Below are 48,616 nucleotides of genomic sequence, written 5' to 3'. Positions count from 1 at the left end.
GAAGGGTACCACCAATCAGCAGTTGGCCACCTCTCGCCATTCATCCATGAGTGTCGCACTTATTATCTGAATTCCCGAAGCACTCCCTCAGCTCTCACTGTCGCCTCTGCTTCAGGCAACAGGGCAAAACGCAGGCGGTCTACCGCAACAGGATTCACCATTACCGAATTTTCTAGTCCCCAATTCCAGACATCACGTGGAGTAAACCCTACTCCATCACGCGACATCTCGAAATTATGTGAGCTAACCCGTTGACGATGATTGTTGGAGTAAATAATGATTTTTATAAGCCTCGCCATAAATTGCTCATAGGTTAGAAAAGGGCGACGAGATGCATGTTGGTCCTCCTTTTGTGGGTTTTTTACGACCTTACCTGCCTCAAATGGTATTGCTAACGATTGAATAATATCGAAAGATTTTTCAATCGTTCCTTTCATATCACCACGGTGATACGCATTAAAATTTCCAACAGTGATACCAATAAGGCCACGTAGCAGACTTGAAATATTACTATCCGTATTTTCAGAACCCCGGTCGAATGTCAATTCACGACACGGCAGTTCACATGGCCAGTCCTCATCTTTGATATAAACGCCATACTGATGACAAAAGGCAACTTTATTGCTCATTGCATTAAATAATGCCTGACTAGCTCCATGCCAGCATGGTGATTCAAAACCAACATGCAAGCCAACAATCATGCCACTGAGAGTATCAATGACAAAATAGATTACTGGTCGGCCGGTACTCAGTAATTCATCTTTGCTGTAAGGGTATCGAATATAAACATCAGCAATCGTGCTATCAATTTCATAACGTGACGTTGGTTCACGTAGACCTGCACACGCTAGTCCTGGTTTACCTGCATGATCTCGGGCGTAATTGATGTCCCCAACTCGCTTTTTCAAAAAAGTCAGGCCACTGACAAATTTTCTCAAATGCGCTTTAAAACTTCTAGGTGAAATAATATTCGCTCTAGGGAGGACCATGCGTGTCTGTTCTGCAATGTCGGAATCCTTAGCATTCGGTGGACGGATGACAACCGATTCATACTTTATACAATAATCCTGATATAACTCTGACAATTTCACTCCAGCACCAGACCGAATGGTTTTAGAAAATTGCTCAATTTGTTTAATATCTTGTTGAGTCACGCCACGGTATGGGGTGCCATAGCGAGTTTTTGGCCCGGTCTTTGATCTAATACAAACTGTTCCATTCTGTATCATTGGCTGAATGGGTAACTGATTGGCTTTACCACACATGAAATAACGAGGTAGTAGTGAATTTTCAATCCCACCATATTGAAAGTAACGATTCAGTTTACTGGCAATGTATTTTTTGCTCAGACCAGATAATTCAATTAGTCTCTGCAAGATGCCACTCTTGTCACCAAAAAGATAACGATGTAGTAACTCAGGATCCTTAATTAGAGGACTGAGGGCCGCAATAGCTTTGTCGCGATCCTTAATCCATGCAGACTCAAGTTGTGAATCTGGCGTCAGTAGGATTTTCGGAAAATCATGATCTACAAGCGTTAGACGTCCACTACGAATAGAGGCTTCCGTTTCAGCAATAGACACAACAAATGGGCGTAAGGGAACGTTAACTAACAAATTACTTACGGCCAATAAGCCCGTATCCCAGCATATGGCAACAATCAATAATTCTGATTTATCATCAGTAGTTGAAACCAACTTTTGGTTAATTCGCATAATCCACCTCTAAAGATGGCACTGGCCGATACAACTCTATTCGTTGTGTTAAGTCAACTTTCAGTTGATGGCTATAAACAGCATATTGAAAAACTGATAATACTTGCACATCGGGAATATTCAGTCCCTGAGACACTTTCTTGACCAAAATTAATAATGTACTTGAGGGTGAATGAATCAGGTGGTGTCTAAAATCCCTCAACATTACATGGTACATATCTGTTGTAGTCTGAATATATTCAGGCTTATCGAAACACTCTCGTAGAAATATCAAATTGTAGATATAGTTCTCGTTGAAATGCTGTTCTGTTATCAGCACATGATCGATTTTCTGAGTACGCCAGTATTCGATAGCTATTTGCTCTTTTTCCCGTGTACGGCTTACGACTCGGGGATTAGTAACAGCAGGATCGAGTGCCGCAGCGTATTTGAAGCTATATGGCGTTAAAATAAGCTTATCTTTATTCGTTCTTCGAATAATGACAAAATCCTGGGTCATCGTCTTGGCCGGTATTAGCCCGTCGAATTTTGCTCGCTCTTTATAATTGCCAGGATGGACAATGTTCAAAGAGGCTGCAATTTCTAGCGTTTGATGTAGAGGCAGTGGGTACTGCTCCATGATGTCGATCACCGTTGGGTCGTGTTCGAATGCAAAAAATGGGAGTCGCTCGCCACGACTGAGCAAGTGGTGCTCACGACCAGTTTTATAGCTATGCACAATCTGACCCTGGCCGTGGGTATGGGACTGTCGCACCGTGACCCAAGGGCGATAGCCCCCCGCCTTGATATCCCGTGCATACCGCTCCACTTTGGAGATTTCTGCATCCGTGATGACTGGTTGTTTGACCCTCTGGTTTTTCATGACCGCTCCTACCTGATTTGCATACAACCTAGTTAGCAGACAGGTGCGCGTCAACATGAAGAATTCTCGTAAGCCAATGTTTTTTCTTACTTATTTTTATGAATATTAAATATTTGCACTTTTTTGTTGCAATTTACAATGCGCTAAATTTTTGAAAATTCCCCTTTTCAAACAGTAACCTATTAATTTTTATTAATTAATAAAAACACTTCCCGATTTATTATTAGAGATAATAAATATGGCAACTTTTATTCCATTTTTGACATAAGAGAATTTGTTCATATAGAACATCATTCTGAGGTTACAAGCTCCCAAGCACAGAAAACATGACCATGAAAGCCTCTATCGACCCCCTTCCAATCCCTTATATGAAGCCATCCGTTTCAAAAAAAACAGCCCGGCAGGATAGCCTGCCGGGCTGTGTGGACAATCGACAACATAGTGATTCACGTTAGCAAACGCGCCGCCATGCCATCCAGCTTCGCTTTGGTCTTTTCCCAACCGGGCATCACCTGACCCATCAGCCGGTAAAAGTGCTCGCTGTGGTTGTGCTCGGCGATATGGCAGAGCTCGTGCAGGATCACGTAATCGATACAATCGCGGGGTGCTTTGACCAAATGTGGGTTGAGCGTGATCCGGCCATGGGGGGAACAACTGCCCCACTGTGTCTGCATAGTCAGGATGCGCAGTGCTGGTCTGCCCGTGACCCAGATGGCTTGATCCAGCATGGCGTTGAGGCGTCTGGCAAACACCTCTTTGGCACGGGCCTTGTACCAGTCTGCCAGCAGCTCACGAACTTTCTCGGCGCTACGTTGTCGAACCGACACCTCCAACTTGCCACGCAGCATTTTGACCCCCTGCACCGAATCAGGGGCTTCGATCATCTTGAGCAGGTACTGTTTGCCGAGGTAATAGTGGCTCTCACCGCTGATGTACTGGCGTGGGGTGACGTGCTCCAACTGCTGGCGAAAGTCGCGTAACTGCTGGTAGATCCAGCGTCCGCGCTGCTTGACCGCTGCGAGAACCGCATCATCAGCCGCCTCACGCGGGGCCGAGACTACGACGCGGCAATCGGGATGCACCTTGATAAGCACCTTGCCTCTAGCCTGTCTCCGTTGCACCCGCTCGAAGGCGATCCGCTCATCGCCGTAGCGAAAGCTAAAGGATGGAGCTGGAGCCTGGGGCTGAGCATCGCCCTTGACCCGAATAGGCACATTCATCTGATCAGACTCCGCTCAAGCCGGCTCGGGTGATCTGCACCACCATCTCGACGATCTTCTTGGCCTGCTCCATACCACTGCCGATTGCTTTGCACTCCTGGAACATACGCGGCAGCAACTGCTTGCGAATACCCGCCTCGATGTTCTGCGGGTTGATGGAGTGCTCGGCCACCGATGCATCCACGACCGTATCGACCTCGAAGGCCAGCTTTATCCATTTGTCCTGTACCTGGCTGTCGGCGATGGCAAACACCTCAGGCAGCACCTTCTTGAACACGCCAAAGTAGGCCTGAGCGTGGCGATGCCCAGCAAAGGCGTCAGGAATGTCACTCAAGCGGCGCTCCTGTACCTGCTCTTCGAACTCCCGAAACAGCATGTACTGCTTGAGTGGGTGCTCGAACACCTTCTCCGCATCAAGGATGGCCTGGCGCAACAGCGTGGAGAAGGCCTCCTGCGCATAAGGGTCGTCACGCAGCTCCTGCTCAATCATACGGGTGACCCGCGTTTTGATGATGTCGGTCTCGTTGCGGGTCTTGTTCTCGTTCCACTCTTCTGGCTGCTGCTGACCCATCTTGCCGACTTCATAGACGCCACCAGGCTCTTTAACCTCTACCCCGACCACATGCTTATCCAGCAGCTTCTTCACCTGCTCGGCATATTCGTCGTAGTCCACCTTCTCACCTGCATCCTGTTGCACCAGTTGACGCAGGCTGGAGAGCTGTTTCACCGTCTCCTTGTAGTGACGGCGATCCGCCTCGCTAAAGGCGCTGTCCTCGAAGAAAGAGGCCGATTGCAACGCCACTTTCAGGCAACTGGCAAACCCCGTGAGCGCCTCGTAGAAGTCTTCTCGCACCTTGAGGTTCACATCCACCAGTTCGCCGTCCAGTTCCTCCATCTTGGGCACCAGCACTTGGCGCAATTGCTCGATATCCTGCTTGTTCTTTACCCCGGCGAAGATACCCCACAGGGCCTGATAGAGCTGTGGCAGCCGCTTGTACTCGGTGCCCATCTGGTTGTAGAGGCCTTTGAGATCGTCAACGTCATAGCCGCCTTGGGTGCGGGAAGCGAGATCCTGATACTTGCCGATGGTGGTATCCAGCTCGGATAAGATGCCGCGATAGTCGATAAGCAGACCAAATTTCTTCTTCGGGTGCAGCCGGTTGACCCGTGCAATGGCCTGGATCAGGTTGTGCTCTTTGAGTGGCTTGTCGATATAGAGCACGGTGTTCTTTGGTTCATCGAAGCCGGTCAGCAACTTGTCCACCACGACCAGCAACTTGAGGGGATCATTCTCATCGGCAAAGCGTTCGATAAGCGCCTTGGAATACACCTGCTCATCCTGAGTGCCGACATTCTCCTTCCACCACTGGGTAACCAGCGGGGTAGTTGATTCATCGACCTCGGTGTTGCCTTCACGACTGTCGGGCGGACTCATCACCACCGCCGACTCGAACAGCCCCGCCTCGTCGAGGTACTTTTTATAGAGCACCGCCGATGCCTTGCTATCGCAGGCCAGCTGTCCCTTGAGCCCTTCATCGATATTGGTAGAAAAGTGACTGGCGATATCGAACGCAATCAGCTTGATGCGATCCTCCGCGCTGTAGATCTCGCCCTTGCGGGCAAATTTGCGTTTCAGATCGGCCTGCTGCTGCTCGTTTAACCCCTGGGTGATACGCTCAAACCAGCTGTCGATAGCCCGCTCGTTGACCTCCAGATCGGGGATGCGCTCCTCATAGAGCAGCGGCGTCACCGTTTTGTCCTCAACCGCCCGCTGCATGGTGTAGGCATGGACGATGGGGCCAAACTTATTGGTGGTCTTGTCATCCTTGAGAAGCGGCGTGCCGGTAAAAGCCACAAACGCGGCGTTGGGCAATGCCAGCTTCATGCGGACATGGTTCTCGCCCCCCTGGCTGCGGTGGCCCTCATCGATCAGCACGATGAGATCCGGGCTCTTGTTGATGCACTCCGGCAACTTGGTCGCTGAGTTGAACTTCTGAATAAGCGAGAAGATGATCCGCTCGCTGCCCTTACCGATCTGCTCGGCCAGCCGCTTGCCCGAGGTAGCCATGGCCGCTTCTTTATCTTTCTTGCCCGCGAGTTCACCGCTGGAGGCAAAGGTCTTGCTGAGCTGGCTCTCCAGATCCACCCGGTCGGTCACCACCAGCAGGCGACACTGTTTCAAACTGTCGTGCAGGATCAGAGCCTTGCTAAGGAACACCATGGTGAACGACTTGCCCGAGCCGGTGGTGTGCCAGATCACTCCACCTTCTCTCCCGCCATCTGGGCGTTTCTGGTTGATACGCTCGATCAATCGCTTGATGCCAAACACCTGCTGGTAGCGGGCGACTATCTTGCCCGCCTTCTTGTCAAACAGGGTGAACAGCCGGGTCATCTCCAGCAGCCGCTCCGGAGAGAGCAGGCTGATGAGCAGCCGATCCTGATCACTGACGGCCAGCTCGCCCGCCGCAACCAGAGACTGATACCAGTCCAGATAGGCGGCGGGCCTGTGGCTAAACAGGGCAGAGAGTTGTTCGGATGAGAGCGGCTGATTCTTGATGACCGTCATCGCACCATCGCCGATGTCCTCCTCACGCCAGGCGGCCCAGAACTTCTCTGGCGTACCGCAGGTGCCATATCGTCCCTCGATACCGTTGATGGAGAGCAGCAACTGGCTGTAGGCAAACAGCAGCGGGATCTCGTCCGGGCGCTGGTTGCGCAGGCTCTGGGATATCCCCTCCTTGATGGTCGGCCCTTTCTTGGCATTGCCATCGGGGCGCTTGGCCTCGATCACCACCAGGGGCAAACCATTGACGAAGCAGACGATATCCGGGCGGCGAGCCTCGATACCTGCCGAACGCATCACCCGAAACTCTTCGGTAAAGGTAAAGCGGTTGTTGTGCGGGTTGTGCCAGTCAATGAGGGGGATGGTGGGGCTCACCTTCTTGCCATCAACAAACTCGGTGACCGACATGCCATAGAGCAGGTGGTTATAGAGCCGCTCGTTGGCCGCCTGCAACCCTTCATTGAGTGCAGGACTGCACAGTTCGCTCACCAGATTGTCTACCGACTTAGGGGAAAGCGGATAGCTTTTGCCCGCAAACACAAAGGTGCGCTCGGCCAGTACGCTGCGTAGCTGTTGACGCAGCACCACCTGATCGGCCTTGCCATCCCGCGCCACCAGCGCCTGTTCGGGGGAGAGGAACGACCAACCCAACTGGGTCAGCAGGCTCAGGGCCGGGATCTTGGCACTGTACTCTTCCTGGAATTTCGGTATTGGTTGTGTCATTACCCATCCTACTTCTGTCTGTTCCGGCGAGCGGCGTCCCGCTCATCACTGACCATCATCAATGCAAACAACACTGCTTGAACTTCTTGCCGCTGCCACAGGGGCAAGGATCATTGCGACCCACCTTGGGGGAGGCAATAACTGGCGAGGGAGGCGCGACAGGTTGGCGCTGGGCCAGAAAATGGGCGTGCAGCCGCAAGGCGGCGGGGCCCACCTCGGCCACCGTCTGCTGATGTTCCTCAAGGGAGAGGCTGGCCAACTGCGTCATCTCATCGTCACTGCCATGCAGGCGGATGACTTCCAACCAGGTGTCTAGCTCCTCTGGCAATTCAGGCCAGTTGCCGAGCGCCACCCCGCGCAGATAGCCGAAACACCACTCCTCAGCGATCTCGACCGGGGGCTCAGTATTGGGATTGACCATTAACAACGGCTCGAAGTTATCCGGTTGATTGCAGAGGGTGTGGGCCAGCAGATTCATATGACCGAGGATCAACTCAATGGCCCGCTTCATCTCCCGCTCAGATTGCCATTTGGGCTCAACACCGCCGCCCCATAAGATCGGCCACCAACGGCTTATCGGCACCAGTTCGGGGCCGGTGACGATGGCGGCCAGAAAGCCATCCAGTTCCGACAGCGTCAGCACCGAATCATCATCGCCATAATCCAGCAACCGCTGCTCCAGCCACTCGGTCTCGCTCTCGGTCAGGGGATGGATGGTGATTTTTTTCATGCTACCGCCTCCACCCTGACCCGCCGCTTGCCGGTCAGCAGTTGTTGCATCAGGGCTTGCTTCTCCTGCTTTAAGGCATCGAGTCTTTGTTGCAGGGCTGTGACTTCTTTATCTGCGGTGGAAAGAACAGAGGCGATTTTTTGTTGTTCTTCCTTAGCTGGGATACTCAAATAAATGCTATTAAAGGTGGATGTTTTAAATGCGATCCTTGTTCCACCTTGACTTAATTTATTGACTTCTCTCATCATTACGGAGCTATTGAGCAAATAACAACCAAACGTGGTGTCGATATTGGTGAAGCAAAAAACTCCATACGCAGGACTGATTAATGCGTTATCTAAAATTGTCTGCTGATTAAAAACAAATATGCCGTCATCAGACATGCTTCTAAATGTTATATACCCATACGGAACAATTTTGTAACCCGTATTATCTTCACTAGCCACTTGTTTCTTAAAATAGTCCTCTTGGAGAAAAAGTCCTCGTCTCGATGAAGTAACGATCGGAAGCTGATTATTTACCACTGATTTTTCGCTATAGATATCCGTAAAGCTACTTAATTCAAGTCGTTTCCACTCCCCACAAAACCTCACCCCATTGTTATCCAGCAGGCGTTTTTTTCCGGTGAGCAGTTGCTGCATCAGTGCCTTTTTCTGCTGCTGACTGTTAGCCAACAGTTGCTCGGTGATGGTGATGGCCTTATCCCAAGTGGAGAGGATTTTGGCAATTTTTCTTTGTTCGGGCAGAGGAGGTATTGGCGCTACAAGTTCTTGCACCTGCTTTGCAGACAAATTAGCTTGTTTTGTGCCCCCAGGGAATGAATATAATCGTGAAAGAATCACTTCACTTCGCAGTAAATTTAGTAAATAACCCGCACTTGTTTTTTTCTTAGGAACAAATTTCATTACTCGCTGATTCAATAGTGAATCTGGCGCATGAGATGGTATTTCTACTGTAAATCCATAGTCGCGTTTACCCATAGTCCCCGTCATAGACATGACCAGATCACCGGGTCTCACCAGAAATCTAGCATACTCATCCTTGAATGACTCAGGTAGATATTCTGGATTTCGTTCAAAATCTAAAGTGTTTTGATATAAATTACCCATTCTGAGCAAAGGAATACCCGTAGGAGTAAAGTCGCTACTTTTAAATGCGAACCCCATAACGGTATCTGCTAATTCACTTAATGTACCAACCGTCCACCCCTTAGGCACCATAACCCAGCTCCTTCAGATAGTTGGCCATCTCGATTTCCAGCTCGGCAAGTTGGGTTTTCAGTTGTTCGCGCTCGGCACGCACCGCAGGCAGATCGATCTCCTCTTCCTCCTCGAAGGTATCCACATAACGGGGAATATTGAGGTTGTAGTCGTTCTCTTTAATCTCTTTGAGCGAGGCAAGATAGGCATATTTATCGACATTGCCGCCGTTGCGATAGGTAGCGACAATCTTGGCGATATTGTCCGCGCTTAACAGGTTCTGGTTTTTACCCGCCTTGAACTCGCGGCTGGCATCGATAAACAGCACATTGTCGTCCACCTTCTGCTTTTTAAAGATCAGGATGGCGGCTGGGATGCCGGTGCCGTAGAAGAGCTTCTCCGGCAGGCCGATCACCGCATCGAGCAGGTTTTCATCGATCAACTGCTGGCGAATTTTCCCCTCGCTGGAACCCCGGAATAGCACGCCGTGGGGCACCACCACCCCCATGCGCCCGCTCTTGGGCTTAAGGGTTTCAATCATATGGAGGATAAAGGCGTAATCCCCTTTGGTTTTGGGCGGGAGCCCGCGCTTGAAGCGACCGAACTTATCATTTCCCGCTTCCTCATAACCCCATTTATCCAGCGAAAAGGGCGGGTTAGCGGTCACGATATCAAAGCGCATCAGATCGCCGTTTTTATCCAGCAGCTTGGGGTTGCGGATAGTGTCGCCCCACTCGATTTTGTGGTTGTCTTCCCCGTGCAGGAACATGTTCATCTTGGCCAGCGACCAGGTAGAGCCGATGGCCTCCTGCCCATAGAGGGCGTAGTGCTTCTCGCCATGGTTTTCCACCACCTTGCGGCCGCACTTCATCAAGAGTGACCCCGAGCCACAGGCCGGATCGCAGATGGTGTCGCCCGGCATCGGCTCCAGCAACTCGGCGATAAGATCGGAAACTTCGGGCGGGGTATAGAACTCCCCCGCCTTCTGGCCGCCACTGGCGGCGAAGTTCTTGATGAGATACTCATAGGCGTTGCCGATCACATCCAGGGTACCGACCCGACTCGGTTTGAGGTTGAGCTCATCCTTGGCAAAATCTTCCATCAGATGGCGCAGTATGGTGTTCTTCTGCTTCTCTTCGCCGAGGCGGTCGGTGTTGAAGCTGATGTCCTGAAACACGCTCTTACCCGCGTCTTTGAGCTTGGTGCCATTGGCCTCTTCGATGGCGTGCAGCGCCTGATCGATCCGCTCGCCGTTGCCCGGTTCAAAGCGACGCTCGAACAGGCTGTAGAAGCTGGCCTGTTTGGGCAGCACGAAACGCTCGTTTTTGAGCATCTCTTCAATGAGCTCCGGCTCATCGCCATATTCAGCCTTGTAGCCATCGTAGTGATCCTGCCAGACATCGGAGATGTATTTCAGGAACAGCATGGTGAGCACAAAATCTTTATAGGTATCAGGGCTGACAGTGCCCCGGAAGGTATCGCAGGCAGACCAGAGGGCCTTGTTGATATCGTCCTGGTTTATCGAGGTAGTCATAAGTCACAATTCCTTGGGTATTTCTTGGAAAAATGGGCTGCTCAGCGAAACTATTTCGCTGGCTGATCGGATTGTTCGAGCAGGTTGGCAGCGATAGCCTGCATCATCTGCTCGCCGTTACGTTGCAGTTGTTGCATCAGGTTCCGTTCTTCACGCAGGCTGTGGGCCAGCTTCATGATGGCGGCTTGCCTCGCAAGAGACGGGATACCGATAGGGGCCTCCTCCAACACCTGACGGCGAATACTTTTTGCCGCGCTGCCTTCGGCGTGAAGCTCGAAGTAGCGCTGGCAAGGGGACTGATTGAGCTGCCAGACCAGAAATTCGGGGCTGAGCGCCCGGCTTTGCAAGCGCACCACATAGAAGTGAGGCGCAGCCACGGCGGGCAACGGGGCGCTGCTGGTATCGACCAGCACGGCATAGTTCTGATTGCCACGAGCTGCCACCAGGATGTCGCCGGTCTGCAAGCAGTCGGGCTCCTTCTTGCTTGTCGGCTCGCTGCGAAGGCAAATAGACCAGTCAACCCCCCCTTCTGGCGAGGTATCTCTCATCTGCACCACGGCCATGCTGCCGGAATCGATCTCCGGGATCTTTCCGCGATAGGGGTGCCCAGCACTGATGGTGGCAATTTGGTTCAGCTTCACAAAAAATCTCTTCATCGTTAATGATGCAGTTACAGTGTGTCGCATCTGACACTACTGAGTCAATATCAATGCCCATTATTTTGCATCAATGGAAATGATGCTTTTATGTGTACCATTAACAAGAGGTAGACCCTGACCTGCCTGAAAGATCCAACTGAGATCATTTTTGTAATTTAATTACAGATATTCACCGCACAAAATAAAAAGGCCCTGCTGTTGCAGGGCCTTTGAGTTTCCAACTTGAATGGTCGGTTTCCAACTTCAATGTCACGGTTTCCAACTTAAATGGCCGTGATCAACTGCGCCGCGATTACTTGGCGTAATCCTCGGTGGGTACGCAAGAGCAGAACAGGTTGCGATCACCATAGACGTCGTCGATGCGGTTGACCGACGGCCACAACTTGCTGGCGCGCACCGCGTCGGATGGGAAGACCGCCTCGGCGCGGCTGTAGCCACGGTTCCACTCTGCATCCATCACGTCGTCCTGGGTGTGCGGCGCATGGACCAGGGGGTTGTCGGCGAGGCTCCAGTGACCGTCCTGCACCCGGGCGATCTCGGCGCGGATGGCGGTCATGGCTTCCACGAAGCGATCCAGCTCGCGCTTGGATTCGGATTCGGTCGGCTCGACCATCAGGGTGCCCGCTACCGGGAAGCTCATGGTCGGCGCGTGGAAGCCGTAGTCCATCAGGCGCTTGGCCACGTCCATCTCGCTGATGCCACTGGCTTCTTTGAGCGGGCGGATGTCCAGGATGCACTCGTGGGCCACCCGGCCGTTGCGACCTGTATAGAGCACGGGGAAGGACTCGCCGAGCTTCTTGGCCAGGTAGTTGGCGTTGAGGATGGCGACCTGGGTGGATTTCTTGAGCCCCTCGTCCCCCAGCATGGCGATGTACATCCAGCTGATGGGCAGGATGCTGGCCGAGCCGAACGGGGCGGCAGACACGGCGCCGTTGTCACGGCTCTCCTTGTCGGTCTTGACCACGGCGTGACCGGCCACAAACGGTGCCAGGTGTTTCTTCACGCCGATGGGGCCCATGCCCGGACCGCCACCGCCATGGGGAATGGCGAAGGTCTTGTGCAGGTTGAGGTGAGAGACGTCCGCGCCGATAAAGCCTGGCGCCGTCAGCCCGACCTGCGCGTTCATGTTGGCGCCGTCGAGGTACACCTGACCACCATACTGGTGAACGATGTCGCACACCTCCTTGATGGTCTCCTCGTACACCCCGTGGGTGGAGGGGTAGGTCACCATCAGGCAGGAGAGCTGGTCTCCGACCTCGGCGGCCTTGGCCCGCAGGTCGTCCAGATCCACGTTGCCTGCCTTATCACAGGCGGTGACGATGACCTTCAGGCCCGCCATCTGGGCGGAAGCCGGGTTGGTGCCGTGGGCAGAGGCCGGGATGAGGCAGACATCGCGATGCCCCTCTCCGCGAGACTCGTGGTACTTCTTGATGGCCAAGAGGCCCGCGTATTCGCCCTGAGCGCCGGAGTTGGGCTGCATGCAGACCGCATCGTAGCCGGTCACCTTCACCAGCCAGTCTTCTAGATCTGCCAGCAGCAGCTGGTAGCCTTGAGTCTGCTTGAGCGGCGCGAAGGGGTGCAGCTTGCCAAATTCAGGCCAGGTCACCGGGATCATCTCGGCGGTGGCGTTGAGCTTCATGGTGCAGGAGCCCAGGGAGATCATGGCGTAGTTCAGGGCCAGATCTTTCGCTTCGAGACGGTGGATGTAGCGCAGCATCTCGGTCTCGGAGTGGTACTTGTTGAATACCTCGTGGGTCAGCACGGCGTCGGTGCGCAGCAGATCTTGCGGAATGGCGTGATGCGTCTGGGCGGCCTGGTCGAGGGCCTCCACATCGAGGCCGTGACCCGCCCCAAGGAACAGGTCGAACAGCTCGGCCACATCGCCTCGGGTGGTGGTTTCAGAGAGGGACACACCGACCGCACCGTCCAGATCCCCACGCAGGTTGATGCCGAGCCCTTCGGCCTTGGCAATGAGTGCAGCCTTGTCCGACGTCAGTACTGTGAGGGTATCGAACCAGCTGGCGTGCTTGAGGGCCACACCCTTGGCGGTGAGGCCGAGCGCCAGGATGGTGGTCAGACGGTGCACGCGGGAGGCGATAGTCTTGAGCCCCACCGGGCCGTGGTAGACGGCGTAGAAGCTCGCCATGTTGGCCAGCAACACCTGGGCGGTACAGATGTTGGAGTTGGCCTTCTCGCGGCGGATGTGCTGCTCGCGGGTCTGCATGGCCATGCGCAGGGCGCTCTTGCCACGGGCATCCTTGGAGACGCCGATGATGCGACCCGGCATGGAGCGCTTGTAGGCGTCGCGGGTGGCGAAGAAGGCGGCGTGGGGGCCACCGTAACCCATGGGCACACCGAAGCGCTGGGCACTGCCGAACACCACGTCGGCACCCAGTTCACCCGGGGATTTGAGCAGCAGCAGGGAGAGCATGTCGGTCCCGACGCAGGCCAGCCCCTTCTGGGCCTGGACGGCGGCAATGAGGGAACGCAGATCGGCCACATTGCCGGTGGTGCCCGGGTACTGGAACATGGCACCGAACACCTCTTCGCTCACGGCCTCGCCCGCAGGGCCGACCACCACATCGAAACCGAAGTGGACCGCGCGCTCCTTGACCACGTCGATCACCTGGGGGTGAACGTCCTCGGCCACGAAGAAGAGGTTGGATTTGGATTTGGCCATGCGCTTGGCCAGCGCCATGGCTTCGGCGGCGGCGGTGGCTTCATCGAGCAGGGAGGCGCTCGCCAGATCCATGCCGGTGAGATCCAGGGTGAGCTGCTGGAAGTTGAGCAGGGCTTCGAGACGGCCCTGGGCCAGCTCGGGCTGATAGGGGGTGTAGGCGGTGTACCAGCCCGGGTTTTCCAGCACGTTGCGCAGGATGACGTGGGGCACGTGGGTGTCATGGTAGCCCATGCCGATGTAGCTCTTGGCGATCTGGTTCTTGGCCGCATAGCCCTTGAGCTTGGCCAGGGCCTCCACTTCGGTCATGGGGGCGCCGATACCAAGCGGCCCCGGACGACGGATGGCGGCGGGGACCGTCTGCTCAATCAGATCGTCTAGGCTCTCGGCCCCCACGATGGCGAGCAGGGCCCGCAGTTCTTCCTCACCCGGGCCGATGTGACGGCGGATGAAATCGGTTTTTTGCTCGAGTTCAAACAGTGACTGGGTCATTTCCCTATTTCCTGGTAATAGGTCCTGGCATGACATCCTGATAACCAAGACCTGATGTTCCTGTAGCCGGTCGATACCGGCTCCACTCATGTTCTGTGTCCGCCGCGGGCAGACGGGGAATGCGGCAAGGGCATCCCGAAGGCGCAAAGGCTGTGCCCTTCCTGCAACCGCCATGGCCGCAGGATGGCAGTCATACAAGAGGGCCCTGCTGTGTTGGCAGGGCCCGGGGGCATTACTCTTCGTCCACCACGTTCTGGTAGCCTTCGGCATCCAGCAGGTTGGCGAGCTCGCCCGCGTCGTCCAGCTTGATGCGGAACAGCCAGCCGGCGCCGTAGGGGTCGGAGTTGACCAGCTCGGGGCTGCCTTCCAGCTCTTCGTTGACGGCCAGGATCTCGCCGCTCACCGGGCTGTAGATGTCGGAGGCGGCCTTGACGGACTCCGCCACGGCGCAATCTTCACCGGCGCTCACCTGCTTGCCCACTTCCGGCAGATCGACGAACACCATGTCCCCCAGCAGATCCTGGGCGTGCTCGGTGATGCCGACCACGGCTTCGCCGTTGGCTTCAACACGGACCCACTCGTGGGAGGTGGCATATTTCAGTTCGCTCGGGATATGGCTCATTTGTGCTTCCTTTATGCTCTTGGATCGCTTCAACAAAAATGGGGCGGCGAAGGTCAACCCTCGCCGCAATCAATGATTACACCAGCGGCTGGCCGTTGCGCACGAAGGCCGGCTTGGTGACTTTCACGGTGACCTGCTTCTTGCGGATCTCCACCTGGGCCTGTTCGCCGATATCGCGGGGCACCCGCGCCAGGGCGATGCTGTAACCCAGGGTGGGCGAGAAGGAGCCGGAGGTGATCACCCCTTCCCGTGTCTCGCCGCTCTCGCTGGTGAAGGTGACCGGCATGCCGGCACGCAGCACGCCCTTTTCTTCCATCACCAGACCCACCAGCTTGGGCTGGTTGCCGGCGGCCTTCTGGGCTTCCAGGGCGGCGCGGCCGATGAATTGGCGGGAGGCAGGCTCCCAGGCCAGGGTCCAGGCCATGTTGGCGGCGAGCGGAGAGATTGTCTCGTCCATGTCCTGACCGTAGAGGTTCATGCCCGCTTCCAGGCGCAGGGTATCACGGGCACCCAGGCCACAAGGGGCCACGCCGTTGTCCAGCAGGGCCTGCCACAGATCGCACGCCTTCTCCTGGGGGACCACGATCTCGTAGCCATCTTCGCCGGTGTAGCCGGTGGTGGCGATGAAGAGATCCCCGGCCTGCACACCGAAGAAGGGCTTCATGCCTTCGACCGCCGCATTCTGCTCGGGGGTGAACACCTTGGCCGCCTTGGCCTTGGCGTGGGGGCCCTGCACCGCGATCATGGCAAGCTCGGGGCGCTCGGTCACGCTCACGGCAAAGTCGATGGCGTGATGGCGAATCCAGGCCAGATCCTTCTCGCGGGTGGCGGAGTTCACCACCAGGCGGTAGAAGGTATCGGTCAGGAAGTAGGTGATGAGGTCATCGATGACGCCGCCTTCCGGATTGAGCATGCCGCTGTAGAGGGCCTTGCCGGGGACGGTGAGTTTGGCCACGTCGTTGGCCAGCAGGTGTTGCAGGAAGGCTTTGACCCGCTCGCCGGTCAAATCGACGATGGTCATGTGGGAGACATCGAACATGCCTGCATCGGTGCGCACCACATGGTGCTCTTCCAACTGGGAACCGTAGTTGATGGGCATCTCCCAACCGTGGAAGTCCACCATCTTGGCACCCGCTTCCAGGTGTTTCGGATGCAATACAGTAGTCTGGATCATCGCTGTGTTTCCTTAAGCGTTCGCGACAACACTCGCAATCCGCCCCGGCTCGTCGGGAACTACGGACCACAAGCTCTGTGCTCGTTCCCGCCCGGGCGGGCAGGAGTGATTCCTTGAACGGAGCGGATTATATGACAAGCGCGCCGGGGCGCCGCTCAAAAAAAACTAATCCTCGCCCGACTCACTGACACCAGACACTAAGGCAAAAACAGTGATAAAAACAGCCAAAACCGTGCCATTGCGGGATTTAATGTTGATTTTTACCGTCTCGTCACAATTTACAGAAAAACGTTTCGCTTCTCGCCAACATTAAAGGCTGACACCCCAAAGGGTCATCTCGCCCTGTCAGATTAGTTTTTTTGTCAAAACACCAGGGTAAGATTAGATTTTTTCACCCTTGGCCAGGGTGGGCAGCTCCCCATCCAGCCCCATGGCGGCCCGGATCATGCCCTGCTTGAGGGGGCCAAGACCGTCGACGGCGCGAAGCCCCACCCCGCGCACCAGCTTCTTGAGGGGGTTGCTGCCCGCAAACAGTCGCTTGAGCCCCTCCATGGCCGCCAGCATGTGCGCCGCCTCGCTCTTGCGCCAGCGCTCGTAGCCCCGCAGGTTGGCGAGCAGGCCGATGTCCGCGCCCTTGCCGTGATGAATGAGGATCTGCTCCGCCAGGGCGGCGGCATCCAGCAAGCCCAGATTCACCCCCTGCCCCGCCAGCGGGTGGATGGTGTGGGCCGCATCCCCCACCAGCACCAGGCGCTCGCGGGCAAAGTCGCGGGCGTAGCGGGCGGTCAGCGGAATGGCGCTGCGAGCCCCCTCCACCTTGCACAGCCCGAGGCGCCCATCAAAGGCGGCGGTGAGCTGGCGGTTGAAGCCATCGTCATCCAGGGCGCAGAGCGCCTCGGCGCGGGCCGCGGGCACAGACCACACGATAGAGCAGAGGTCGGGCTGCCACAGGGGCAGGAAGGCGAGCGGCCCCTGGGGGGTGAAGATCTGGCGCGCCACCGCCTCATGGGGCTCGGCACAACGCACCGTCGCCACCAGGGCGTGATGACCGTAATCCCAGCTGGTGAGCGGGATATCGGCCTGACGGCGCACCCAGGAGTGGGCGCCGTCGGCGGCCACCACCAGCTTGGCCGAGAGGGCCTGGCCATCTTCCAGCAGCAGCAGGGCGCCCGCTGGCCCGCACTGCAGGCTGGTGGCCCGGGCCGGGGTCAGCATCTGGATATTGCTGGCCCCCGCGATGGCGTCCAGCAGCGCAAGCTGGATCACCCGGTTCTCGACGATGTGGCCAAGGGCCCCCTGACGCAGGCTGGCAGCATCGAAATCGATGTGGCCGAAACTGTCCTGCTCCCACACCTGCATCTTCTCGTAGGGCTGCAGGCGGCGCGCCACTATGCCGTCCCAGGCGCCGACCCCTTGCAGGATGTGCTGACTCGCGAGGCTCAGGGCACTGACCCTGTTGTCCGGCGTCTCACCGAGCGTTGCATCGGGCAGCCGGCCTTCCACGATGGCCACCTTGATCGCCCGGTTCTTGAGGGCGGCAGCGAGCCCCAGGCCCACCATGCCCCCCCCCACGATCACCACATCCACATCTTGCATCTGCATTCTCTTGTGTCCTTTCCGGGCGAGTCGCCAGGATCTGCGAGGCGACGCCCACAGGCGTGCCTCTTGCTCGAAATCGTCTTTGCCGCCGGGGCGACAGCGCTTATTGGCCGCACACCTCGTCCACGAATCCCAGGGTGCGGGAGGCGAGCGGTGCCTTGAGCCAGGGCACTCTGCCCATCAGGGAGAGCGCCAGATTGCGGCCCACCACCAGGGGAGCGTGATGGTTTGAGAAGAGCTGGGCCAGGGAGGACGTGAGCCAGACGGTCTGGGCCTGATCGTCCCGCCGCTGCAGCCAGTAGCCGCTTAGCACCTCAAAGCCCCCGATGTCTTCCCCCGCCGCGAGCGCACGGGCCAGGGTCCGGGTCAGCACGTCCAGATCCCGCATGCCGAGGTTGAACCCCTGACCGGCGATGGGGTGCAGCAGGTGGGCGGCGTTACCCACCAGCACGGTGCGCTGGGCCAGCGGGTAGTCGGCCACCGTCAGCACCAGCGGATAGAGGTGGCGCACGCCGGTACGCTCGATGCGCCCGAGGCGCCAGCCAAAAGCCTGCTGCAGACGGGCGAGAAAGGCGGCGTCATCCAGTGCAAGCAGCCCCTGTGCCTCGTCCCGCGGCACGCTCCACACCAGGGAGGAGAGGCCGTCCTGCATGGGCAGCAGGGCCAGCGGCCCTCCATCGGTGAAGCGCTCGAAGGCCCGCCCAGCGGGATCCTCGGCGGTCTTGACGGTGGCGATGATGGCGCTCTGGCCATAATCGTGGCGACTGACCGGCATCTTGAAATGCTGGCGCACGAAGGAGTGGCCCCCGTCGGCCGCCACCAGCAGCCGGGTGCGGTAGCGCGCGCGCCCCTCCAGGGCGAGCGTCACTCCCCCCTCGTCGGGGTCGATGGCCTCAAGCCTGGCCGGGCACAACATACGGATCTGCGGGCTGGCGGCGATCGCCTCTTGCAGCACGATGCCCGCCGCCGACAGCTCGATCACCTGACCGAGGGCGGGCAGGCCATACTCTGCCGCCGACAGCCGGGTCTGGCCGCAGTGGCCCCGATCCGACACATGGATATGGGTGATGGGGGAGCAGTGGGGCGCCAGGTGCGGCCAGAGGCCGTGACGGGCCAGCGCCTCGCAGGTACCGGCGGAAAGCGCGATGGCACGGGCATCGAAACCGGGATGAGCATTGAGCTCGGGCGCACTCGCTTCCAGCAGCAGGATCTGCAGGGGGGCACCATCCTGTCCTTTCAGGGCGGCAAGGGAGAGGGCCAGCACGGCACCGCTCATACCACCGCCGACGATAGCCACGTCGACGTGAACCAGATCAGATTGAGACATGAGAAGAGGGCATAGGCGAAAAAACGTGGGCCAATCCTACCACAAAGGTGGCGGACGGGATGCGAAGCCACGGGCAAAAAACCGCTTTGGCACCATGGGTTAGCAGAGTGCCTCCCCTGCTCTCGCCCCTTGTAAAACAGAAAGAGCGCCGTGATGCGCTCTTTCATTGACCCGGTGGACGGGCAGATCAGTGCAGGGTCGGCGGCGTGCTCGGCGCGGCCGGGCGCTTGCCAAACTCCTCGAACGCCATCATGACTCCGAGGCGCACGTGTTCGTAGAGCACCAGGAAGGAGGCTTCGTTCTCTTCATCTTCCTGATCGAACTCGGCAGAGACCTGGGTGATGCTGGCGATGTCCTGAATCATCTCCTGCAGCTCTTCGGATGCCTTGGAGAGCTCCTGTTGGACCACGCCAAAGCCGGCCAGGAAGGCCTGGGACCAGTCCACCAGCGAGTCGATGCGCTCATCGAGCGGCGCCTCGTCGCTTGGCAGCAGCAGCTCGACGCCCTTTTGTGCCATCAGGCTCTCGATCACCTCGTGATAGAGGTCGGTCATCACCTGGCGCACCGGTGCCGGCAGACCGAAACCGTCGTTGATCAGATCATTGAAATGGGGCTGCCAGCTTTTGTCGTCCAGGGCCACGCCACCGCACACCAGGCCGCAGATCACGCCATGGGCCTCGACGGCCGTCGCCATGAGGTCGTGCTGTGCCATCAGGTCCGCCACGGCAGCGTATTTCAGGGGGTTTGTTTTGCTCATCTAGGATCCGCTCAAAGTTCAGGCAAATATGCAGAATTTATGGCCGAGATCCTAGCATTCTCCCCCTGCCAGAGCCAGCAAGGCCTTGAAACTTCTGCATCTGCGCTATATAGTCCCGCCCAGTTGTCCACGTGGATAAAGGCGGAAATCAGCCCCGCCGTATTGAGGAAGGCATGAGCATAGAGGCCGTAGAAATCGTCATTCTGGGACGTCCCTACAAGGTGTCCTGTCCCCTGGGACAACAAGATGCCCTGCGCCAGGCCGCCGACCAGCTGACCGACAAGCTCATCGAGCTTCGTCAACGTTCCAAGGTCTCCAGCAACGAACAGCTGGCCGTCATGGCAGCGCTCAATTTCTGTCATGAGCTCTGCCTTGAAAAAGAGAAAAACCACCAATACTCTGAGACCATGGACAAGCGGATCAAGATGCTGCAACGCACCATCGAAGCCGCCTTGATCGAGCACGGACAATACGGTGAATCCAGCGAAGAGGCACAACAGCCCTAATCGCACCGAGTTTTGAAATTCCCTGGAGTGTTTGTCAGCCGGTTCAAGTCCCCGAGCCGATATTCATACCAAACAGGGGGTCTGCCTTCTGGCTATTGAGCATGCTCGGCCCGACCGAGAAGCCTGCGGCCAGATTAGATCTCCGCCTTGAACCGACGGTTCAAGGGCCCAAACCGGCAACGGCATCTCCGGGGTACCTACCCAAAAAAGCCCGTCATCACGACGGGCTTTTTCTTTGCCTGCGCGGCAACTCCCTTCCACTCCCCTGCGGCGTCTCGCCACCCGGCAGGAGGCAGTAAAAAGCCCGCCAACGGGGCGGGCTCTTGGCCGTGTCAGACGGCCATCTGCTCGTGGGGCGCGCCGTGGTGGCGCAGCCACACAAAGCTCAAGGCCACGATCAGCACCATCACCGTCATGATGGCCCCCAGGGTCACCTGCCCCGTCATCGGGAAGCTGGCGGCCAGCAGGGTTACCACGCCAGCCCCCAGATTCTGCATGCCCCCGAGCACGGCTCCCGCGGTACCCGCCTGGCCCGGGAAGGGCTCGATGGCACAGGAGGTGGCGGTCGGATAGAGAATGCCGCTGCCAATGAAGTAGACCGCAGCCCCGCCCACCAGGGAGGCAGCGCTCACCATGCCGAGCAGCCCGGGTACCAGGATGATGAGCGACCCCAGGGCCAGGAAGGCGATGCCAAGGCGCATCAGCTTGCCCTGGCTCAGGCGAAAACTCAGTCTGGCGGAGAGCCAGGCGCCGAACAGATAACCGGGCAGCGGCAGCACGAACAGCACGCTGACGGTGCGGGCACTCAGCTTGAGCACGTCCCCCAGCAACACCCCGGCCGCCGCCTCGAACACCGCGAGGCCGGCAAAGGTGGCCATCAGACAGAGCAGGTTGCCCTGAAAGCGCGGGTTGCCGAGCACATGACGATAGGCGGCGCCCACCCGCAGCGAATGCTGGCGGGCGGATGCTGGCAGCGTCTCCCCAAACCAGGCCAGCAGCGCCAGGGTGGTCAGGGCACCAAAACCGAACAGGAACCAGTAGCCGGCGCGCCAGTTGAACAGCTCGGTGAGCCAGCCGCCCAGCACAGGTGCCAGCAGAGGGGAGAAGATGACCCCCATGCTTACCAGGCTGTTGGCACGGTTGAGCTCGGCGCCACTGTAACGGTCGCGCATCACGATCCGGCTCATGGCACCCCCTGCCCCGGTGCCCAGCCCCTGGATCAGGCTGCCCGCCAGCAGGGCAGTGAAGCTCGGGATCAGCTGGATGGTGAGGGTGCCGACCAGGAAGATCATCATGCCGATGATGAGCACAGGGCGACGACCGATGCGATCCGACAAGGGGCCATAAACGAACTGGGAGAGGCCGTAGGGAATGAGGTAGCAGGCCATCACCGCCTGCAGCTGGCCGGAGGCCACATGGAAGTCCCCCGCCATCATGGGAATGGAGGGCACATAGAGGGTCTGGGTCATCTGACCCACGGCGACCATCAGAATGGTCAGGAAAAACAGGGGATAGAAGCTGTGCCGATACATACTGTCGTCCGAAAAAAATCAAAAAGCCGCCACCCTCCGGGCAGGGATCTGCAGGAGGTGTCTGACAAAGGTCGTTGAAGAGGAACAAGGCGGAGGACCCGCACCCGCCAGCAGCAGGACACTCTCTGGCTTGCGATAATCTTAGTGATTCATATCACAAAAAACGAACGAAACTTTATAATCTGCTTTCCCAAGTTTTTCTAATGCGACGGGGCCCAAGGCCCCGTCACTGTCATCTCATCATGGGGGAAGGATTCATCCTGTCCCCTCTTTACCCCACTCTTCTCACCTCGGCCGACGCGCCTTCGAACATGGGGGTACCCGCCTCCCCCAGTCTCAGACAACGAGGAGCAACCTTGTCGGCCAGCCCCTCGTCATGGGTCACCAGCAGCAGGGCGCAGCCTATCTCTCCCAGTTCCTCCAGCAGACAGGCGATGGTCTGTTGCTGGCTCAGGGGATCGAGCCGGGACGTGGGCTCATCGGCGAACAGCAGCACGGGGCGCAGCAACAGGGCCCGGATAAGCGACAGCCGCTGCAGCTCCCCTCCCGAGACCTGGTTTGGCAGGCGCGTCAGCAGCCGTTCATCCAGCCCCAACCGGGCCAGATAGTCGACAAGCCGATGGCGGGGCAGCCTGTGCAGACGCAGCACATCATCGAACTGGGTGGCGAGGCGCACCCGGCTGGCAAAGGCCTGCACCGGATCCTGATAGAGCTTCTGCCAGCGGCAGGGGGCTATCCCTTCCCGGCGCAGCACCTCCCCTTGCAGGGGGCGTTGCAGACCCAGCAGCACGTTGCCGAGGGTGCTCTTGCCCGCGCCGCTCGGCGCCATGATGGCCATTCGCTCCCCTTGCGCCAGGGCAAGGTCCAGCCCCGTAAACAGGGGTTGATCCCCATATCCCATGGCAAGCCCCTTTCCGCGGATGAGCCAGTCTCCGGTGGGAGGGACAGCCGCCTCGGGCCAGGCGGAGGGCTCCGCCGCCAGCAGGGCCCGGGTATAGGCATGGGATGGCGTGTGCAGCACACGCTCGGCGGGCCCCTGCTCCACGATCTCTCCTCCCTTGACCACCAGCACCCAGCCCCCCAATGAGCGAGCCAGGGAGAGATCATGGGTGATGGTCAGCAGATGGCGTCCACGGGCCAGGTAGCCCAGCAACAAGGCACCCAGCCTGGCTGCGGCACGGCTGTCGAGCCCCTTGGTGGGCTCGTCGGCCACCAGCAGACGGGCCTCCCCCAGGGTGGCGGCGGCAAAGGCCGCGCACTGGGCCATGCCTCCCGAGAGCTGGTGTACAAAGGCGCCCTCCCGCCCGGCCAGTCCAAGCCGCTCGAGGGCGGCGCGGGCCCGCGATCGGGCCTCCTTGCCGCCTGGCAACCACCCTTCCTCCACCTGGGCAAGCAACCCCATGGTGGGGTCGAGCGCCAGCACCGGCTCCTGGGGCAGCATCGCCAGCTCCCGCCCCCAGAGAGTACGCAGGCGAGGCGTCTCGGCCAGGTTGTGATGGCGGCCACCCGACACCATCTCGCCCCGGCCTGTCAGGGGGGCTGGCAACGTCCCCATCAGGGCATGAGCCAACAGGGATTTGCCCGAGCCGCTCTCCCCGATCAGAGTCAGGGCGGTGCCGGGATGAATGGTGAAATCCAGCGCCTGCAACAGGGTTTTGGGGCCATCATCGACCTGCAACCCCTTGATATGAATGGCCGTCATGAGGTGGCTCCTTGTGAAGATGGCATGTCAAGGCCGCGCGTCTGATGAAGCAGCACCAGAGCCAGCAACATCAGCCCCATGACAAGAATGGGGGCCAGTAACAGACGGGGAGCCTCCTGATAGTGGGGCAGCGCCTCCGTCATCATCAGCCCCAACTCCGGCGTGGGCGGCTGAATGCCCACTCCGACAAAGCCCAGGGTAGAGAGGGTTAGAATGGCACCCGCTAGGCCGAAGGCCATCATGGTGAGCAACTGGGGGGCGAGCTCGGGCCAGAGATGGCGCCGCACCACATGGGCATGGCCGAATCCCAGCAGACGGGACGCCTCCACCTGGGGCGAGGCGAGCAGCCCCCGGCTGCGGGCACGCACTACCCGGTAATACTCCACCCACTGGGCCATGGCCAAGCCGAGATAGAGGATGGCAAAGCCCCCCTGGGCCATGGCGGAGAAGAGCAGCACCAGCAACAGGCCTGGCAGGGCCAGCACGCCGTCGGCCAGGCTGCGCAGCAGACCGTCGACCCAGCCGCCGCGCCAGGCCGAGAGCCAGCCCAGCAATGACCCCAACAGCGCCGCCGTGATGACGCACAGCAGTCCCAGCAGCAGGGAGAGCCGGGTCGCCGCCGCGAGGCGCGCCATCAGGCTGCGCCCCATCTGATCCCGCCCGAGGGGCTCCTGCCAGGAGGGATCAGCCAGAAACTGTGCCAGATCCTGAGCCGCCGGATCGGGCCAGAGCACGGGGCCCAGCAGGGCAAACAGCACCACCAGCAGGAGCAGGCCCAGCCCCGTTTTGACAGACAACGACATGATCAGGACTCCTTGGGACCACGGGGGTCAATGGCAAGACAAAGCAGGTCGGTGAGGGTATTGAGCAGCACGAAGAGCACCGCCAGCACCAGCACGGTCCCCTGAACCATGGGGATGTCGCGCCAGAAGATGGCGTGCACCAGCGCATGGCCGATCCCGGGCCAGGCAAACAGGCTCTCGACCACCACGACCCCCTCGATGAGCAGCACCAGCTGCACGCTGGTATAGGCGATGATGCTGACCCCGGTGTTGCGCAGACCGTGACGCCAGAAAACCCGGGCCGGCGAAAGCCCCTTGGTGAGGGCAAATCGGTAATAACCGGACTGCACCACGGTGAGCACGCTTTCACGCACCACCCGGGAGAGCACGCCGGAGAGCCCCAATCCCAGGGTCAGGGCGGGCAGCAGCAGGTTGCTCCCCTCCCCGTGCCCTGCCGCACTGACCCAGCCCAGCTCCACCGAGAGCATCACCATGAGCACCAGGCCGAGCAAGAAGGGGGGCAACGCACGCATCAGCACGCTCCAGCCCAGGGTCAGGCGATCACACCATCCCCCCGGGCGCAGCGCACTCAGGCTGCCAAGCGGCAGCGCCACCACCAGCGCCAGCACCACGGAGGCGCTCGCGAGCGTCAGGGTGGCGCCCAGGTGATGACCCACGTCGGTGGCGACCGGTGCGCCCGTCACCAGGGAGCTGCCGAGATCCCCTTGCAGCAAGGCCCACAGCCAGTCGCCAAAACGGACAAGGGCCGAGCCGGCCAGCCCCAGCTCGCTGCGCACCGCGTTGGCCGCCTCGGCGGTGACATAGTCATAGCCATAACGACCCGCCGCGATGCGAAAGGCGATGTCTCCGGGCAGGGACTGCACCATCAGAAAACAGAGTCCGGCCACCAGCAGGGCAACCACCAGCGCCTGCACCAGACGCTGACCCAGTATCCCCATGACGCGAGACAAGGGTGTCGCTGTCATCGTGCGCTCCATGTCAACTTGTCCAGGCCATAGCTGCGCTCCTGGGGATCGAGTTCAAACCCCTCCAGCCCCCGACTGACCGCCGCGCTCTGGCGGTACCAGGCGATGGGCAGGAGCGGCAACTCCTGTTGCAGTGTCGTGGCTATCTCCCGGCGAGCCGCAGCGGCGTCTGTGGGCGACAAGGCTTGCGTGGCAAGGCGGGTCAGCGTTTGCGTCATGGCCGGGGAGTGCCAGTTCATCACCCCCCAGTCCGCACCGGCAGGGGCCAAGTCCCCCAGCAAAGTGACCAGGGGATCCGGTACCAGGGCATAATTGCGGGCGTAGAGACCAAGCTGGAGGGAGCCGTCCTGATGGCCCGCCGGGATCTCGCTCGAGTTGCCCACCGCCACCTTGAGATCCACCCCCACCGCCTTCCACTGCGCCTGCAGTGCCGTGGCGAGGAGCGGCAGCTCCGGACGGTCAGGGAAGGTACGCAAGGTCAGGGCGAAGCGCTCTTCCCCCTTGCGCAGCACACCGTCCTCTCCCGGCTGCCAGCCTGCCGCCGCGAAGGCCGCCCGGGCCGCCTTGACGTCATAGGCAAGCGGCGTCAACCCGAGCTGGTGCCACTCCCCCAGAGTGGGGGGAAAGAGCTGGGTTGCCGCCATCTCGGGATCCCGCAGCAAGGCGGCTGCCATACCACGACGATCGATGGCGAGACTCAGGGCACGGCGCACCACCGGATCGCTCAGACGGGGATCGGCGCCATTGAGCTTGAGCTGGATGGTCCGTGGCAGGGTGACCGAGGCGATGGAGACCCGTGATGCCTGCTGCAAGCGGCGGATGCTGACCGGATCCAGCCCCCAGGCGATGTCGGCCTGACCGCTCTCGGCCATCAGGGTGCGGCTCTCTGCACGCCCCACCGTCAGGTAGCTGACCTCCTCGATTGCGGGCCTGGCCCCCTGCCAGCCGTCGAAACGCACAGTCTCTATCCGCTGGGGTTGTTGCAGGCGGGTGATGCGGTAGGGGCCAGAGCCTATCACCTGGGTTACCTCCCCCTTGGCATCGTAGGCGGCCTTCGCCAGGATCTGGGTGCTGGGGTGGGCCAGCACGGCCGGCAGGGAGGCGAAGGGTTCGCTCAGGGTGACCTTCAAGACGCCATCTCCAGCCTCGATGGACGCAATGGGAGCGCTGGTCATCACGCCGGGCTTGCGCCAGGCCTGTTGCAGGGCAAAAGCGGCCTGCTCGGCGCTCACCTCGCTGTCATCGTGAAACCGGGCCCCGGGGCGCAACGTGAATCGCCACTGCAGACCGTCATCGCTACGCGACCACTCACTGGCAAGCCCGGGTTGCAGATTGCCTTTCCCATCGACATCTACCAGGGTCTCCGCCACCTGCATGCGAGTAAAGAAGACCCCGTTGCTGGCGGGGTCGACACTGTGGATCTCCCAGGGCCCCACCATGGCAAGCGGTTTGCCGTCGGCTGCAGTCGTTCCTGCCATCAGAGCCAGGGCGAACCACCCGGCTGCGGTGCATTTTTTTGTCATCCTTTCCATCCAAGCTTCATGTTCATCAACCAAAGAGGTGGAGTTATAACATAACAATTAATCAGGAAGAATGACTTTTGATTTTTGATAAATGGCTTATTTGAAAGACAAAAAGCGACTGCGATGCAGATCGTCAAACAACGGGGAGTCAAAGGGGAATAAAAAAGATGGCCCGTCAGGGCCATCATGATGGCGTCAGCGAGTCACCATCTGCTGCGCCCGCTTGACCTGATCCTCGGGGCTCTCATTGCGCGGTGGAATGGTGATGCCCTTCTGGCAGGCGGGCCTGGCTTCCATGCGTGCCATCCAGGCCTGCAAATGCACCAACCCCTCGATGGAGATACCACTCCAGTCGTGGATGCGCACCCAGGGCCAGGTAGCGATATCGGCGATGCTGTACTCGTCCGCCAGATACTCATGGTGTGCCAGATGACCGTCGAGCACCTCGAACAGACGTCGCCCCTCCTTCTGGTAACGCTCGATGGCGGCCGGGATCTTCTCGGGGAAATAGCGATAGAAGACGTTGGCCTGCCCCATCATGGGACCGACGCCCCCCATCTGGAACATCAGCCACTGGATGGCCTGGGAGCGACGCTTGGGATCCTGCGGCAGCAACTTGCCGGTTTTTTCCGCCAGATAGATAAGGATGGCGCCGGACTCGAACACTGCGAAGTCACCATTGTCCCGATCGACGATGGCCGGGATGCGGCCATTGGGGTTGATGGCCAGGAACTCGGGCTTCTTCTGCTCCATGGTCGCGAAATCAAGGGGAATGACCTTGTAGGGCAGCCCCAGCTCTTCGAGAGCAATCGACACCTTGAACCCGTTGGGCGTGGCGGCAGTGTACAACTCTATCATCTTGGACTCCTTGAACGTTCAGGGGAAAGGATCAGGCCTGGGCGCTGGACCGGGCACTCACCCGGTCATGCCAGTCCTGCAAATGGGGCTGTTCGGGGGTGATACGCAGGCCAACCACCTTGCCAAAATCAATGGTACAGAGGGCAAGAATGTCGGCGATGGTGAAGCGCTCCCCCGCAATATAGGGCACCTCGGCAAGACGGGCATCAAGCTTGTCAAACCAGATCTGAGCCTGTTGCTTGCACTCCTCCCCCCATTCGGGGAAGACCCGCTCCCGGTCTTTGTAAAAACCGGTGATATGACGAAACGCCATACCGGTCGGCAGCCAGAGGTTGAACTCGATGAAGCGACTCCACATCTCTATAGTGGCGCGCTCCAGCGCGGTGCTGCCAAACAGGTTCGGTTCGGGATGAAGCTCTTCAAAATAGCGACAGATGGCCAGGGTTTCACTCAGACAGGTTCCGTCATCGAGTTCCAGCACAGGAATGCGCCCGGCCGGGTTCTTGGTCAAAAAGGTGGGCGCCAGGTTTTCCCCCGCCCCCAGATCGACCTGCTGATATTCCATCTCGATCCCCTTCTCCGCCAGAAACATTCTGACCCGACGGGCATTGGGGGCTCGTCTCAGCTCATAAACCTTCATGTCACCTCCGTCGACGAACACACGGTGAACCGCTGCACAGGCCATAGCAAAGCGGCACAATGTCGGTCAGTTATGACAAATATTGTGCCGCTTGAACAGCCCGCATCGAGGGGGAGATGATTAGCTGCTCAGTACCCCTGGTTGGCGCTGGCGCAGCAAGATAAGACGGGAAAGCAGCGGAAAATAGGATTCAAACTTGCTTTTCAGCACCAGGCTGCAGGCAGGATCCGCCAGTTCGGCCTCATCCAGCAGAATACCGTTGGAGACGAAATAAAAATGCGGATCCCGGACATCCGGCCCCTGTGGAGTATGTTCATACTGTCGATGCACCAACAGGGGAAGCACCGGCAATCCCAGTGCACTGCCTCCTGCAGGCCAGAGCGGAGCAGGCCAGGCAGCGCCCTCTTCTTCCAGCAGCAGGATCGCCGCTTCATCCTTCGACGGTTGCCACTGCTGGGGCTGTGCCACCCGGACCTCGGTGACATAATCGCTCTCTTCGCTGGCGGCACGCAGTGCGGCCAACACACCCAGAGTCGTCCGCGACGACGGTTTCTGACTGACTAATGACAGATTCATGGCTCATATCCCTATGCTCACCACAGCCTGTTATCCGGCTGTCGCGATAAGACTAGTTGATTACAGGTCTTTATTGGAGCCGTCAGATCTGTCAGTCACCACCCTGACCGAATGAGGGCATAGCAGTTGCTATTCCCGAATATCTTGGTAAGATGTTGCGTCCTTTTATCCCCCGTTCTTTAACATCCAGTGGTGAACCTATGCATCCGATGCTGAATATCGCCGTGCGCGCTGCGCGCAACGCCGGTCAAGTAGTAGTAAAAGCCTTTTCTCAACCCGAGAACATCGAGGTTATCCAGAAAGGCAGCAATGACTTCGTGACCAACGTTGACCGTGACGCCGAAGCGGCCATCATTCACACCATCAAAAAATCTTACCCGGAACACAGCATCGTTGCTGAAGAGTCTGGCGAGATTGCCGGTACCAATCCGGACTACCAATGGATCATCGACCCACTGGATGGCACGACCAACCTGGTCAAAGGCATTCCGCACTTTGCCGTTTCCATCGCTCTGCGCGTCAAGGGCAAGACCGAACAAGCCGTTGTCTACGATCCCATCCGTGACGAGCTGTTCACTGCCACCCGCGGCAGCGGCGCCCAGCTGAACGGCTACCGCATCCGCGTCGGCAAGGCCAAAGAGCTCTCCGGCACTATCTTGGCCACCGGGTTCCCGTTCAAGCAGAAGCACCACATCGAACCCTACCTGAAGATGTTCCAGAGCATGTTCATCGAGTGTGCAGACATCCGTCGTGCTGGCTCCGCCGCGCTGGATCTCGCCTATGTGGCCGCTGGTCGCGTCGACGGTTTCTGGGAAATCGGCCTCAAGCCCTGGGACACCGCCGCCGGTGAGCTGCTGGCCAAAGAAGCCGGCGCCATCGTCACCGACTTCGTTGGTGGTCACAACTACGAAAACTCCGGCAACATCGTGGTGGCCAACCCCCGCGTGCTGAAAGAGATGCTCGGCAAGATCCGCGAAAACCTGCCGGAATCCCTGGCCAAGTAATCCCGGATACCCGCGAAAAAAATGCCAGTCGGTTCGCCGACTGGCATTTTTTATTCCTGACTACAGCGAAAATCCCGCCCCTCTCGATGACTCAGCGGGATCAGATAGTGCCGTTGCGTCCCATGTTGATCACCACCCGGCGGTTCTTGGCTCGGCCAGCTTCCGTTTCGTTGGAGGCCACGTGCTGTTTCTCACCGTGCCCTTCCACCGAGATCTTGCCCTCCTCGATGCCGAGATCCACAAACACCTGCTTGATGGCATCCGCTCGCTTCTCGGAGAGCTTCTGGTTTGGCCAGCGGCCGCCATAGCTGTCGCTGTAGGCGTCGATCACCACCACATCGATGCTCTTGTCTGCCTTCACATAGTCACCGATCATCGCCAGCCGCCGCTTGGAGGCCGGTGACAACTGATCGCTGTTCTTGTCATAGGAGAGCACGCTGAAGGCGATGTCGTTGAAGCTGTAGGGCAGCAAGCCACTCAGGCAGTCCATGAACGCCTGGTACTTCACCCTGAAATTGACCGACGAGAGCGATACCCGCACCGGCCTGTCCTGACGATACCAGTCGCGATACTGGAAAGTCGGCATACGCCCTCCTTCCAGCTCGTCCAGCATGGTCCAGGCGGTCTGCCCCGCCACCAGGCCGTCAAACTGCTGATAGAACTGCAACTGGCTGATCTGTCGCCCGGCTACCCCGGGACGCCAGCTGGGGGGCATGATCCCGAGGCTCACTGTCTGGGTACGCGCCTGGGGTCGCTGCCCCTTGAGCTCGAAATCCAGATTGATCTTGCGCCCGGCCCGGCTGACAAAGGCCCCGGTTCCCCAGCGGGGAATAGGATGCTCCAGCCTGCACTCCACCTGGGTATCAGAGGTCAGGCGCCAGACGGATTGATCCAGACCGGCGCCAAATTCGGTCACGCCCGCCTGCAACTGCATACTCACTGATATGCTGATCAACCCCAACACCCAAGCATTCAACGGCTTGTCCTCCACACTATCTCGAATTATCTATCGGCAGCGGCAGGACAAGCTTTAGGTCAAAACGCTCAGTGGGGGGAAGAAGGGGCCATCAGCTTGAAGCTGGCGATGCGTCCCGCCAGATCCCGGGCCAGGGCATCCAGTTCGGCACTGTGTTGTTGCAGGGTATGGGAGTGCTGGCGATGGGCCTCATACACGTCACGGATGGTCATCACGTTTTGCTGGATGTCGTCGGTCACGTAACGCTGCTCCTCGGTGGCGGTGGCCACCTGGGCCGTCATGTCGCTCACCTTGCGCACCTCGTTGACGATGTCGGTCAGCTCGCTCCCCGCCCGTTTGGCCTCCGTCACGCTAAGACCCGCCTGTTCGGTCCCCGTGTGCATGGCAGCCACCGCCTCGTTGGCCCCCTGGCGCAAGCGGCCCAGCATCCGCTCTATGTCATCCGCCGCCTGCTGGGTACGGGAGGCAAGCGCTCTCACCTCGTCGGCCACCACTGCAAAGCCGCGCCCGGATTCACCGGCACGGGCCGCCTCGATGGCGGCATTGAGGGCCAGCAGGTTGGTTCTGTCCGAGATCTGCTTGATGAGGTTGAGCGCTTCGCCCACCGACTCGGTATCCTGATGCAGGCTGTCCACAAGTTGCTGGGTATCACTCAGGGTACCCGCGACCTGCTGGATGGTTTGGATGGTCTTATCCACCTCCTTGTCACCCTGCTTCGCCCGGCCGATGGCCTGCTGAGTCGCCTGGGAGGTCTGGGTTGCGTTGCGGGCAATCTCCGCCACAGTCGATGCCATCTCGGTGGCGGCAGTCGCCACCAGATCCACCTGCCCGCATCCCCTGACTACGCCGGCATTCACCTCGGCAATGACCTCGGCCGAGCTGGCGGCGCTGCGTATCAGCACGTCACAGGAGTGGCGCACAGCCAGCAGCAAACTCTCCAGGTGCCCGAGGAAATGGTTCAGATCCCGCGCCAGGGCCCCCAGCTCATCCCCGGATCGCCAGTCGACCCGCACGGTCAGGTCGTTCTCCTGCACCAGGCGCTTGAAGGTCTGGTGCAGGGCCATGAAGCCCAGATGCAGATCCCGCACTACCCGCCAGCAGACGAAGGTGGTCAGGACGATGCACAGCAACACACCAGCCGCCCCCCACCAGAAGTCACTGGCACTCCCGACCCGCATCTGTTCAACCCGCTCGAAGAGCTGCCGATAGAGGCTGTCTTCTATCTCCTTGAGCAGGCCTATCTTGTCGGTACTCAAGGCAAACCAGGCCTCCGCATCGACACCAAAACCGCCGCTGGCCGCCTTGTCCAGGGCCAGTTTCTCCATGGCGGCCACCTTGGCCACCACGGGTGAGGCGAGGCTGTCGTTCAGCAACTGACGCTGGGCGGGACTCGCCACCGCCTGGAAACGTTCGAGATAGGTATTCTGGGCCGCCAGCAGGGAGATGAACTGCTGCAACAGCGCTGGCGTGAAGCTGTCACGGCCAAAGACGTTGCTGAGCGTCGCCCGCTCCAGCCCCGCACGCTCCTTGCTCTGCAGGAAGGCGGCGTAGGCATTGGTCTGCAGGGCGATGGTGGCATCCATGCTGTCGACGCTTATCTTGTCCACCACCGCCAGCAAGGCGGTCACGAGGCGGGTATAGAAGCCGACCTGTTCCGCCACCTCAACCCCCAGGGCGCTGACCCGCTCACGCATGGCGGTGAGTCCCGCCACTCCCTGCTGCACCTCCGTCAGCGCCAACAAGGCAGGATCCTGATGAAAACGCTGCAACAGACTGTCCACCACCTTGCGCTGGGCAGGCAGCGCATCGCGAAACTTGCTGCCGCCAGAGCCGAGGAAACCGGCCGACATGCCGCGCTCCCGTTGCAGCTCATGGGCCAGCTGCGCCGCCTCCTTCACCACCGCCAGCGCGACCAGGGCCCCGCTCATCTCCTGTTCGACCCGATAACGTTCATAGACGTACCGGCCGGAGAAAAACAGCAGGGCCAACAGCGGCAGACAGACCACCAACATCATCTTGTGTGCCAATCCCAGCTTCTTCATCGTCCTCTCCCTCCATGGTTGACGTCGCCCATTATAAGCACAGGTGTTTCAAAATGGCCCTCTTGCTGTCCCATGGCGGCAGATAAGGGACAAGGGCCCGCTTTTTTGCCATAATGCCGCCTCCTTTCACGCCGACCGAGATACCATGACCGACGCCGTTCACACCCTCAAGGGCCGTTTTCGCGGCTTTTACCCCGTCGTCATCGATGTTGAAACCGCCGGATTCAATGCCAAGACCGATGCCCTGCTGGAAATAGCCGCCCACACCCTCAAGATGGATGAGCAGGGCTGGCTCGTCCCTGACCAGATCTTCCATTTTCATGTCCAGCCCTTTGAGGGTGCCAATCTGGAGAAAGCGGCGCTGGAGTTCACCGGCATCGACCCCTTCAACCCGCTGCGGGGCGCGGTGGACGAGAAGGAAGCACTCACCGAGATCTTCAAGGGGGTGCGCAAGGGCATGAAGGAGCAGGATTGTGGTCGCGCCATCATAGTGGCCCACAACGCCACCTTCGACCACGGCTTCGTGATGGCCGCCGCCGAGCGGGCCGGCCTCAAGCGCAATCCGTTCCACCCCTTCGCCACCTTCGACACCGCCGCCCTCTCGGGTCTTGCCCTGGGGCAGACGGTGCTGGCCAAGGCCTGTCAGAGCGCCAATATTCCCTTTGACAACAAAGAGGCCCACTCGGCCCTCTACGACACCGAGCGCACCACAGAGCTCTTCTGCCACATCGTCAATCGCTGGAAGAGCCTGGGAGGCTGGCCTCTGGCCAACCCGGATGAAACGACGGACACCGAAGACGAGGGCTGAACACTCCCAGCCCCTGCCCAGACAGGCTGCCCATGGCAGCCTGTCTGCATGAGGGGACCTGTCTGGGCAATGAAGAAGGGCCATTTTCCCGGTTCCCGTTCACCGCCAGCAGAAGATGCGTCCCTTGGCCGGGATCTGCCGATTTTTTTCTCGACATTTAGCCTGTTTTTCGCAAACTAGCTGGCTTTCACACGACTGACAGCAACACAATCCATAAGGAAATCAAATGAATCCTGTTGTTATCGCGGTGGCGCTGATGCTGGTGCTCAGCCTGCTGCGGATCAATGTGGTGGTCTCCCTCGCCATCGGTGCCATCGTGGGTGGCCTGCTCGGCGGACTCTCCCTCGAGCAGACCCTCAGCACCTTCACCGGCGGCCTGGGCGGCGGTGCAGAAATCGCCCTCTCCTACGCCATGCTGGGGGCTTTCGCGGTAGCCATCTCCCGCTCCGGCATCACCGATCTGCTGGCCCGCAAGGTCATCAACCAGCTCGGCAAGGATGCCAGCAGCACCCGCATTCTCTGGGTCAAGAGCCTGCTGCTCACCTCGGTGCTCGCGGTCTCCATCTCCTCCCAGAACCTGATCCCGGTGCACATCGCCTTCATTCCCATCCTGATCCCGCCGCTGCTGCATGTCATGGCCCAGATGCAGATCGACCGCCGTCAGGTGGCCTGTGTCATCACCTTCGGCCTGACCGCAACCTACATGCTGCTGCCGGTGGGCTTTGGCGGCATCTTCCTGAACAACATCCTGGCCAAGAATCTCGTCGACAACGGCGTACCGGTGGAATTCAGCCAACTGCCCCTGGCGATGGCCATCCCGGTATTCGGCATGTTCCTCGGCCTGCTCATCGCCGTCTTCTTCAGCTACCGCAAGCCTCGTCAGTATGATCTGGAGCAGATCCTGGCCGCCGAACCCGAGACGGTCGAGCTCAATCTCAACCACATCTGGGTCGCCCTGCTGGCCATCGCCGTGGCACTCGGCCTGCAACTGATGACCAACAGCATCGTGCTGGGGGCGCTCGCAGGCTTCATCATCTTCACCTGCGGCGGCGTCATCAAATTCCGCGAGAGCCAGGATGCCTTCACCCAGGGTGTGCGCATGATGTCCCTCATCGGCTTTATCATGATCTCGGCCGCAGGCTTCGCCGCCGTCATGAAGGAGACCCACGGGGTGGAGAGTCTGGTGCAGTCCGTCTCCACCATGATGGCCGGCCACAAGGGACTGGCGGCCTTCCTGATGCTGCTGGTGGGCCTGCTCATCACCATGGGGATCGGCTCCTCCTTCTCCACCGTGCCCATCATCGCCACCATCTATGTGCCCCTGTGCATCCACCTCGGCTTCTCGCCCATGGCGACCATCGCCCTGGTGGGCACCGCGGGCGCGCTGGGGGACGCGGGTTCCCCCGCCTCCGACTCGACGCTCGGCCCCACATCGGGCCTCAATGCGGACGGTCAGCACGACCACATCTGGGACAGCGTGGTGCCAACCTTCATCCACTACAACATCCCCCTGGTGATCTTCGGCTGGATTGCCGCCATGGTGCTCTGAGTCCATCCCGAGCAGACAGACAAAAGGCGACCCCGGAGTCGCCTTTCTTGTCTTGCACATGCCTCAGATGGCCGGTTGCAGCCCCCGCCTGCCGGCCAGGGCGCAGAGACAGGCAACCAGGGCTAACCCCATGCCGGCTGCTCCCACCCCGAGCCAGTGTCCCTGTTGCCAGACCAGCATCCCCAGGCTGGAGCCGAGGGTTCCCCCCAGGAACATGCCGGTCATGAAGAGGGTATTGATGCGCCCCCTGGCCTCAGGTCTCAGACCATAGATGCGCTGCTGATGGGCGATGAGTGCGCTCTGCACTCCGAGATCCAGCAAGATGACCCCGCACGCCAGCCCGGCCAGAGAGAGCCACAGCTCGAAGCAGATCCAGGCAAGCACCACCAGCACAGCACCGGCCAATACCACTGGTCTGGCCCCCAACCGATCCGCCATCCGGCCTGCCAAAGGGGCCGCCACCACCCCAGCCACCCCGATGACGCCGAACAGACCCGCCATGTCGGCCCCCAACCCATAGGCAGGTTCGGCCAGGTAGAACGCCAGCACGGTCCAGAAGGCGCTGAAGGAGGCAAACAGCAAGGCCTGGGTCAGGGTCGCGCGGCGCAAGGCGGGCTCCTCGCGCCACAGACCGACCAGAGAATGAAGCAGACGGCCATAACCGAGGGGAGAGCGCGGTAATCCGGATGGTATCATCCTGGCCATCAGCAGGGCCCCCGACAGGGCCAGGGGAATGGCCAGCCAGAACATGGCGCGCCAACTGCCATAGGCGGTGACCAGGCCGGCGACCGTTCGGCTGAGCAGTATCCCGGCCAGTAGACCACTCATCACGCTGCCGACCACGGCACCACGGCGGGCGGGATCTGCCAGGGTCGCCGCCACCGGAACTATCTGCTGGGCAGCCGTGGCCCCGATGCCGAGCAGGACGGAGGCCAGCATCAAGGTGGTGGCACTCGCGGCCGTGGCCGCCAGCAGGGAAGCCAGCGCGATCAGTGCAAACTGCCCCGGAATAAGCCAGCGGCGCTCGACTACATCGCCAAGCGGCACCAGCAAAAGCAGACCCATGGCATAGCCGAGCTGGGTCAGCATGGCGATCAATGGCATGCCCGAGTGCCCGGGAAAGTCCTGCGCCATCACAGCCAACATGGGCTGGTTGTAGTAGATGTTGGCAACTGCCAGGCCGCATGACAGGGCCATGGCGAAGAGCAGGGAGGGGCCGGGGGTTGCGGCCCCTCCGGCAGAAGGCGATGTACTCATGATCTTCTCCTCGTGGTAGAAGGGCTCCCGCCAGGACACGGGCCCCATGCGCACAGCCTACCCGGGGAGCGTCGCCACCAGTAGAGCGGTGGGGACCATAACAGTTATTCCGCTGGTGCATGCCCCACGCCGGGCAGGCCGGTCACGAATGCCAGAAAGGCGCTCGCCTTGGCACCGGGCTGGCGACCTGCCGGGAGCAGGGTCCAGAGCTCCTGCATGGGCAGTTGCCACTCGGGCAGCACCGCCACCACCTCGCCGCGGGCAAGCTCGGGGGCAAACATCCACTCCGAGGCGATACCAAGCCCCAGTCCTGCCAATACGGCGGCGCGCATGCCTTCGGCCGCCGAGACCATCAGCCTGCCTTCTCCGGAAACCACCTTCTCCTCGACGCCGCGGCGAAATCGCCACTGCTGCCCCACTCCGGGCCGTGGACTGTAAAGCACCAGATCATGCTGTTGCAGAGCCTGAGGGGTCTCAGGCTCTCCTTTGGCGGCCAGATAGGCCGGCGTCGCCAGCACCCGCATGTCGCTTCGGGCGAGGCAGCGGGCGACCAGCGACGAGTCGGCCTGTTTGCCGATCCGCAGAGCCACCTCGATGCCCGCCGAAATGAGATCCACATTGCCGTCATCCAGCAGGATCTCCAGATCCAGTCCCGGGTGAGCCGCCAGAAAACCGGCAAGATGGGGAATGATATGCAGGCGGGCGAAAGTGACGGGAGCGCTCACCCGCAGACGCCCGCTCAGGCCCGCCCGGCATTGCTGCACCATGGCATCGGCCTCGTTGACCTGGGCCAGGATCTCTCTCGCCCGCAGATAGTAGGCCTCTCCGGCCTCGGTGGGCGCCAGCCCCCGGGTCGAACGCAGCAACAGGCGGCTGCCAAGGTGCGCCTCAAGCTGGGCAATCAATCTGGAAACCGTGGGTTGCCCCATCCCCAGTCGGCGGGCCACCGCCGAAAACGAGCCGGTCTCCACCGCCAGCACGAACACCTCCATCACCCCCAAGCGATCCATCTATGGCTCCTCTGCCCTGTGGCACTGTTCGTGGCACAAGGTAGCACTGGGACTGTCCTCTCGCACCCTCGTTCTGGCAGGAGGCACAAGAAAGCCACGTCATAGGCGGTCCTGCCATGGGAGAAAGGTGTCGGGATGAAATATCAACCAGGAACGATCGAACAGAGGGACTCGAAGACAAGGCTACAGGAGCTCGATTGCCCCAAGGCTACCCCAGTGCCACTTCCTGAATGGCGGCGCTGTGGGCGAAATAGCGGTGACAGAACTGCATGAACTCTGGCAGCGGCAAGGGACGCGAGTAGAAATAACCCTGGATCTCATCCACCCCTATGGTGAGCACCGCCTTGAGCTCATCGCTGTTTTCCACCCCTTCTGCCACGACACGCACCCCCAACTGATGAGAGAGGGTGGTGATGGTCTCGACGAAGAGCGCCTGCCGGGTGTCACTGTCGATCGCGGTGATAAAGGATCTGTCTATCTTGAGCTTGTCGAAATAGAGTTCACGCAGGTAGGAGAACGAGGACCAGCCGGTCCCGAAGTCATCGAGGGCCACCCGCACCCCAATCTGGCGCAGGGAGTGAATGATCTGCTTGCTCAGGGCGATGTCATCGAGGGCGATGGTTTCGGTCAGCTCCACTATCAACTGGTGCAGTCCCAACGGACCGTCACTCATCTTCACTTCAATCTCCCTGGCCAACCCCATGTTGAACATGGAGTTGGAGAGGTTGATGGAGATCTCGAGCGGTGCTAATACCTCTTTCGGGAAGCCGGACAGATCGAGCTGCATGCGCCGGATGATCCAGCCCCCGAGCGCCTCGCCCAACCCGTTCTCTTCTGCCAGCGAGATGATGTCGAGGGGGGCAATAAAGCCATATTCCGGATGATGCCAGCGGATCAGCGCCTCCGCCCCCAGCCTCACTACACTCTGGCCGCGCACGATGGGCTGATAGTAAAGGGCCAGTTGCGGGCAGTGGATAAGCTCCCGCAGCTCGGTCGACAGCCGGCGTTTGCGCTGATAGTGCTGATACATGCTGCTGGAGAAGAGCACATTGCGATTCAGCCGCTTGCGCTTGGCGCTGTCGAGGGCGATATCGGCAAACAGCAGCATCTCTTCCGGTGAATGATCCGGTTTCACGTACTGGCTGGTGCCCATGAAGACCCGCACCCGGTGCGCCGGATCGGCGGCAAACACCAGATCCGCCAGCTCGCTGCGCAGTTGCTCCAGAAACGGGAAGCGCAGATAGGTGGGCATGGTGCCGGTGATGATGAGGGTGAACTCGTCACTGCCGGTTCGGGCAACGAAGATCCCCTGGCCAGAGGCGGCCTTGATCCGCGCCGCAAGCCGTTTGAGCAAGGCGTCCCCCACTTCGTAACCCAGACTGTCATTGACCTCCCTGAAATGCCCCAGATCCATGAGACAGACGGTGATGCTGCTGCGCCGACCGGGATGGCTGGTCCACTGTTGGAGGTGCTTGATGAGCGCCGCCCGGTTGGGGAGACGGGTGAGAGGGTCGTTCCACGCCAGAAAATGCTGGCGACGCACTTCGCGAAACAGCACCATCAACATCACCATGGTCGCCAGCATCAGAAATCCCAGGATGAAGAAGTTCTGGGTTTTCGACTCGTTGAGCAGCTCACGCTGGGCGATGGCAGAAGGCCCGGTGAAGTTTTTCACCATCACGTCCCGCACCCCGCGCATCTCGTCATCGAGCGCGGCCGTGAACATCTTGAGTGCGGGGGAATCCGGCTCCCCTTGCACCACATCCTGCTCATAATGTTCGAAGAGAGCGAGGATCTTGCCGACCGCCGTGTCCGCACCGAACCGGGCCCTGACCGACTTTGCCTCCTCCCCGTGCAAGAAGACATCGAGCCAGTTCCAGGCAATGTCAAAGCGCTTGTTCATCTCCTCCCGGCTGGCGGCACCGGCACGATAGAGCTGCAAGCCCTCCTCGAAGGCGTGGATCTCCAGCTCGAGCTGGGCCAGTGCCCAGGCGGAGAGCTGGGTGTAGCGCGTCACCGCATTGAACGCGTGGTCATAGTTCCAGACCGACCAGAGGGTCACCCCCAAAAAGGTGGTCACCATCAGGATCAGGCTCAAGAACTTGCCGCGCAGCATCTTATTTGCTCTCCAGCGCCGTCAGCTGCCACACCATCCGGCTGTGATAGAGCTCCTTGTTGAGTTCGGGATGGTCGGTGAGGGGATAAATGACCCAGAGCGGCCCCTTGTTGCGCAGAGTCAGCGCCTTGCCATCCTGCTTCTCGGCCACCAGCACCGGGTACTTCTCCCCGTCTTCCAGCGGCAGTGCGGTCCAGTATTCATTGACCGCGAGGGCCTTGACCTCCTGGCTCTTGAGACCGTAGGTCCTGACCAGGTCCCGCAGCAACACCCCGCGATAGAGGTGCTCCCCTTCAGTCCAGGGCGTCCCCGTCTTAACCTCCGTCTGCGGCAAGGCCTCAAACTCGGCACGGGTCAGCACCACCTCCCCCTTGCCATTGCAGCACCCCGCCCCCGCAATTCTGAAGAAGGGCTCCTCCGCCAACACCATACCCGACACGAGCCATCCGGATATCAGCAACACCTTGCCAAGCCACTTGCCCATCACGCACCTCCCTGTCATACGGTTTATTTATTCATCTCACTCTGCTGACTCATATGCAAACAACAGAATGCACCTTCAGACCAAAGTCGCAGTCGTTTGCAACCAGCAACTATCTCTGCGCCTTCCAAAAGTACCCAATCGCTTCCCAAAGAATGACACCAGGCGCCACCCCCAGGCAAATGGATTGCACCATTTTTCTTTTCACTGGCTCCTCATAAAACCGGGTGCCCGCCACGGCCGGAAAAAGGTGACAATCTTTGCTACGCATCTGAAAAACAGACACAAAAAAGGCCGCTCCATGGAGCGGCCTTCTCATCAGTGCAGTCAGGGTTTAGCTGTCGCGGCGCTTGTTGCCACCGAATTTGCGACCCTTGTCGAAACCGCCTTCACGGCGATCCTTGTTGAAGGGACGGTCACCCTGGGGACGGCGATCCTTGTTGAAAGGACGGTCGCCACGGAACGGACGATCACCACGGGGCGGACGGGGAGCAGTGTTGCCGCCGGCCGGCACTTCGGTGTAACGGGTGATCTGCAGCGGACGCTGGCAGACACGGGCCTTCTTGATCACTTCCAGCACCTCGGCGCTCATGCCCTTGGGCAGATCGACGGTGGAGAAGTCATCGGCGATGTCGATGTTGCCGATGAAGCGGCTCTCGATGTTCGCTTCGTTGGCGATGGCACCCACGATCTGGCCCGGCTTGACGCCGTGATGGGCGCCCACGTCGACACGGTAACGCTCCATCTCCACGTCCGGGTTGTCTTTCAGCGGACGCGGTTCGAGGGACGGCATGCGACGGGCCGGACGATCGCCACGGTCACCGAAGTCACGACCGCCACGGTCGTTGAACTCACGACGCTCAAAGCCACCGCGATCGTTACCAGCGTTGAACACCGTATCCGGAATGGAGTCATCCAGCAGCAGCGGTTGATCGCCCTGTACCAGCTTGGCCAGTGCGGCAGCCAGTTCCAGCGGATCGGCAGAATCTTCTTCGATCAGCTCGTTCACCAGATTCACGTAGATCTCGAGCTCTTCGCCCATCATGGTTTCGCGGATGCGCTCCTTGAACTTGGCCAGACGGTGCTGGTTGATGTCCTCGGTGCTCGGCATCTTCATCGGCTCGATGGCCTGACGGGTTGCGTGCTCGATGGCGCGCAGCATGCGACGCTCACGCGGTGCCACGAACAGGATGGCTTCGCCCTTGCGACCGGCACGGCCGGTACGGCCGATACGGTGAACGTAGGATTCGGTGTCGTAGGGGATGTCGTAGTTCACCACGTGGGTGATGCGCTCAACGTCCAGACCACGGGCAACCACGTCGGTGGCGATCAGGATGTCCAGCTGGCCCTGACGCAGCTTGTCGACTGTACGCTCACGCAGCTTCTGCGGGATGTCACCGTGCAGCGCTTCACAAGCATGACCACGGGCAGCCAGCTTGCCAGCCAGTTCTTCGGCGGCGTTCTTGGTGCGTACGAACACCAGCAGGGCTTCGTAGGGTTCGACTTCCAGCAGACGGGTCATGGCGTCCAGCTTGTGCAGACCGGTCACCTGCCAGTAACGCTGGCGAATGGTGGTGGCGGTCGCAGTCTTGGAGGCGATCTTGATCTCTTTGGGCTGCTTCAGGTGCTTCTGGGCCACACGACGGATCTGCTCCGGCATGGTGGCGGAGAACAGGGCAACCTGACGACCGGCCGGGCACTGTTCCATGATCCAGTCCACGTCGTCGATGAAGCCCATGCGCAGCATCTCGTCCGCTTCGTCCAGCACCAGGGCTTTCAGACCGGAGAGGTCCAGGTTCTTGCGACGGATCAGGTCCATCACGCGGCCCGGGGTACCCACGACAACCTGGGCACCGCGACGCAGGGCGCGGGTCTGGGTTTCGTAGGAAGCGCCGCCGTAGATGGGCAGCACGTGGAAATCGGGCATGTGGTGGGCATAGCGTTGGCACGCCTCTGCAACCTGCAGGGCCAGCTCGCGGGTCGGGGCCAGCACCAGGATCTGGGTGTTGCGGTTACCAGCTTCCAGACGAGACAACAGAGGCAAGGCAAAAGCAGCGGTCTTCCCTGTACCGGTTTGTGCCTGCCCCAGCAGATCGTGTCCCGCCATCAGGTGGGGAATTGCTGCGGCCTGGATGGGAGACGGGCGCTCATAGCCCACGTCCTGCAGCGCTTTCAATACAGGCGCGGCCAGTCCAAGCTCACTAAAAAGGGGCAGTTGTTCGGTATCAGACATAGATTCTTCCAGATTAAGGCAGGCGGCTAACACCGCGGAATAGCAAAAAGGCGGCGATTATAGCGCCACTTTGTTCTGCTGTCTTGAAAAATGTGATAGGTGTCTCAAGACGTTGGCAATTATAGAGGGATCTCGCGACTATGGCTTGCTTATTTTTCACTCATGATGCGTTATTGCCGATCACGCTTCGCCAGAGTCCTTGTCCCGCTTGTGCTTGAGCACTGCCATGGTCAATCGGCTGGTGCACAATAAACGACCACGTTCATCGCGAATCTCGATCTGCCACACCTGAGTCGTCGCCCCCAGATGCAGCGGCGCGCAGCGCCCCGTCACCATCCCTTCCCGCTTGGCCCGTAGGTGATTGGCATTGACCTCCAGCCCCACGCAATAACTCTCCTCCCCCACCGCCATGTTGGCCGCAAGCGATCCCAGCGTTTCCGCCAGCACCACGGAGGCGCCGCCGTGCAGCATGCCGAGTGGTTGATGGGTGCGGTGATCCACCGGCATCGTGGCCTCCAGCCAGTCGGGGCCAAAGGCGGTGTAGACGATGTCGAGGTGGGCCATCAGGGTGTTGCGGGAGCTGGCGTTGAGCCCCTCCAAGCTCATGGGTTTGCGCCAGATGGGGCTGCTTTCTTGACTCATGGTGAGCGGACTCCTTGCGTGATCACGGGTTATCGCTGCGCTGTAGCGGCAAACCAGCAGTGTCGGCGAAAAAGGAGCAAAAAAAAAGATGCCCACGCCGGGGCATCTTGCATCGAGATTGACCCTCACCAGGGATAGGTCACCCCTGGCCACTCGGCCCAGGGGCCGTCCCGCCCCGGCAGGCGCGGCTCGGACCAGCGCCATACCTTGCCGAGCCAGGCGCGCAGTTCGGCTTCGAGTTCGCTGTCAGTGAGCGGCGCCTCGACCACCTTCCAGAAGAAGAGCTCCACCTGCACCTCCGGCAGTACCGACGGATAGAGGTAGACACCGCCCCAGAAGCGGGGCTCCCTGTTCGGGCTCCAGAGGCCATAGGCAAAGGAGCGCTTGGCCAGAAACTCGGAGTGCTGCCACTCCAAGTCGGCCTCGTGCTGACTCAGGCTGAAATTGGCGGAGGGCCACACATCATCCGGGCGAAACAGCTGATGGAGCTGATCCCGCTCGCGCAGGATGGCAACAAACTCCACCACGGCCTGGGACGGCGTGGTGGGGAGCAACAGAAAATGCGGGTGCCGATAGGCCTTTGGCACCCGGAATCCCTTGGGAAAGTGGAGCATCAGAGCAGTTCCAGCAGGGCCTGCAGCGGATGCTTGAGCTTCTCCCCCTCCATCCGCTTGACCTGGCTGCGGCACGAATAACCGGTGGCCAGACAACGGGCTTGCGGCAGGCGAGCCAGGGGCTCGGCCCAGCTCAGACCGTAGATCCCCTTGGAGTTCTCCACCTGTTTGGCGTCGTGACCATAGGTGCCCGCCATGCCGCAGCAACCCACCGACACCGGCTGCAAACGTGCACCGAAGCGGCCGAACAGGGTGCTCCAATCACCGTGGGTGGTGGGCTTGGCGGTCTTCTCGGTGCAGTGGGCAAACAGATACCAGGGGTCGGTGCCAACCTCTTCCCGCAGCGGCAGCGCCTCGGCAGGCAGGGAGAGCAGCCACTCCTGGGGCAGCAGCACCTGGAAATCGCCGCGGGCGGGGCCGAGCGCCTTCACGTACTCGTCCCGGTAGCAGAGCACCAGAGAGGGGTCGACCCCCACCATGGGGATGCCGAGGACCGCCACCTTGTTGAGGAACTGGGCGCTGCTGGCAGCAGTGCGGGCGAAGGCGCGCAGGAATCCCTTCACGTGCTGAGGCTTGCCGTTGGGTTTGAACGGCAGCAGGTAGGGCTGATAACCCAGCTTGCTGGCCAGCTTCACCAGGTCACGCACCACGGGGGCGTCGTAGTAGCTGGTGAAGGGATCCTGCACGATGAGCACCACTTTTTGGCGCTGCTCGGGGCTCATGGCCTCGAGGCCCGGCAGATCGAAATAGCGGGCGCGGTGATCCCGCAGCTCCTCGGCCAGGGTCGGCACGGAGAGCAGCGGCACATCCACCATGCCGATGCTCTTCTCGGTCGCCTTCTGGGCCCACTCTTTTTCGAGGAAGAAGTTGACCAGCTTGGGGGCCTTGGCCAGCAGGGGCGCATAGCTCTCTACCGTGCCCACGAAGTAATCCTTGGGGCCGCGCAGATATCGGCTGTGATAGAGCTGCATGAAGCGGGCGCGGAAGGTGGGCACATCCACCTTGATGGGGCACTGGCTGGTGCATGCCTTGCACGCAAGGCACCCCTCCATCGCCTCCATCACCTCGTGGGAGAAGTCATACTCGCCCCGGGCGCGGGCCACCGTATTGCGGAACTTGTCGACGATCTGCTTGAAGCGCAGCCCCCCGCTTTGCAGCGCCACCTCTTCGGCAAGGGGATCGAAGCCCTGCTCCGACAACTGGCGCAGCCATTCACGCATCAGGCCAGCCCGCCCCTTGGGGGAGTGACGGCGGTCGCGGCTGATCTTGACCGAGGGGCACATGGGGGAGTCGGTCTCGAAGGTGAAACACAGACCGTTGCCGTTGCAATCGAGGGCCCGTGTATAGCTCTCGCGCACGGCAATCGGGATCTGGCGGTCGAACTTGCCGCGCTTGGGCCCGTCCACTGAGACAAGCGAAGCGCCGCTGCCATAAGGCATGCAGATCTTGCCCGGGTTGATGCGGTTGGCCGGGTCGAACGCCCCCTTGACCCGTTGCAGCTCTTCCCACAGCTCGCCGAAGAAGGCGGGGCTGTATTCGGAGCGAAAGCCCTTGCCGTGCTCCCCCCACATCAGGCCGCCGTATTTGGCGGTGAGCGCCACCACCTGATCGGAGATGCGCCGCAGCAGCACCTCCTGCTCGGGATCGCACAAGTCCAGCGCCGGGCGCACGTGCAGCACCCCGGCATCGACGTGGCCGAACATGCCGTAGTCAAGGCCGTGAGCGTCCAGCAGGGCGCGAAACTCCATGATGAAGTCCGCCAGGGATTCCGGCGGCACGGCGGTGTCTTCGGTGAAGGCCACCGGCTTCTTGCGCCCCTCGGCATTGCCGAGCAGCCCCACCGACTTCTTGCGCATGCCATAGATGGTCTCGATGCTCGGCAGGTGGTCGCACACCTGATAGCCAATGACCCCGGCTTCACCACGCGCCAGCAGGCCGTCGATGCGCCGGCACAGCTCCGCCACCTTGGCCTTGTGCGCATCCTCGTCGGTGTCGGCAAACTCGACGATGTTGAGCCCATGCAGATCCTTGCCGGGCACATCCTGGATGAGATCCTTCACCGAGTGCCAGATGATGTCGGCGCGAGCCAGTCCCAACACCCGGGAGTCCACCGTCTCCACCGACAGGGCGTGGGCCTGTACCATAAAGGGGGCATTTCTGAGCGCGGAGGGGAAGCTGTCGTACTTGACGTTGACCAAGGTGCGGTAGCGCGGGATGGGGGTGATGTTGAGGCGGGCTTCGATGATGAAGCCCAAAGAGCCTTCCGAGCCGCACAGCACCCGGCTCACATCCAGAGTGTCGGTATCGGGCTGATAGAGGTGCTTGAGATCGTAACCGGTCAGAAAGCGGTTGAGCTTGGGGAAGGTGGCCTCGATATCGGCGCGCCGCTCGCGGCCGATGCGATAGAGGGTGCGATAGATCTCCCCCTCCCGGTTCTCCAGCGCCAGCTTATCCGCCAGACGCTGGCCGGTCACCGGCTCGGTCGCCATGAGATCGCCGTTTTCCAGCACGGCCTTGAGGCCGAGCACGTGATCCGAGGTCTTGCCGTACACCAAGGAGCCCTGCCCCGAGGCATCGGTGTTGACCATGCCCCCTAAGGTGGCCCGGTTGGAGGTGGAGAGATCCGGCGAGAAGAAGTAGCCGTGGGGCTTCAAATAGGCGTTGAGCTGGTCTTTGACCACCCCGGCCTGGGCCCGTACCCAGCCCTCTTCCAGATTAATTTCCATGATCTGGTTCATATGGCGCGAGAGATCGACGATAATGCCGCCGCCCAAGGATTGGCCATTGGTGCCGGTACCGCCGCCGCGAGGGAAGAAACTCAAGGTTGCGTACTCGGGCCCCTGGGCCAGCTTGAGCATCACCGCTATGTCATCCGCACTGCGCGGATAGAGAACCGCCTGAGGTACGACCTGATAGACGCTGTTATCCGTCGCCATCGCCAACCGGCTTGCATAAGACTTTTCGATATCACCACGAAATGCTGATCGCGCCAGCAACTCAAGAAACTGCAGGGTTGTAGGTGACAAACTGTCCTGGTAATCGAGTCTCGGGATCATGAATCCTTGTTCCCATCCTTTGCTTGATGCCGGCATTCCGGCGACAACGACCGTTCGGACCTGCCTCTTTGCGGGTGTCCGAACCAGTCCGCTCACATGTGAGCGGGCAGTATATCAGCTAGAAAACCGCTTGCGCGCGCAATCTTCACCATTTGAAAGGAGGACTTTTATGGCTCACTACAGCCATGTTATCAGTACGCTTATTCGCACCGAAAAACAGGCGCTGACCCTGTCGCTGTTTGGTTGCATCACCTTTGCCATTTTCGGGATCGGCTATGGTCTGTTCGTCGGTTCCAACGCCATCATGCTGGACGGCATCTTCACCCTGTTCAGCATGGGCATGACGGGCCTTGGGCTCATCACCGCCTACCTGGTCACCCGCCCCTCCGACGCCCGTTTCCAATACGGCTACGCCCACTTCGAACCCATCGCCAACGTCATCAACGGCGCCATCATTCTGCTGCTCTGCCTCGGCGCCCTCTATGGCGGCATCACCTCCCTGCTGGCAGGAGGACGGGAGATCGATCTCGGCCACGCCCTCATCTATGCCGTCGTCTCCACCTTCTTCTGCGGCATCCTCTATCTCATCGAGGCCGACGTGGCCGAGCGGGTCAACTCCGAGCTGGTGCGGGTGGACTCCAAGGAGTGGCTGGTGGATACCCTGCTCAGCGCCACCCTGCTCATCGGCTTTCTGGTCGCCATCGGGCTCGATACCCTGGGTTACGGCCACTACAACCGCTACATAGACCCGGTGCTGGTCTCGCTGCTGGCCCTGTGTGCCACCCTCATCCCCATCAAGGTGCTCGGTCGCAACCTGCGGGAAGTGCTGAAGATTGCCCCCAAGGGGGATGTCTCCCGGCTGGTGGCCAGCGAAGTCGAAGCCCTGCGCCTGCGCCATGGGGTCGAGTGCTACAGCCACCTGGCAAAAAGCGGCCGCCGCTTCGATCTCGAGCTCAACATCCTGGTGGCCCCCGGCCAGGAGTGGCCCGTCGAACGCCAGGATGCCCTGCGCCAGGAGCTCTGGTCCCGCCTCGGCGATACCCTGGGGGATGCCTGGCTCTCGGTCTGCTTCACCCGGGAAAAACGCTGGTTGTAAGCCGCAAGGCGGGGCTTCCCTGGCAAGCTCCGCCTGTCCCTGTTGCCCTGTTGGGCGAGCGCCTCCCCCTGCGCGTCCAGACCCCCTTGCCAAATGGCGGCGAGTCGTTATCATCAGGGCTCACTTTTGACCCGAGGTTTTATTGCCCATCATGGACAATCCCCGAAGTAGCCCTTCGTCTTTTCCCATCAAAGCCTATCTGTACCTGCTCAACCAACGCCTCTGAAGCGATCGTCTCCGTCACCACGGCCACGCCGTGACCACGATTCACTGCATCTGTCTTCATTGAGGTCAATCACATGGAATTCTTGCTGGACCCGTCAATCTGGGTCGGTCTGCTTACCCTGATCATCCTGGAAATCGTTCTCGGGATAGACAACCTAGTCTTCATCGCCATCTTGGTGAAAAAACTGCCCCCCGCCCAGCGGGACAAGGCGCGCATCATCGGTCTCTCCCTGGCCCTGCTGATGCGCCTGGGACTGCTCACCATCATGTCATGGCTGGTCACCCTCACGGCTCCTCTGCTGCACATCTGGGATCACCCCTTCTCCGGTCGGGATCTCATCCTGATGGGAGGCGGACTCTTCCTGCTGTTCAAGGCCACCTCCGAGCTGCATGAGCGACTCGAGGCCAAGCCCGAGGAGCAAGGTGGCACCGGCGTCTATGCCGGGTTCGGGGTGGTGATCGCCCAGATCCTGGTGCTGGATGCGGTCTTCTCCCTGGACTCCATCATCACCGCCGTCGGCATGGTGGATCACCTCGGCGTCATGATGG

The 48,616-nt window shown here is 60.0% G+C and carries 38 protein-coding genes and 1 other RNA gene (1 of these 39 running past the window's edge); 7 read left to right on the top strand and 32 right to left on the bottom strand.

The genetic code is table 11. From position 1 onward, the window contains the following. Positions 1 to 62 precede the first annotated feature (62 nt). From PG887_RS03570 to PG887_RS03505, 14 genes are all read right to left on the bottom strand, one after another. Positions 63 to 1,715 carry a transposase gene (locus PG887_RS03570; protein WP_270821190.1) on the bottom strand — a complete coding sequence of 551 codons (1,653 nt, stop codon included), beginning with the start codon at positions 1,713 to 1,715 and terminating at the stop codon, positions 63 to 65. Then, the gene (locus PG887_RS03565) at positions 1,705 to 2,577 is read right to left on the bottom strand and encodes a TnsA endonuclease N-terminal domain-containing protein (protein WP_134695609.1); all 873 of its coding nucleotides are present in this window, start codon (positions 2,575 to 2,577) and stop codon (positions 1,705 to 1,707) included. Before PG887_RS03565 ends, PG887_RS03570 begins: the two co-directional genes overlap by 11 nt. Positions 2,578 to 3,023: 446 nt before the next feature. Further along, positions 3,024 to 3,797 carry a M48 family metallopeptidase gene (locus PG887_RS03560; protein WP_270821189.1) on the bottom strand — a complete coding sequence of 258 codons (774 nt, stop codon included), beginning with the start codon at positions 3,795 to 3,797 and terminating at the stop codon, positions 3,024 to 3,026. Between the two features lie 4 nt (positions 3,798 to 3,801). Then, complete coding sequence (locus tag PG887_RS03555) at positions 3,802 to 7,083, bottom strand: type I restriction endonuclease subunit R (protein WP_270821188.1); 3,282 nt, start codon at positions 7,081 to 7,083, stop codon at positions 3,802 to 3,804. A gap of 58 nt (positions 7,084 to 7,141) precedes the next feature. Then, the gene (locus PG887_RS03550; RefSeq protein ID WP_270821187.1) at positions 7,142 to 7,813 is read right to left on the bottom strand and encodes a UPF0149 family protein; all 672 of its coding nucleotides are present in this window, start codon (positions 7,811 to 7,813) and stop codon (positions 7,142 to 7,144) included. Next, on the bottom strand, positions 7,810 to 9,033 hold the full coding sequence (locus tag PG887_RS03545; RefSeq protein WP_270821186.1) for a restriction endonuclease subunit S: 1,224 nt from the start codon (positions 9,031 to 9,033) through the stop codon (positions 7,810 to 7,812). The genes PG887_RS03550 and PG887_RS03545 overlap by 4 nt, the downstream gene beginning before the upstream one ends. Further along, positions 9,023 to 10,546: a type I restriction-modification system subunit M gene (locus PG887_RS03540; RefSeq protein ID WP_270821185.1), complete on the bottom strand. Its 1,524-nt coding sequence runs from the start codon at positions 10,544 to 10,546 to the stop codon at positions 9,023 to 9,025. The genes PG887_RS03545 and PG887_RS03540 overlap by 11 nt, the downstream gene beginning before the upstream one ends. Positions 10,547 to 10,596: 50 nt before the next feature. Next, a complete protein-coding gene (locus tag PG887_RS03535; RefSeq protein ID WP_270821184.1) occupies positions 10,597 to 11,187 on the bottom strand; it encodes a restriction endonuclease subunit S in 591 nt (196 codons plus the stop codon). Positions 11,188 to 11,497: 310 nt separating this feature from the next. Then, the gene (gene gcvP, locus PG887_RS03530) at positions 11,498 to 14,374 is read right to left on the bottom strand and encodes an aminomethyl-transferring glycine dehydrogenase (protein ID WP_104454302.1); all 2,877 of its coding nucleotides are present in this window, start codon (positions 14,372 to 14,374) and stop codon (positions 11,498 to 11,500) included. A gap of 232 nt (positions 14,375 to 14,606) precedes the next feature. Then, positions 14,607 to 14,996 carry a glycine cleavage system protein GcvH gene (gcvH, locus tag PG887_RS03525; RefSeq protein ID WP_010675081.1) on the bottom strand — a complete coding sequence of 130 codons (390 nt, stop codon included), beginning with the start codon at positions 14,994 to 14,996 and terminating at the stop codon, positions 14,607 to 14,609. 76 nt (positions 14,997 to 15,072) lie between these two features. Continuing rightward, on the bottom strand, positions 15,073 to 16,170 hold the full coding sequence (gcvT, locus tag PG887_RS03520) for a glycine cleavage system aminomethyltransferase GcvT (protein WP_104454303.1): 1,098 nt from the start codon (positions 16,168 to 16,170) through the stop codon (positions 15,073 to 15,075). Positions 16,171 to 16,551: 381 nt separating this feature from the next. After that, entirely contained in the window at positions 16,552 to 17,772 is a 1,221-nt protein-coding gene (locus PG887_RS03515; RefSeq protein WP_270821183.1) for an FAD-dependent 2-octaprenylphenol hydroxylase, read from the bottom strand. A gap of 100 nt (positions 17,773 to 17,872) precedes the next feature. Then, on the bottom strand, positions 17,873 to 19,096 hold the full coding sequence (gene ubiH, locus PG887_RS03510) for a 2-octaprenyl-6-methoxyphenyl hydroxylase (protein WP_270821182.1): 1,224 nt from the start codon (positions 19,094 to 19,096) through the stop codon (positions 17,873 to 17,875). A gap of 187 nt (positions 19,097 to 19,283) precedes the next feature. Continuing rightward, positions 19,284 to 19,853, bottom strand: a complete 570-nt coding sequence (locus tag PG887_RS03505; protein WP_042864005.1) for a UPF0149 family protein — start codon at positions 19,851 to 19,853, stop codon at positions 19,284 to 19,286. Positions 19,854 to 20,026: 173 nt separating this feature from the next. On the opposite strand from PG887_RS03505, the gene zapA reads away from it, so the two are divergent. Both zapA and ssrS read left to right on the top strand, forming a co-directional pair. Beyond that, positions 20,027 to 20,359: a cell division protein ZapA gene (gene zapA / locus PG887_RS03500; RefSeq protein WP_010675086.1), complete on the top strand. Its 333-nt coding sequence runs from the start codon at positions 20,027 to 20,029 to the stop codon at positions 20,357 to 20,359. Positions 20,360 to 20,375: 16 nt separating this feature from the next. After that, positions 20,376 to 20,558: non-coding RNA, 6S RNA (gene ssrS / locus PG887_RS03495), on the top strand. 133 nt (positions 20,559 to 20,691) lie between these two features. On the opposite strand, the gene emrD is transcribed toward ssrS, so the two are convergent. The 8 genes from emrD to PG887_RS03455 all read right to left on the bottom strand — a co-directional run bounded on the left by emrD (position 20,692) and on the right by PG887_RS03455 (position 28,958). Then, a complete protein-coding gene (gene emrD, locus PG887_RS03490) occupies positions 20,692 to 21,891 on the bottom strand; it encodes a multidrug efflux MFS transporter EmrD (protein WP_128272831.1) in 1,200 nt (399 codons plus the stop codon). A gap of 271 nt (positions 21,892 to 22,162) precedes the next feature. Continuing rightward, positions 22,163 to 23,593 carry an ABC transporter ATP-binding protein gene (locus PG887_RS03485; RefSeq protein ID WP_270821181.1) on the bottom strand — a complete coding sequence of 477 codons (1,431 nt, stop codon included), beginning with the start codon at positions 23,591 to 23,593 and terminating at the stop codon, positions 22,163 to 22,165. Continuing rightward, positions 23,590 to 24,396 carry an ABC transporter permease gene (locus PG887_RS03480; RefSeq protein ID WP_010675089.1) on the bottom strand — a complete coding sequence of 269 codons (807 nt, stop codon included), beginning with the start codon at positions 24,394 to 24,396 and terminating at the stop codon, positions 23,590 to 23,592. Before PG887_RS03480 ends, PG887_RS03485 begins: the two co-directional genes overlap by 4 nt. A 2-nt stretch (positions 24,397 to 24,398) precedes the next feature. Then, on the bottom strand, positions 24,399 to 25,361 hold the full coding sequence (locus PG887_RS03475; protein ID WP_270821180.1) for an ABC transporter permease: 963 nt from the start codon (positions 25,359 to 25,361) through the stop codon (positions 24,399 to 24,401). Continuing rightward, positions 25,358 to 26,884 carry an ABC transporter substrate-binding protein gene (locus tag PG887_RS03470; RefSeq protein ID WP_270821179.1) on the bottom strand — a complete coding sequence of 509 codons (1,527 nt, stop codon included), beginning with the start codon at positions 26,882 to 26,884 and terminating at the stop codon, positions 25,358 to 25,360. Before PG887_RS03470 ends, PG887_RS03475 begins: the two co-directional genes overlap by 4 nt. 195 nt (positions 26,885 to 27,079) lie before the next feature. Further along, on the bottom strand, positions 27,080 to 27,742 hold the full coding sequence (locus tag PG887_RS03465; protein WP_039038751.1) for a glutathione S-transferase family protein: 663 nt from the start codon (positions 27,740 to 27,742) through the stop codon (positions 27,080 to 27,082). A 31-nt stretch (positions 27,743 to 27,773) separates the two neighbouring features. Beyond that, on the bottom strand, positions 27,774 to 28,382 hold the full coding sequence (locus PG887_RS03460; RefSeq protein WP_048207874.1) for a glutathione S-transferase family protein: 609 nt from the start codon (positions 28,380 to 28,382) through the stop codon (positions 27,774 to 27,776). A 120-nt stretch (positions 28,383 to 28,502) separates the two neighbouring features. Continuing rightward, positions 28,503 to 28,958 carry a hypothetical protein gene (locus PG887_RS03455; protein ID WP_104454311.1) on the bottom strand — a complete coding sequence of 152 codons (456 nt, stop codon included), beginning with the start codon at positions 28,956 to 28,958 and terminating at the stop codon, positions 28,503 to 28,505. Positions 28,959 to 29,158: 200 nt separating this feature from the next. Here PG887_RS03455 and suhB point away from each other — a divergent pair, with 200 nt between their 5' ends. Further along, positions 29,159 to 29,962 (top strand): inositol-1-monophosphatase, encoded by an 804-nt coding sequence (gene suhB / locus PG887_RS03450; RefSeq protein WP_039038754.1) that lies wholly within the window; start codon positions 29,159 to 29,161, stop codon positions 29,960 to 29,962. Positions 29,963 to 30,062: 100 nt separating this feature from the next. Here suhB and PG887_RS03445 read toward each other — a convergent pair whose 3' ends face one another. Both PG887_RS03445 and PG887_RS03440 read right to left on the bottom strand, forming a co-directional pair. Continuing rightward, the gene (locus PG887_RS03445) at positions 30,063 to 30,938 is read right to left on the bottom strand and encodes a flagellar protein MotY (protein WP_039038755.1); all 876 of its coding nucleotides are present in this window, start codon (positions 30,936 to 30,938) and stop codon (positions 30,063 to 30,065) included. 68 nt (positions 30,939 to 31,006) lie between these two features. Then, the gene (locus PG887_RS03440; RefSeq protein ID WP_199769642.1) at positions 31,007 to 32,980 is read right to left on the bottom strand and encodes a methyl-accepting chemotaxis protein; all 1,974 of its coding nucleotides are present in this window, start codon (positions 32,978 to 32,980) and stop codon (positions 31,007 to 31,009) included. A gap of 145 nt (positions 32,981 to 33,125) precedes the next feature. On the opposite strand from PG887_RS03440, the gene rnt reads away from it, so the two are divergent. Next, complete coding sequence (gene rnt, locus PG887_RS03435; protein WP_010675098.1) at positions 33,126 to 33,788, top strand: ribonuclease T; 663 nt, start codon at positions 33,126 to 33,128, stop codon at positions 33,786 to 33,788. A 226-nt stretch (positions 33,789 to 34,014) separates the two neighbouring features. Next, on the top strand, positions 34,015 to 35,337 hold the full coding sequence (locus PG887_RS03430; protein WP_104454312.1) for a Na+/H+ antiporter family protein: 1,323 nt from the start codon (positions 34,015 to 34,017) through the stop codon (positions 35,335 to 35,337). Positions 35,338 to 35,400: 63 nt separating this feature from the next. Here the strand turns inward: PG887_RS03430 and PG887_RS03425 are convergent, their stop codons facing one another. The 8 genes from PG887_RS03425 to ydiJ all read right to left on the bottom strand — a co-directional run bounded on the left by PG887_RS03425 (position 35,401) and on the right by ydiJ (position 46,746). Continuing rightward, positions 35,401 to 36,594 carry an MFS transporter gene (locus PG887_RS03425; RefSeq protein ID WP_048207897.1) on the bottom strand — a complete coding sequence of 398 codons (1,194 nt, stop codon included), beginning with the start codon at positions 36,592 to 36,594 and terminating at the stop codon, positions 35,401 to 35,403. Between the two features lie 104 nt (positions 36,595 to 36,698). Further along, positions 36,699 to 37,604: a LysR family transcriptional regulator gene (locus tag PG887_RS03420; RefSeq protein ID WP_041214999.1), complete on the bottom strand. Its 906-nt coding sequence runs from the start codon at positions 37,602 to 37,604 to the stop codon at positions 36,699 to 36,701. 208 nt (positions 37,605 to 37,812) lie between these two features. Next, positions 37,813 to 39,720, bottom strand: coding sequence for a putative bifunctional diguanylate cyclase/phosphodiesterase (locus tag PG887_RS03415; RefSeq protein WP_270821178.1), 1,908 nt, complete (start codon positions 39,718 to 39,720; stop codon positions 37,813 to 37,815). Position 39,721: 1 nt separating this feature from the next. Continuing rightward, positions 39,722 to 40,204, bottom strand: coding sequence for a molybdopterin-dependent oxidoreductase (locus PG887_RS03410; RefSeq protein ID WP_104454315.1), 483 nt, complete (start codon positions 40,202 to 40,204; stop codon positions 39,722 to 39,724). A gap of 331 nt (positions 40,205 to 40,535) precedes the next feature. Beyond that, on the bottom strand, positions 40,536 to 42,434 hold the full coding sequence (locus PG887_RS03405; RefSeq protein ID WP_270821177.1) for a DEAD/DEAH box helicase: 1,899 nt from the start codon (positions 42,432 to 42,434) through the stop codon (positions 40,536 to 40,538). Between the two features lie 180 nt (positions 42,435 to 42,614). Continuing rightward, complete coding sequence (locus PG887_RS03400) at positions 42,615 to 43,076, bottom strand: hotdog fold thioesterase (RefSeq protein WP_042882837.1); 462 nt, start codon at positions 43,074 to 43,076, stop codon at positions 42,615 to 42,617. 125 nt (positions 43,077 to 43,201) lie between these two features. Beyond that, entirely contained in the window at positions 43,202 to 43,690 is a 489-nt protein-coding gene (locus PG887_RS03395; protein ID WP_103858443.1) for a hypothetical protein, read from the bottom strand. Then, complete coding sequence (gene ydiJ / locus PG887_RS03390) at positions 43,690 to 46,746, bottom strand: D-2-hydroxyglutarate dehydrogenase YdiJ (protein ID WP_270821176.1); 3,057 nt, start codon at positions 46,744 to 46,746, stop codon at positions 43,690 to 43,692. Before ydiJ ends, PG887_RS03395 begins: the two co-directional genes overlap by 1 nt. A 169-nt stretch (positions 46,747 to 46,915) precedes the next feature. Between ydiJ and PG887_RS03385 the strand changes: the two genes are divergently transcribed. Further along, positions 46,916 to 47,842 (top strand): cation diffusion facilitator family transporter, encoded by a 927-nt coding sequence (locus PG887_RS03385; RefSeq protein ID WP_041214996.1) that lies wholly within the window; start codon positions 46,916 to 46,918, stop codon positions 47,840 to 47,842. Positions 47,843 to 48,141: 299 nt separating this feature from the next. Beyond that, on the top strand, positions 48,142 to 48,616 hold the start of the coding sequence (locus tag PG887_RS03380) for a TerC family protein (protein WP_257711354.1). The gene runs 1,067 nt beyond the window's last position; the window shows 475 of its 1,542 coding nt (coding positions 1-475); the start codon lies at positions 48,142 to 48,144; the stop codon falls past the right edge of the window.

The organism is Aeromonas sp. QDB14 (assembly GCF_027707845.1).
In the GTDB taxonomy this organism is placed as follows: domain Bacteria; phylum Pseudomonadota; class Gammaproteobacteria; order Enterobacterales; family Aeromonadaceae; genus Aeromonas; species Aeromonas caviae.
The sequence above is the reverse complement of the archived record's forward strand: the minus strand, read 5'-3'. Positions and strand labels throughout refer to the sequence as shown.

Bases quoted from the DNA above. Each gene is read 5' to 3' on its own strand.
- PG887_RS03570 (WP_270821190.1), bottom strand. From the start codon at position 1,715: ATGCGAATTAACCAAAAGTTGGTTTCAACTACTGATGATAAATCAGAA.
- PG887_RS03565 (WP_134695609.1), bottom strand. From the start codon at position 2,577: ATGAAAAACCAGAGGGTCAAACAACCAGTCATCACGGATGCAGAAATC.
- PG887_RS03560 (WP_270821189.1), bottom strand. From the start codon at position 3,797: ATGAATGTGCCTATTCGGGTCAAGGGCGATGCTCAGCCCCAGGCTCCA.
- PG887_RS03555 (WP_270821188.1), bottom strand. From the start codon at position 7,083: ATGACACAACCAATACCGAAATTCCAGGAAGAGTACAGTGCCAAGATC.
- PG887_RS03550 (WP_270821187.1), bottom strand. From the start codon at position 7,813: ATGAAAAAAATCACCATCCATCCCCTGACCGAGAGCGAGACCGAGTGG.
- PG887_RS03545 (WP_270821186.1), bottom strand. From the start codon at position 9,033: ATGGTGCCTAAGGGGTGGACGGTTGGTACATTAAGTGAATTAGCAGAT.
- PG887_RS03540 (WP_270821185.1), bottom strand. From the start codon at position 10,546: ATGACTACCTCGATAAACCAGGACGATATCAACAAGGCCCTCTGGTCT.
- gcvP (WP_104454302.1), bottom strand. From the start codon at position 14,374: ATGACCCAGTCACTGTTTGAACTCGAGCAAAAAACCGATTTCATCCGC.
- gcvH (WP_010675081.1), bottom strand. From the start codon at position 14,996: ATGAGCCATATCCCGAGCGAACTGAAATATGCCACCTCCCACGAGTGG.
- gcvT (WP_104454303.1), bottom strand. From the start codon at position 16,170: ATGATCCAGACTACTGTATTGCATCCGAAACACCTGGAAGCGGGTGCC.
- PG887_RS03515 (WP_270821183.1), bottom strand. From the start codon at position 17,772: ATGCAGATGCAAGATGTGGATGTGGTGATCGTGGGGGGGGGCATGGTG.
- ubiH (WP_270821182.1), bottom strand. From the start codon at position 19,096: ATGTCTCAATCTGATCTGGTTCACGTCGACGTGGCTATCGTCGGCGGT.
- PG887_RS03505 (WP_042864005.1), bottom strand. From the start codon at position 19,853: ATGAGCAAAACAAACCCCCTGAAATACGCTGCCGTGGCGGACCTGATG.
- zapA (WP_010675086.1), top strand. From the start codon at position 20,027: ATGAGCATAGAGGCCGTAGAAATCGTCATTCTGGGACGTCCCTACAAG.
- emrD (WP_128272831.1), bottom strand. From the start codon at position 21,891: ATGTATCGGCACAGCTTCTATCCCCTGTTTTTCCTGACCATTCTGATG.
- PG887_RS03485 (WP_270821181.1), bottom strand. From the start codon at position 23,593: ATGACGGCCATTCATATCAAGGGGTTGCAGGTCGATGATGGCCCCAAA.
- PG887_RS03480 (WP_010675089.1), bottom strand. From the start codon at position 24,396: ATGTCGTTGTCTGTCAAAACGGGGCTGGGCCTGCTCCTGCTGGTGGTG.
- PG887_RS03475 (WP_270821180.1), bottom strand. From the start codon at position 25,361: ATGACAGCGACACCCTTGTCTCGCGTCATGGGGATACTGGGTCAGCGT.
- PG887_RS03470 (WP_270821179.1), bottom strand. From the start codon at position 26,884: ATGACAAAAAAATGCACCGCAGCCGGGTGGTTCGCCCTGGCTCTGATG.
- PG887_RS03465 (WP_039038751.1), bottom strand. From the start codon at position 27,742: ATGATAGAGTTGTACACTGCCGCCACGCCCAACGGGTTCAAGGTGTCG.
- PG887_RS03460 (WP_048207874.1), bottom strand. From the start codon at position 28,382: ATGAAGGTTTATGAGCTGAGACGAGCCCCCAATGCCCGTCGGGTCAGA.
- PG887_RS03455 (WP_104454311.1), bottom strand. From the start codon at position 28,958: ATGAATCTGTCATTAGTCAGTCAGAAACCGTCGTCGCGGACGACTCTG.
- suhB (WP_039038754.1), top strand. From the start codon at position 29,159: ATGCATCCGATGCTGAATATCGCCGTGCGCGCTGCGCGCAACGCCGGT.
- PG887_RS03440 (WP_199769642.1), bottom strand. From the start codon at position 32,980: ATGAAGAAGCTGGGATTGGCACACAAGATGATGTTGGTGGTCTGTCTG.
- rnt (WP_010675098.1), top strand. From the start codon at position 33,126: ATGACCGACGCCGTTCACACCCTCAAGGGCCGTTTTCGCGGCTTTTAC.
- PG887_RS03430 (WP_104454312.1), top strand. From the start codon at position 34,015: ATGAATCCTGTTGTTATCGCGGTGGCGCTGATGCTGGTGCTCAGCCTG.
- PG887_RS03425 (WP_048207897.1), bottom strand. From the start codon at position 36,594: ATGAGTACATCGCCTTCTGCCGGAGGGGCCGCAACCCCCGGCCCCTCC.
- PG887_RS03420 (WP_041214999.1), bottom strand. From the start codon at position 37,604: ATGGATCGCTTGGGGGTGATGGAGGTGTTCGTGCTGGCGGTGGAGACC.
- PG887_RS03415 (WP_270821178.1), bottom strand. From the start codon at position 39,720: ATGCTGCGCGGCAAGTTCTTGAGCCTGATCCTGATGGTGACCACCTTT.
- PG887_RS03410 (WP_104454315.1), bottom strand. From the start codon at position 40,204: ATGGGCAAGTGGCTTGGCAAGGTGTTGCTGATATCCGGATGGCTCGTG.
- PG887_RS03405 (WP_270821177.1), bottom strand. From the start codon at position 42,434: ATGTCTGATACCGAACAACTGCCCCTTTTTAGTGAGCTTGGACTGGCC.
- PG887_RS03400 (WP_042882837.1), bottom strand. From the start codon at position 43,076: ATGAGTCAAGAAAGCAGCCCCATCTGGCGCAAACCCATGAGCTTGGAG.
- PG887_RS03395 (WP_103858443.1), bottom strand. From the start codon at position 43,690: ATGCTCCACTTTCCCAAGGGATTCCGGGTGCCAAAGGCCTATCGGCAC.
- ydiJ (WP_270821176.1), bottom strand. From the start codon at position 46,746: ATGATCCCGAGACTCGATTACCAGGACAGTTTGTCACCTACAACCCTG.
- PG887_RS03385 (WP_041214996.1), top strand. From the start codon at position 46,916: ATGGCTCACTACAGCCATGTTATCAGTACGCTTATTCGCACCGAAAAA.